This is a genomic window from Enterococcus alishanensis (assembly GCF_019218635.1).
GTDB classification, from domain to species: Bacteria; Bacillota; Bacilli; order Lactobacillales; family Enterococcaceae; genus Enterococcus_A; species Enterococcus_A alishanensis.
This window is the reverse complement of record NZ_JAHUZB010000005.1, coordinates 115,343-173,013: the sequence shown is the minus strand read 5'-3', so window position 1 is coordinate 173,013 and position 57,671 is coordinate 115,343. Positions and strand designations below refer to the sequence as shown.

At 35.7% G+C, this 57,671-nt stretch carries 55 protein-coding genes and 1 other annotated feature (2 of these 56 running past the window's edge); of the genes, 46 read left to right on the top strand and 9 right to left on the bottom strand.

Going from position 1 to position 57,671, the window contains the following annotated elements:
- The 13 genes from KUA55_RS13395 to KUA55_RS13340 all read left to right on the top strand — a co-directional run.
- Positions 1 to 1,030: the 3' portion of a beta-glucoside-specific PTS transporter subunit IIABC gene (locus tag KUA55_RS13395; RefSeq protein WP_218326886.1), read on the top strand. The gene continues 827 nt to the left of window position 1, outside the view; 1,030 of the gene's 1,857 nt are visible here — the last part of the coding sequence; its start codon lies beyond the left edge, outside the window; its stop codon occupies positions 1,028 to 1,030.
- Between the two features lie 37 nt (positions 1,031 to 1,067).
- Positions 1,068 to 2,531 (top strand): glycoside hydrolase family 1 protein, encoded by a 1,464-nt coding sequence (locus KUA55_RS13390; RefSeq protein WP_218326885.1) that lies wholly within the window; start codon positions 1,068 to 1,070, stop codon positions 2,529 to 2,531.
- 25 nt (positions 2,532 to 2,556) lie between these two features.
- Positions 2,557 to 3,390 (top strand): PRD domain-containing protein, encoded by an 834-nt coding sequence (locus KUA55_RS13385; RefSeq protein ID WP_218326884.1) that lies wholly within the window; start codon positions 2,557 to 2,559, stop codon positions 3,388 to 3,390.
- A gap of 89 nt (positions 3,391 to 3,479) precedes the next feature.
- Complete coding sequence (locus KUA55_RS18550; RefSeq protein ID WP_281419038.1) at positions 3,480 to 3,605, top strand: hypothetical protein; 126 nt, start codon at positions 3,480 to 3,482, stop codon at positions 3,603 to 3,605.
- A gap of 15 nt (positions 3,606 to 3,620) precedes the next feature.
- Entirely contained in the window at positions 3,621 to 3,854 is a 234-nt protein-coding gene (locus KUA55_RS18365) for an HIRAN domain-containing protein (protein ID WP_343214725.1), read from the top strand.
- A 197-nt stretch (positions 3,855 to 4,051) separates the two neighbouring features.
- A complete protein-coding gene (aspD, locus tag KUA55_RS13375) occupies positions 4,052 to 5,644 on the top strand; it encodes an aspartate 4-decarboxylase (RefSeq protein ID WP_218326883.1) in 1,593 nt (530 codons plus the stop codon).
- A 59-nt stretch (positions 5,645 to 5,703) separates the two neighbouring features.
- Complete coding sequence (gene thiD, locus KUA55_RS13370) at positions 5,704 to 6,519, top strand: bifunctional hydroxymethylpyrimidine kinase/phosphomethylpyrimidine kinase (protein WP_218326882.1); 816 nt, start codon at positions 5,704 to 5,706, stop codon at positions 6,517 to 6,519.
- Positions 6,520 to 6,659: 140 nt separating this feature from the next.
- On the top strand, positions 6,660 to 7,544 hold the full coding sequence (locus KUA55_RS13365; RefSeq protein WP_218326881.1) for a cation diffusion facilitator family transporter: 885 nt from the start codon (positions 6,660 to 6,662) through the stop codon (positions 7,542 to 7,544).
- Between the two features lie 16 nt (positions 7,545 to 7,560).
- Entirely contained in the window at positions 7,561 to 9,330 is a 1,770-nt protein-coding gene (locus KUA55_RS13360; RefSeq protein WP_218326880.1) for a glycoside hydrolase family 13 protein, read from the top strand.
- A complete protein-coding gene (locus KUA55_RS13355) occupies positions 9,331 to 10,305 on the top strand; it encodes an AraC family transcriptional regulator (protein ID WP_218326879.1) in 975 nt (324 codons plus the stop codon).
- Positions 10,306 to 10,477: 172 nt separating this feature from the next.
- Positions 10,478 to 11,797: an MFS transporter gene (locus KUA55_RS13350; protein WP_218326878.1), complete on the top strand. Its 1,320-nt coding sequence runs from the start codon at positions 10,478 to 10,480 to the stop codon at positions 11,795 to 11,797.
- Between the two features lie 17 nt (positions 11,798 to 11,814).
- Complete coding sequence (locus KUA55_RS13345) at positions 11,815 to 13,392, top strand: alpha-L-rhamnosidase-related protein (RefSeq protein WP_218326877.1); 1,578 nt, start codon at positions 11,815 to 11,817, stop codon at positions 13,390 to 13,392.
- A 15-nt stretch (positions 13,393 to 13,407) separates the two neighbouring features.
- The gene (locus KUA55_RS13340; RefSeq protein ID WP_218326876.1) at positions 13,408 to 14,760 is read left to right on the top strand and encodes an MFS transporter; all 1,353 of its coding nucleotides are present in this window, start codon (positions 13,408 to 13,410) and stop codon (positions 14,758 to 14,760) included.
- A gap of 30 nt (positions 14,761 to 14,790) precedes the next feature.
- Here KUA55_RS13340 and KUA55_RS13335 read toward each other — a convergent pair whose 3' ends face one another.
- Together KUA55_RS13335 and KUA55_RS13330 are read right to left on the bottom strand one after the other, a co-directional pair.
- Positions 14,791 to 15,546, bottom strand: a complete 756-nt coding sequence (locus KUA55_RS13335) for a helix-turn-helix domain-containing protein (RefSeq protein WP_218326875.1) — start codon at positions 15,544 to 15,546, stop codon at positions 14,791 to 14,793.
- Positions 15,547 to 15,744: 198 nt separating this feature from the next.
- Positions 15,745 to 16,590, bottom strand: coding sequence for a MurR/RpiR family transcriptional regulator (locus tag KUA55_RS13330; protein WP_218326874.1), 846 nt, complete (start codon positions 16,588 to 16,590; stop codon positions 15,745 to 15,747).
- Positions 16,591 to 16,729: 139 nt separating this feature from the next.
- Here KUA55_RS13330 and gnd point away from each other — a divergent pair, with 139 nt between their 5' ends.
- The 6 genes from gnd (at position 16,730) to KUA55_RS13300 (ending at position 24,209) form a co-directional block, all read left to right on the top strand.
- Positions 16,730 to 17,620 (top strand): phosphogluconate dehydrogenase (NAD(+)-dependent, decarboxylating), encoded by an 891-nt coding sequence (gene gnd / locus KUA55_RS13325; RefSeq protein ID WP_218326873.1) that lies wholly within the window; start codon positions 16,730 to 16,732, stop codon positions 17,618 to 17,620.
- 12 nt (positions 17,621 to 17,632) lie between these two features.
- The gene (gene gntK, locus KUA55_RS13320) at positions 17,633 to 19,162 is read left to right on the top strand and encodes a gluconokinase (protein WP_218326872.1); all 1,530 of its coding nucleotides are present in this window, start codon (positions 17,633 to 17,635) and stop codon (positions 19,160 to 19,162) included.
- A gap of 12 nt (positions 19,163 to 19,174) precedes the next feature.
- Positions 19,175 to 20,527 carry a gluconate:H+ symporter gene (locus KUA55_RS13315; protein ID WP_218326871.1) on the top strand — a complete coding sequence of 451 codons (1,353 nt, stop codon included), beginning with the start codon at positions 19,175 to 19,177 and terminating at the stop codon, positions 20,525 to 20,527.
- 63 nt (positions 20,528 to 20,590) lie between these two features.
- Positions 20,591 to 20,844: a binding site (T-box leader), on the top strand.
- Between the two features lie 66 nt (positions 20,845 to 20,910).
- The gene (locus tag KUA55_RS13310; RefSeq protein WP_218326870.1) at positions 20,911 to 22,017 is read left to right on the top strand and encodes a 5-methyltetrahydropteroyltriglutamate--homocysteine S-methyltransferase; all 1,107 of its coding nucleotides are present in this window, start codon (positions 20,911 to 20,913) and stop codon (positions 22,015 to 22,017) included.
- Positions 22,018 to 22,042: 25 nt separating this feature from the next.
- Complete coding sequence (locus KUA55_RS13305) at positions 22,043 to 23,314, top strand: O-acetylhomoserine aminocarboxypropyltransferase/cysteine synthase family protein (RefSeq protein ID WP_218326869.1); 1,272 nt, start codon at positions 22,043 to 22,045, stop codon at positions 23,312 to 23,314.
- Between the two features lie 4 nt (positions 23,315 to 23,318).
- On the top strand, positions 23,319 to 24,209 hold the full coding sequence (locus tag KUA55_RS13300) for a homoserine O-succinyltransferase (protein ID WP_218326868.1): 891 nt from the start codon (positions 23,319 to 23,321) through the stop codon (positions 24,207 to 24,209).
- 37 nt (positions 24,210 to 24,246) lie between these two features.
- Here the strand turns inward: KUA55_RS13300 and KUA55_RS13295 are convergent, their stop codons facing one another.
- Together KUA55_RS13295 and KUA55_RS13290 are read right to left on the bottom strand one after the other, a co-directional pair.
- On the bottom strand, positions 24,247 to 24,729 hold the full coding sequence (locus KUA55_RS13295; protein WP_218326867.1) for a Dps family protein: 483 nt from the start codon (positions 24,727 to 24,729) through the stop codon (positions 24,247 to 24,249).
- A gap of 207 nt (positions 24,730 to 24,936) precedes the next feature.
- Positions 24,937 to 25,563, bottom strand: a complete 627-nt coding sequence (locus KUA55_RS13290) for an isochorismatase family protein (protein WP_218326866.1) — start codon at positions 25,561 to 25,563, stop codon at positions 24,937 to 24,939.
- 254 nt (positions 25,564 to 25,817) lie between these two features.
- Here KUA55_RS13290 and KUA55_RS13285 point away from each other — a divergent pair, with 254 nt between their 5' ends.
- The 3 genes from KUA55_RS13285 (at position 25,818) to KUA55_RS13275 (ending at position 27,872) form a co-directional block, all read left to right on the top strand.
- On the top strand, positions 25,818 to 25,973 hold the full coding sequence (locus KUA55_RS13285; RefSeq protein ID WP_218326865.1) for a hypothetical protein: 156 nt from the start codon (positions 25,818 to 25,820) through the stop codon (positions 25,971 to 25,973).
- Between the two features lie 93 nt (positions 25,974 to 26,066).
- Entirely contained in the window at positions 26,067 to 27,026 is a 960-nt protein-coding gene (locus KUA55_RS13280; RefSeq protein ID WP_246601527.1) for an alpha/beta hydrolase, read from the top strand.
- A gap of 114 nt (positions 27,027 to 27,140) precedes the next feature.
- Positions 27,141 to 27,872, top strand: a complete 732-nt coding sequence (locus KUA55_RS13275; RefSeq protein WP_218326864.1) for a class I SAM-dependent methyltransferase — start codon at positions 27,141 to 27,143, stop codon at positions 27,870 to 27,872.
- A gap of 159 nt (positions 27,873 to 28,031) precedes the next feature.
- Here KUA55_RS13275 and KUA55_RS13270 read toward each other — a convergent pair whose 3' ends face one another.
- Both KUA55_RS13270 and KUA55_RS13265 read right to left on the bottom strand, forming a co-directional pair.
- A complete protein-coding gene (locus KUA55_RS13270) occupies positions 28,032 to 28,745 on the bottom strand; it encodes an AraC family ligand binding domain-containing protein (protein WP_218326863.1) in 714 nt (237 codons plus the stop codon).
- A complete protein-coding gene (locus KUA55_RS13265) occupies positions 28,738 to 29,889 on the bottom strand; it encodes an AraC family transcriptional regulator (protein ID WP_218326862.1) in 1,152 nt (383 codons plus the stop codon). The genes KUA55_RS13270 and KUA55_RS13265 overlap by 8 nt, the downstream gene beginning before the upstream one ends.
- A 112-nt stretch (positions 29,890 to 30,001) precedes the next feature.
- Here KUA55_RS13265 and KUA55_RS13260 point away from each other — a divergent pair, with 112 nt between their 5' ends.
- The 11 genes from KUA55_RS13260 (at position 30,002) to KUA55_RS13215 (ending at position 43,419) form a co-directional block, all read left to right on the top strand.
- Positions 30,002 to 30,979, top strand: a complete 978-nt coding sequence (locus KUA55_RS13260; protein WP_218326861.1) for an NAD-dependent epimerase/dehydratase family protein — start codon at positions 30,002 to 30,004, stop codon at positions 30,977 to 30,979.
- A 200-nt stretch (positions 30,980 to 31,179) separates the two neighbouring features.
- Entirely contained in the window at positions 31,180 to 31,572 is a 393-nt protein-coding gene (locus tag KUA55_RS18360; RefSeq protein ID WP_246601526.1) for a GtrA family protein, read from the top strand.
- Positions 31,573 to 31,575: 3 nt separating this feature from the next.
- A complete protein-coding gene (locus tag KUA55_RS13255) occupies positions 31,576 to 33,678 on the top strand; it encodes an ArnT family glycosyltransferase (protein ID WP_246601525.1) in 2,103 nt (700 codons plus the stop codon).
- A 13-nt stretch (positions 33,679 to 33,691) separates the two neighbouring features.
- Complete coding sequence (locus KUA55_RS13250; RefSeq protein WP_218326860.1) at positions 33,692 to 34,684, top strand: glycosyltransferase family 2 protein; 993 nt, start codon at positions 33,692 to 33,694, stop codon at positions 34,682 to 34,684.
- Positions 34,685 to 34,774: 90 nt separating this feature from the next.
- Entirely contained in the window at positions 34,775 to 37,357 is a 2,583-nt protein-coding gene (locus tag KUA55_RS13245) for a sigma 54-interacting transcriptional regulator (RefSeq protein WP_218326859.1), read from the top strand.
- A 127-nt stretch (positions 37,358 to 37,484) separates the two neighbouring features.
- Complete coding sequence (locus KUA55_RS13240) at positions 37,485 to 37,901, top strand: PTS sugar transporter subunit IIA (protein ID WP_218326858.1); 417 nt, start codon at positions 37,485 to 37,487, stop codon at positions 37,899 to 37,901.
- A gap of 15 nt (positions 37,902 to 37,916) precedes the next feature.
- On the top strand, positions 37,917 to 38,408 hold the full coding sequence (locus KUA55_RS13235; RefSeq protein WP_218326857.1) for a PTS sugar transporter subunit IIB: 492 nt from the start codon (positions 37,917 to 37,919) through the stop codon (positions 38,406 to 38,408).
- 12 nt (positions 38,409 to 38,420) lie between these two features.
- Positions 38,421 to 39,230: a PTS mannose/fructose/sorbose/N-acetylgalactosamine transporter subunit IIC gene (locus KUA55_RS13230; protein ID WP_218326856.1), complete on the top strand. Its 810-nt coding sequence runs from the start codon at positions 38,421 to 38,423 to the stop codon at positions 39,228 to 39,230.
- Positions 39,227 to 40,045 carry a PTS system mannose/fructose/sorbose family transporter subunit IID gene (locus tag KUA55_RS13225; protein WP_218326855.1) on the top strand — a complete coding sequence of 273 codons (819 nt, stop codon included), beginning with the start codon at positions 39,227 to 39,229 and terminating at the stop codon, positions 40,043 to 40,045. The genes KUA55_RS13230 and KUA55_RS13225 overlap by 4 nt, the downstream gene beginning before the upstream one ends.
- Positions 40,046 to 40,057: 12 nt before the next feature.
- Positions 40,058 to 41,758, top strand: a complete 1,701-nt coding sequence (locus tag KUA55_RS13220; protein ID WP_218326854.1) for a glycoside hydrolase family 13 protein — start codon at positions 40,058 to 40,060, stop codon at positions 41,756 to 41,758.
- 2 nt (positions 41,759 to 41,760) lie between these two features.
- Positions 41,761 to 43,419, top strand: coding sequence for a glycoside hydrolase family 13 protein (locus KUA55_RS13215; RefSeq protein WP_218326853.1), 1,659 nt, complete (start codon positions 41,761 to 41,763; stop codon positions 43,417 to 43,419).
- A 39-nt stretch (positions 43,420 to 43,458) separates the two neighbouring features.
- Here the strand turns inward: KUA55_RS13215 and KUA55_RS13210 are convergent, their stop codons facing one another.
- Positions 43,459 to 44,766, bottom strand: coding sequence for a sensor histidine kinase (locus KUA55_RS13210; protein WP_218326852.1), 1,308 nt, complete (start codon positions 44,764 to 44,766; stop codon positions 43,459 to 43,461).
- On the bottom strand, positions 44,759 to 45,442 hold the full coding sequence (locus KUA55_RS13205) for a response regulator transcription factor (protein WP_218326851.1): 684 nt from the start codon (positions 45,440 to 45,442) through the stop codon (positions 44,759 to 44,761). Before KUA55_RS13205 ends, KUA55_RS13210 begins: the two co-directional genes overlap by 8 nt.
- Before the next feature lie 362 nt (positions 45,443 to 45,804).
- On the opposite strand from KUA55_RS13205, the gene KUA55_RS13200 reads away from it, so the two are divergent.
- The 4 genes from KUA55_RS13200 to KUA55_RS13185 are packed head-to-tail and all read left to right on the top strand — an operon-like array spanning position 45,805 to position 49,179.
- Positions 45,805 to 46,962, top strand: a complete 1,158-nt coding sequence (locus tag KUA55_RS13200) for a cystathionine gamma-synthase (protein ID WP_218326850.1) — start codon at positions 45,805 to 45,807, stop codon at positions 46,960 to 46,962.
- 1 nt (position 46,963) lies between these two features.
- A complete protein-coding gene (locus tag KUA55_RS13195; protein ID WP_218326849.1) occupies positions 46,964 to 47,728 on the top strand; it encodes an amino acid ABC transporter substrate-binding protein in 765 nt (254 codons plus the stop codon).
- A 50-nt stretch (positions 47,729 to 47,778) separates the two neighbouring features.
- Positions 47,779 to 48,438, top strand: a complete 660-nt coding sequence (locus KUA55_RS13190; protein ID WP_218326848.1) for an amino acid ABC transporter permease — start codon at positions 47,779 to 47,781, stop codon at positions 48,436 to 48,438.
- A 12-nt stretch (positions 48,439 to 48,450) separates the two neighbouring features.
- A complete protein-coding gene (locus tag KUA55_RS13185) occupies positions 48,451 to 49,179 on the top strand; it encodes an amino acid ABC transporter ATP-binding protein (RefSeq protein ID WP_218326847.1) in 729 nt (242 codons plus the stop codon).
- Between the two features lie 40 nt (positions 49,180 to 49,219).
- Here the strand turns inward: KUA55_RS13185 and KUA55_RS13180 are convergent, their stop codons facing one another.
- Positions 49,220 to 50,707: a helix-turn-helix domain-containing protein gene (locus tag KUA55_RS13180; protein ID WP_218326846.1), complete on the bottom strand. Its 1,488-nt coding sequence runs from the start codon at positions 50,705 to 50,707 to the stop codon at positions 49,220 to 49,222.
- A 528-nt stretch (positions 50,708 to 51,235) separates the two neighbouring features.
- On the opposite strand from KUA55_RS13180, the gene KUA55_RS13175 reads away from it, so the two are divergent.
- The 9 genes from KUA55_RS13175 to KUA55_RS13135 form a co-directional block, all read left to right on the top strand.
- The gene (locus tag KUA55_RS13175; protein WP_218326845.1) at positions 51,236 to 51,736 is read left to right on the top strand and encodes a rhodanese-like domain-containing protein; all 501 of its coding nucleotides are present in this window, start codon (positions 51,236 to 51,238) and stop codon (positions 51,734 to 51,736) included.
- A gap of 358 nt (positions 51,737 to 52,094) precedes the next feature.
- Entirely contained in the window at positions 52,095 to 53,123 is a 1,029-nt protein-coding gene (locus tag KUA55_RS13170; protein WP_218326844.1) for a sulfurtransferase, read from the top strand.
- Positions 53,123 to 53,503, top strand: a complete 381-nt coding sequence (locus KUA55_RS13165; RefSeq protein WP_218326843.1) for a hypothetical protein — start codon at positions 53,123 to 53,125, stop codon at positions 53,501 to 53,503. The genes KUA55_RS13170 and KUA55_RS13165 overlap by 1 nt, the downstream gene beginning before the upstream one ends.
- A 2-nt stretch (positions 53,504 to 53,505) precedes the next feature.
- Complete coding sequence (locus KUA55_RS13160) at positions 53,506 to 53,856, top strand: 4Fe-4S dicluster domain-containing protein (protein WP_218326842.1); 351 nt, start codon at positions 53,506 to 53,508, stop codon at positions 53,854 to 53,856.
- Position 53,857: 1 nt separating this feature from the next.
- Positions 53,858 to 54,613, top strand: coding sequence for a heterodisulfide reductase-related iron-sulfur binding cluster (locus tag KUA55_RS13155; protein ID WP_218326841.1), 756 nt, complete (start codon positions 53,858 to 53,860; stop codon positions 54,611 to 54,613).
- A gap of 9 nt (positions 54,614 to 54,622) precedes the next feature.
- Complete coding sequence (locus tag KUA55_RS13150) at positions 54,623 to 55,879, top strand: ABC transporter substrate-binding protein (RefSeq protein ID WP_218326840.1); 1,257 nt, start codon at positions 54,623 to 54,625, stop codon at positions 55,877 to 55,879.
- Complete coding sequence (locus KUA55_RS13145) at positions 55,872 to 56,741, top strand: ABC transporter permease (protein WP_218326839.1); 870 nt, start codon at positions 55,872 to 55,874, stop codon at positions 56,739 to 56,741. The genes KUA55_RS13150 and KUA55_RS13145 overlap by 8 nt, the downstream gene beginning before the upstream one ends.
- On the top strand, positions 56,731 to 57,507 hold the full coding sequence (locus KUA55_RS13140) for an ABC transporter permease (RefSeq protein WP_218326838.1): 777 nt from the start codon (positions 56,731 to 56,733) through the stop codon (positions 57,505 to 57,507). The genes KUA55_RS13145 and KUA55_RS13140 overlap by 11 nt, the downstream gene beginning before the upstream one ends.
- A protein-coding gene (locus KUA55_RS13135) for an ABC transporter ATP-binding protein (RefSeq protein WP_218326837.1) crosses the window boundary here: on the top strand, positions 57,491 to 57,671 show its beginning. The gene runs 812 nt beyond the window's last position; only the first 181 of its 993 coding nucleotides appear in the window; the start codon lies at positions 57,491 to 57,493; its stop codon lies beyond the right edge, outside the window. Before KUA55_RS13140 ends, KUA55_RS13135 begins: the two co-directional genes overlap by 17 nt.

Here is a 57,671-nt window from a genome sequence, read left to right as displayed (position 1 = left end):
ATACAATCAACTTGGTTGGGTAGCAACTGGATTATTAGCGGCCGTTTTACCATTAATGGTTGTTACTGGGATGCACAAAGCAATGATTCCTTATGCTGTCTCTTCAATGAGTGAGTTAGGAATGGAATTACTATATTTACCAGCATCGTTAGCTCATAATATTTCTGAATCAGGTGCTAGTTTTGCTGTTAGTTTAAGAACCAAAGACAAAAAACTAAAAGCTACAGCAGTTTCAGCTGGGATTTCTGCTTTGTTTGGGATCACTGAACCGGCGCTTTATGGAGTTACCATTTTACACAAACGGGTATTATATGCTGTGATGGCATCCAGTTTAATCGGCGGTGCAGTTGCTGGGTTAACAGCAATTCGAGCTTTTGCTTTGGTGGGACCCGGACTTGCTAGTATCACAATGTACGCTGATCCTTCTGATGCAATGAATTTAGTTTGGGCCTTTGTTGTTTTAGGATTGTCCTTTGTGTTGTCATTTGTCATTACTTTAATCTTCTTTAAAGATGCAAAAGTGGAAGAAACAGTTGAAAAAACTGAAATGCCAACAAATTTATCTTCAGATTATACTGAAACGTTAGCAAGTCCTTTAACTGGTAAAGTGATTCCTTTAAGTGAAGTAAAAGATGAAGTTTTTTCTAGTGGTATGGTAGGCAGCGGTGTCGGTATTCTTCCTGAAGAAGGAAAGTTGTATGCACCAGCTGATGCGGAAGTTACAATGGTTTTTGAAACAGGTCACGCACTAGGCTTACGGTTAGATAGTGGTGCTGAAATTTTATTTCATATTGGGATTGATACAGTTCAAATGCAAGGTGATGGCTTTACGCCAAAAGTTCAAGCAGGTGATCAAGTGAAAAAAGGTCAATTGCTAATTGAATTTGATATTGCAAAAATTGAAGCTGCAGGTTTTGATCCAACAGTAATTTATGTAGTCACCAACCATGATAAATTTAACGTGGCTTCTTTAGAGACAGAAAAAGAAGTAACCAATGAATCAGATTTATTGGCAATCAGTTTAGCTTAAGATTAAAAAATAGTGTAAAATATAAAGGAGCTTTTTTATGACAAACAATGCATTTCCAGAAGGATTTTTATGGGGTGGCGCGGTAGCTGCTAATCAAGTTGAAGGAGGCTGGAACGTCGACGGTAAAGGAATGTCGGTGGCTGATATTGCTTCTTACAAACCAAATATCGATAATACAAATTATGCTGCTCATTGGGAAGTTTCAACAGAATCGATTGAAGCTGCCATCGCTGATCAAACAGATAAAGATTATCCAAAACGTCGCGGAATTGATTTTTATCATCGTTATAAAGAAGATTTGGCTTTGTTTGCTGAAATGGGATTTAAAACTTTACGTTTATCGATTGCTTGGACAAGATTATTTCCAACTGGTGAAGAGTTAGAACCAAATGAAGCGGGTGTCGCTTTTTACGAAAATGTCTTCAAAGAAATGGAACGTTTAAATATTGAACCAATCGTCACTTTGTCCCATTATGAAATGCCTGTATCATTAAGCTTAAAATTTAATGGTTGGGTTGATCGTCGTGTCGTAGATGATTTTGTTCGTTTCTCAAATGTTTGTTTTGATCGATTTGGAAAATATGTTAAGTATTGGTTGACGTTTAATGAGATTGATAGTATTCACCGTCATCCTTTTACTACTGCGGGAATTATTCCTGATAAAAGTGCCGAAGGACGCTATATTGCTGATGTTTATCAAGCGTTGCATCACCAATTTGTGGCAAGTGCCCTTGTGACAAAAGATGCCCATGAAAAAATTCCTGGTAGTCAAGTTGGTTGTATGCTAACCAAACTAATGACTTATCCCTTAACATGTGCACCTTTAGATGTAGAATTAACTTTAAAGAAAAACCTGGAAAATGATTTTTATGCCGACGTTCAAGTTTTCGGTGAATATCCACGAATGATTATCAAGGACTTAGAAAAACGCAATTTGATGCCAGAAATGGTTGAAGGCGATAAGGAAATATTGAAAGAACATACTGTTGATTTTGTGTCATTTAGTTATTATATGTCGATGGCAGAGTCAGCAGATCCAAATGCTGAAAGAACACCAGGAAATACTGTTTTAGGAGTGAAAAATCCCTACTTACCATCAACTGAATGGGGCTGGCAAATTGATCCTAAAGGGTTAAAAATTTCCTTGATTGAATTATATGATCGCTACAATGTGCCATTAATGATTGTTGAAAATGGTATGGGTGCAGTAGATAAAATTGAAGATGGAAAAATCCATGACGATTACCGGATGGAATATTTCACTGCTCATTTTAAACAAATGAAAGAAGCCATTGATGAAGGCGTTGATTTAGTTGGCTATACTAGCTGGGCGCCAATCGATTTAGTCAGTGCGGGGACTTCTCAAGTGTCTAAACGCTACGGATTCATTTATGTTGATGCCGATGATGAAGGCAATGGCACTTATGATCGGATGCGCAAAGATTCTTTCTACTGGTATCAAAAAGTAATTCAAACAAATGGCGCTTCTTTAGCTGAATAATTTTTGATAAAAGGGGAAGAGGCTTGTGAGCGTAATCAAAAAAGTATTAAATTCGAGTGTCGTGTTAGTTGAAAAAGATGGGCAAGAAATGATTGCGTTAGGTAAAGGGATCGGCTTTGGGAAAAAAGCTGGTGAGCAGCTTTCTGATGAACAAGTAGACAAAATCTTCTTGGAAGCAACTGAACAAAAATCTTCGCAAATTGCTGAATTAGTGAGTGAAGTTCCTTTCGAATTCTTTCAGCTGACACGAGATATTATTGATGACGCAAAAAAACAGTTAAACAAAGAATTAAATAATAATTTATATCTGAGTTTGACTGATCACTTGCACTTTGCGGTTGAACGAGCTAGAAGCGGGATGCAGATTACCAACCGACTCCATTGGGAAATTAAAAATTATTATCCTAAAGAATTTCAAGTATCATTAGCAGCCTTAGAAAAACTAAATCAGTTGTATCAGATTGATTTACCAGAAGAAGAAGCGAGTAATATCGCGTTTCACTTAATCAATGCTGAAAATAATGAACAGACAGATAGTTTTCGCTCAGCAAAAATGATTGGCGAGATTGTCAATCTGGTACGCTATTCAATTCAAAAAGAAGTTGATGTTCATTCGTTACATTATAATCGTTTTATTACCCATGTACGTTTTTTTGTCGAACGATTTTACACGGATGGTTTATTACAAGAAGGCGAGGAAGCCTTACATGGTCAAATGTGGACCTTATTTCCTGAAGCCGCTGAAATTGCCGTGAAAGTCCGAGATTATCTAGAAAAAAGCTACGAACGTCGGATTCCAGATGAAGAAACTTTTTATTTGGCGGTGCATATTAACCGTCTGATGAAACACACAAATTAATCCATGACTGTCGAAGGGTACCATTTTCGACAGTCATTTTATGTTAAAATTATTGTAAGCGTTTAATTAATTAGGAAGCTGGTGATGATATGTTAAACAAAGAAGAATTATTAAAATCATTGCAAGATCATAGTTATGAAAAAAGTCGTCATTTAATGGACTTTCACGTTGCTGGTTTTGCTTACGGTGAGGGTCTGGAAGTGATTGAAGAATGATCTTTAGGCAAAGAAGTGATTTTAATAGCAGAATCAGACAATCCCTATGATCCAGAAGCTGTTGCAATCTTTTATCAGGATCGAAAAATTGGTTATGTACCAAAAGATCGCAATACTTTGTTAAGCAAATTGTTGTATTTTGGTCATGGGGATTTATTTGAATCACGCATTCAATATGCAAATCGTGAGAGCCATCCAGAAAGACAATTCCGCGTAGTAGTAAAAATTAAAGATAATCGAAAAAAATAAAAACTCTCATCTGACAACTGGATGTTACAAATTAAAAATAAGCTTAGTTTTTTTTAAATTATCAGAATATTAGCAATCATTTTATCCTGCAAAGAAAACAATAAGTTTCCTCTTAAATAGGCGACTTCTTACTTGAATTACAAGCGTTATGGCGTTCAAATAGAGGTATCAAGAGAAACATATGGAGGACGAGTAAAATGATTGTAAAAGATGAAGCCAAAGAAAAGTTGAGTCCTTTTGAATTGAGCTTATCTTTAGAACAAGAACTAATCAAAAATGGCCAAACTCAAGGATTATTAAATGCCGGACGAGGAAATCCAAACTGGACAGCGCCAACCCCCCGTGAAGCTTTCTTTTTATTAGGTCAATTTGCGACTAGCGAAACCTTACATGCAGACGGCAATTATACGGCTGGTCAAATTTACCAAAGTGAAAATCGCAGTCAACGTTTTGAAACCTTTTTAGCAGGTCAAACTTCAAAAGGTGCTAACTTTTTGAAAAAAATCTGGTACTCGGATAATAATTTCCTTGGTATGCCGCGAGAAGAATGGTTAAGCCAAATGTTAGATTATATTATAGGCGACAACTATCCTAATCCAGTTCGATGTTTACCCGCAGCTGAAGGTCCGATTAAAAAATATTTGAACCAAGAATTATTTTCTCATTCTACAATTCCCTTTGATATTTTTGCGGTTGAAGGCGGAACAGCAGGAATTTGTTATTTATTTGATAGTTTAATGAATAATTTCTTGTTGAGTAAAGGTGATCGGATTGCTTTAATGTTACCAACCTTTGCGCCATATTTGGAGATTCCCGAGTTACCTCAATATCAATTTGATGTAGTGAAAATCCATGCCAAACAAACTGTGATGGAAGGAAAGAGCACTTACCAATATGCCACGAGTGAAATTGATAAATTAAAAGACCCAACGATTAAAGCAGTCTTTGTAGTGAACCCAAGTAACCCAACTGCAAATGCTATGTGTGGCAGTACAATCGATCAAATTAAAAAGATTGTCGCTGAAGATCATCCCCACTTAATGGTTTTAACTGATGATGTTTATGGCACTTTTGTTCCTGATTTCACTTCTTTATTCAGTGAGTTACCGTATAATACGGCTTGTATTTATTCTTATTCAAAATATTTTGGTGCAACAGGCTGGCGTATTGGTACTATTGCAGTCGCTCAAGAAAATATTTTTGATGAATTGATTCGCAGCTTAGGAGATAAAAATCGTAAGAGTTTAAATGCTCGATACGCATCAGTTTCTCCCGAGCCTGAAAAAATTTCTTTCATTGACCGGATTGTGGCTGACAGTCGAGACGTTGCTTTAAATCATGCAGCAGGCTTGTCTTCAGTCCAACAAGTGATGATGACGATGTTTAGTCTATATTCTTTACTAGATGAAGGTGAGGCTTATAAAGCTGAAGTGATGGCGATTTGTCATGAAAGAGAAAAATTACTTTATAAAACGTTAGGTTTGGATGAACCGTTAGAATCTTTAGATACAGCTTATTATTGTGAAATTGATTTTAATAATTGGATTAACACTCGTTATGGCAAAGATTTTTCTGACTATTTAAGAAATAATTGGACCATTACTCAATTATTAACTTCTTTAGCTGAAAAAGAACGCTTGATGTTACTTAAGGCTGACGCATTTGGTAGTAGTGATTGGGCGGTCCGGGTTTCATTAGCTAATTTACCAACGGATCAATATAGTGAAGTTGGCAAACGAATGATTCGCTTGGTAGAAAATATTCGCCAAGACTGGTTAAAAATTAAATAATTCGACAGGGATTTTTAACGCGGTATAATGTTTCCAAATAGTTTTTTAGGAGGAACATTATGGCAAACGAATATCCCCAAGCATTAACCATAGCAGGTTCAGATAGTGACGGTAGCGCAGGTATGCAAGCTGATTTACACACTTTTTTTGCAAGGAAAGTGTATGGTACGTCTATTATGACAGCTTGTGTCGCCGGTAATTCTTACGGTATCGCTGCCCAAGTTCTGTTACCTACAGATTTTATTTCAAAGGAATTTGAATTATTGGCAGCAGATTATCAGATTCGTGCCAGTAAAACAGGTATGTTGGCAAATACTGAATTGATTGAGACAGTTGCCGAAAATTATCTAAAATATGATTTTGGTCCGTTAGTTGTTGATCCAGTGATTATGACTAAACACGGGAATATGTTGTTAGAAGAAGCAGCTTTTGAGTCCTTAAAAAAATTATTGGTTCCATTAGCAACAGTCATTACTCCTAATTTTTACGAAGCACAAAAGCTAACCAATCTAAACATTCAAACTGAAATCGATTATGTCAAAGCAGCAAAACAGCTACAAAAATTAGGTGCCAAAAATGTCATGATTAAAGGACGTCACGACGATCCACAACAAGCCAGAGTAAATGATTATGTGTTATTAGCCGACGGCAAAGATTTTTGGTTGAGTGAACCTTATCATCATACCGATCGAATTAATGGCACTGGTGATACCTTGTCTGCATGCATCGCGGCAGAAATTGCAAAAGGGACTGATATTGAAACTGCCATTCGAATTGCTAAAAAGTTTGTCAATGCGGCAATTGAAAAAGAAATCGCTGTTGGTCATAAATTCGGACCGATTAATCATTGGCAAGCCGAAGATAATATTGAATAATTTGCGACCTCTCGTTGATTCGAGAGGTTTTTTTGAATTAATTATTTAAGGTGAAAATGGTCTGTGTTGATTCAATTGTATTCTTTGATTTTCGGTGGTATCATATGAAAAAATAATCATATGAAAAAGAGGCAGAAAAAATGAATCATCATGGTCAACAAAAAATCAATCGCGCATTTAAAATAGGTATGTTAATAAATTTAGTTTTCGTAATCGTTGAAGCAACTATTGGCTTCACTGCAAATTCTTTGTCATTAATTGCTGATGCGGGTCATAACTTAAGTGATGTGTTAGGTTTATTAGTAGCTTGGGTGGCCTTGATTTTAAGTCAACGGACCCGTGATAATTATCGAACGTACGGTTATAAAAGGAGTTCTATTTTAGCTGCTTTATTTAATGCAGTCTTTTTATTGATAGCTGTTGGCGGTATTTTATTAGAAGCATTTCAACGATTGGGAAATGTGCAACCGGTTCAGGAAAATAGTGTGATGCTAGTTGCGGGGGTAGGAATCTTAATTAATGGTTTTACGGCTTTTTTATTTATGAAAGATCAAGCTCATGATTTAAATGTTCGCGGCGCTTTTTTACACATGGCAGCAGATACTTTGGTTTCAGTTGGTGTGGTAGTAGCCGCTTTTATTATTAAATTTACAAATTGGTATTGGTTGGATCCAGTTATTAGCATTGCTATAGCTGTGATTATTTTTGTTGGTACTTGGCGTTTATTGAAAGAATCATTGGATTTATCTTTAGATGCAGTACCGAAGTCTGTAAATTATACTGAAGTTGAAAAATTTATTTTACAGCAACCAACTGTTAAAAGTATTCATGACCTACACATTTGGGCTTTGAGTACTACAGAAAATGCTTTAACTGTGCATATCATCCGAGAAAACCTTGACAATTACAATCAATTTATAGAAGAATTAGATCATCAACTAACTGAAAATTTTCCTTTGAATCATGTCACTATGCAAATTGAATTAGGAAAAATTACTGACGAATCAGTTAGTCACAGCATTTAATATAAGGAGGTTATTTATGAACCAAGCTGCAATTTATCATCGACCAGAGAGTGAGTTTGCTTACTTATATAAAAAAAATCTGATGCATATTCGGCTACAAACCGGCAAAGATGTTGCTGAGGTTTGTTTATTACATGGTGATCCCTATGAATTAGAAACGAAGAGATGGTTTAAAAAAAGTATTTCCCTAGATAAATGGTTAAGCACCGAGAGCCATGATTTTTGGCAAATTGAAGTGACTGCTCCTTATAAGCGACTAAGTTATGGATTTCTTGTTAAAGGCATTGATGGTTCGGAAATTCTGTATAACGATCAAGGGATTTTTTCGGTGGAGGAAAAATACTTGTTAGAAGGCAATATGTATTTTCGGATGCCTTATTTTCAGGAAATTGATCGCTTTAAAGCACCTGACTGGGTAAAAGAAACTGTTTGGTACCAAATCTTTCCTGAACGTTTTGCCAATGGTGACTTACAGAATGATCCTGTAGGAACCTTAAAATGGGGAAGTAAAGAACATCCTGATCGTACTGATTTTTATGGTGGCGATTTGCAAGGCGTGACTGATCATTTGGATTATTTAGTAGATTTAGGAATTAATGGGATTTATTTTTGCCCAATTTTTACGGCCCATTCTAATCACAAATATGATACGATTGATTATTTTCAGATTGATCCTGCCTTTGGTGATACGGAAACTTTTAAAGAATTGGTAGCTGCTTGTCATCAACGTGGGATTCGTGTGATGTTAGATGCCGTTTTTAATCATTTGGGGGATCAATCCCCACAATGGCAAGATGTTGTTAAAAATGGCGAGCATTCTCGCTATAAAGATTGGTTCATGATTGATTCCTTTCCAGTGAGCTATACAGAAACCAATGATTTTGAATTTGCTAGTGAGAAAAATTATGACACCTTTGCATTTACTCCCCATATGTCAAAATTAAATACGGCTAATCCTGAAGTCCAAGATTTTATTTTAGAAGTAGCAAGTTATTGGATCAAAGAATTTGAAATTGATGCTTGGCGTTTAGATGTCGCCAATGAAGTGGATCATCATTTGTGGAAAAAATTTCATGAGGTTTGTTTTAATTTGAATCCAGATTTTTATTTATTAGGCGAAATCTGGCATAGCGCCCAAAGCTGGTTGCAGGGAGATGAATTCACCGGAGTGATGAATTATGCTTTCACAGATGCAATCATTGGCTATTTTTTAGATAAAAAAATTTCTTTGACGCAGATGGTCAGCAAACTTAATCGGCAATTGACCATGTATCGTAAACAGACGAGTCAAATGATGATGAACGTTTTGGATAGCCATGATACACCAAGAATTTTAACAGTTGCCAATGGTGATAAAGCTTTAATGCGCCAAGCCGAAGCATTTACTTATTTACAAACTGGTTCGCCTTGTCTGTATTATGGTGACGAAATTGCTATGACAGGAGAAATGGACCCTGATTGCCGCAAATGTATGGTTTGGGAAAAAGAAAAGCAAGATTTCGCGATGTTGGCTTTTTTTAAAGAGCTGATTATTTTTAGAAAAAAATATGCAACTTTATTGAGTGAAGGTAGTATAGTATGGGAAAAAATTGATAAAGTATCAGGTGAGCTGATATTAGTACGAGAGTTTGCAGGAGTGGAGCTGCAAGCAGTTTTCAATACAGGTGAAAATGAATTGACACATCAATTTTCAGGTGAGGTATTATTACAGCAGCTGACGAAGAAATCAAAAGATTGTTTATCAATTGCGGCAAAAGGGTTTGTCATTTATCAAAAGGAGAGTTAAATGAACTTCCAACAGCTAAGAGCATTTTTATTTGAAGATAATGCGATTGAAGTAGCACAAAAACTGGATGGTCATAACATCAATGATCAAAATTTACCCTTTGACCAAGTCGATGTCCCTAAAATGCCGGGAGAACATTTTTTTAGAGAAGGGAATATTTTTATTAATAAACATCATCGTTATTCAGAGATGCCGGCCCATACCCATGAATTTGTGGAATTTAATTATATGTTTTCCGGAAGTTGTACCCAATATGTTGATGATAAAGAAATATTTCTCCAAGAAGGTGAGTTGATTTTACTTGATCGAGAAACCATTCAGCGAATTGATCCCTTAGCAAAAAATGATATTCTTATCAATATCTTGTTAAGAGAAGAATCTATCACAACTGATGTGGTGGCGAATATGGTAAAGTCCAACGGCCTTGTTAACGAGTTTTTATTAAATGCTTCTCGTTCTGGAAGTAATCACAATAATTTTATCCACTTTCATTGCGGTGATAACCAAGATGTTCAACAGTTATTACATAAAATGGTTTTGGAGTACTATAATAAAGAAAACTATTATATGCGTGGGATTAATTTAATCTTGTCTTTATTGTTGATTGAACTGACGCGAGACTTAGAAAAGGAAAATCGACAGCAATCTCAGGGAAATCAAGAGTTGATTAACATTTTGCAATACATCGATAGTAATTATAAAACATTGACACTGGATTCTTTAGCTAGCCAGTTTGGTTATAATTCAAATTATTTAAGTAACAAATTAAAAAAGGAAACTGGACGCTCCTTCCAAGGTTTGATTAATTCTTTGCGCTATAAGGCAGCGTTAGAATTGATGGAGGAAACGGATAAAAATTTTGAAGAGATTTCTTATGAGATTGGCTTTGAGACAGTTCCTTCCTTGTATAAACTATTTGCAAAATTTAGTGATTTGACGCCAAAAGAGTTACGTGAAAGTATTTTGAAAAAATGAAAAAATAATTGTAAACAACAAAGTCAGAGAAATTTCTCTGGCTTTTTTTGTTGTTAATCTGTGAATTGGATAATTAAATTCTGTTTTTTTGCTATGTTGCCTTTTTGTAAAGGCGCTTACAATACAAATATAGAAAAACGGAAAGCGTTTAACTTATAAAGGAGTGTTTATAGTGAGTAAAGAAAATAATTCAAATTCAGCTTTGGTGAAAGAATATTCACCACTAGCAACAGCAGCCGGTATCGGTTCAATGTTAGGTTCAGGATGTATTGTTGGTTTGTCTGCCACAATTCCTGTCTGGCAACAAGGTTTAAATTTAACAACGGGGCAAGTTGGTTTAATTTCTGGGGGGTTAACTTTTGCGATTGCCTTTGGTTCATTGTTTACTGGACAAATTTCCAAAATCTTCGGTTTGATTCGTTCATTTAATTGGTTGAACTTATTTTATGCCATTGGTGCAGCTATCTGTCTTTTGGCAAATAGTTTTCCGATGTTATTAGTTGGTGTCATCGTGATGGGTTTTGCCTCAGGTGCAGACTTACCTATTAGTTTAACTGTTGTTTCTCATGATGCACCTGATGAACGAACTTCAGCGCAGTTAGTTTCATCAACCCAAATTTTTTGGCAGGTCGGGGTATTTATTTCTTATATTTGTTCGTTTTTATTATCAGGTATTTCCGGAGTCTTAGGTGCTAGAATAGTTTTTGCAATTTTATTTGCATTCTCAGTTTTTGCTTGGTTATGGCGACTACTTTCTCCTAAATTTAGAAAATTCCACGAAGCAGGTACAGCTCGTCAAGCAGCTAAAAAACAAGCGACAGGTACAAGCAGCGATGTTTCTTTTAAAACAATTTTATTTGGTCAAAACAAAAATAAATATCTTGGTTTCTTTGCGGCTATTTTAATTTTCTATGTATGCTGGAATTTACTAGCAAACACTTGGGGACAGTTCCAAACTTATGCTTTAACTAATGCTGGTGCTTCTCAAACGCAAGCAACTGGATTAGGGATTGTTTTAAATCTTGTTTCTTTAGCAACGACGATTGCTTTTACTTCTGTTGCCGGTGGAAAATATCGTAACAAAGCTTTCTTCATCGGTGCCTTTGTTCAATTTGCAGCTATGATGGGTATGGCTTTAATCGGTGGTGGCGCAGGATTTATTGCTTTAGCAATCACCATTGCTTTTTATAATTTTGGTAATCCTTTGGCTGGCGAAGCTATTTATAAAGTTTGGACGCAAGAATCTTTTCCTTCTGAGGCACGAGCTTCATTGCAAGGGTTTATTAATGGTTTTTCACGGATGTGTTGTGGCTTGTTTGCCTTTGTAACTCCTTACTTAGTGGCACCAGGTAGAATTCAAACTTCAATGTTTGGTTTTGCGGGGATTGTACTAATTGCAACTATTGCAGGGGTGATTATGATGCATTTACAAAAGAAACACAAAATTAATGATGATACGACAGATATGACTGTTGGTAAACAAGTAGCTTAAAAATTGGAGGAGATCACATGGCTTTTACATTTCAAATCAATGACGACGTAAATTGGAATCATGATGAAAAATTACTAAAAAAAGCAGAAGAAAATCTACCGGAAATTATTGAAACAACTGTCGTTCCGGTGGCAATTGCGGATGTAGTAGCAGATCAAAAGGGTGCGAATGGATACGTTGCAAAAATTAGTGACAAAAATATTACGAAATTAGCAGATTATACTCTAGGACGAGACGAAAGTATCGTCTTAGACTTAGGTGATCATTACGTTGGCCATTTTACGTTGGCCATTAACTCGGTGGGTTCACCAATGGATGCACCTTTATATTTACAGTTAAAATTTGCTGAAGTTCCTGCCGAAATCGCTGCAAAATCTAGTGATTACGATGGTTGGCTGTCAAAGTCTTGGATTCAAGAAGAATACATTCACTTAGATGTTTTGCCAGCTACTTTAAGTTTGCCACGCCGTTATAGCTGTCGTTATATCGAATTAAAAGTGATCGATACTTCACCAAAATGGAAAGCTAGTTTTTCTCAACCGGTATTTACTGCTGAAAGTAGTGTTTCCATGAATCAATTAGCACCCTATGAGATTGATGATCCAGAACTAAAAGATATTTACAATGTGTCAGTTAAAACACTTTTAGATTGTATGCAAACTGTTTTTGAAGATGGACCAAAGCGTGACCGTCGCCTATGGATTGGTGATTTGCGTCTGCAAGCTTTAGCCAACTATGCAACTTTTGGTGATTTAGCTTTAACAAAACGTTGCTTGTATCTATTCGGGGGGATGACAACAGAAGAAGGAAAAGTTCCGGCTAATGTGTTTACAGCACCAGAATTAATTCCTGATGACACATTCTTATTTGAATATAGTATCTTTTTCGCCGCAATTCTAGCTGATTATTATTATGAAACTAAAGATTTAGAAGTTTTAAAAGATTTATATCCGATGGCAAAAAAACAGATGGATTTAGCGATGAAATTAGTCGATGACGAAGGAAGGCTAAATCTTTTAGAGGAATGGCCAGCATTTATTGATTGGTCTAATGAATTTGAAAAAGACACTGCTGGTCAAGGAACGATGATTTATGCCTTACGTCGCTTTATTATTATCGCTAAAGTGATGGAAGAAACAGCAATTGAAACTTATGAAAGAGTTTTAGCAGACATGATTCATTTCTCTCGAGAAGTTCTTTTTGATACAAAAGAGCAACAATTTATTGTTGAGAAAAATCATGAAATAAATGTTGCTAGTCAAGTCTGGATGGTTTTAGCGGAAGTTTTTGATCAAGAAAAAAATAGTGAAATTATGACAACCACCGTAGCCACTCAATTCCCAATCACTGGGATTGCTACACCTTATATGTACCATCATGTGGTGGAAGCATTATTTTTAGCCGGTTTAAAGGAAGAAGCAATCATACTAATGAAAAATTACTGGGGCAAAATGATTGATCTAGGTGCAGATACTTTCTGGGAAGCATTTAAACCAGAAGAACCAGATTTTTCACCGTATGGTAGTCCGATTATGAGTAGTTATTGCCATGCATGGAGTTGTACACCAGCATATTTAATCAAGAAATACCTTTAGAAAAGAGGAAGAAACATGGAATCAGCAAACATGAGGAAGGTAGAAAAGCCCATCTCAAAATGGCGTCAAAGAATTGGTTATGGTGTTTCAGATTTTGCTTGTAATTTAATTTGGCAGATGATTTCTTTGTACTTACTATTTTTTTACACAGATATTATGGCTTTGAACGCTGCATCAGTCAGTCTAATGTTTTTACTTACTCGTTTTTTCGACGGCGTTACTGATTTGTTGGTAGGCTATTTAATTGATCATACCCATACCAGATGGGGGAAATCGCGACCATATTTTTTATTTGGCGCGATTCCTTTTGCTCTGTTTGCTTATCTGTGTTTTAATGTACCCGGCTTTTCTAATAATGGAAAATTAATTTATGCTTACATCACTTATTTTGGCCTATCTCTTTCTTACACGATTGTGAATGTGCCAATGGCTTCAATTTTGCCTAGTCTAACCAACGACACCGATGAACGAACGGCCTTGTCTACGACACGAAAGTTCTTTGCTTTTTTAGGCGCAACGGTTGTCAGTGCCACCGCCTTAAGTCTGGTAAATTATTTTGGTAAAGGTAATCAGCAAACCGGTTTTAAAATTTTAATGATTATCTTTGGTTTGATTAGTTGCTTGTTATTCTTCTTTACCTTTTTTAATACTAGAGAGTTACCAACTAAAAGTACCAGTGTTTCATTGAAAAAAGTAGCGAGTTCTTTAGCACAAAACCGTCCATGGAAAATTTTTGCTGTCAATATTTTATTTATGTGGACTGGCTTTTTCATGCAGACAGCTGCGTTAGTTTATTATTATACGGTAGTGGTGGGGAGCCAAGCACTATCGGTTACGGTGGCAACCATTATGTCAGTGGTACCGATGGTGGCAAACTTTTTAGTTCCAAGTCTAGCGAGACGCTTAGGTAAAAGAAACCTGTATGTGATTTCTGCTATTATTCAAGGCCTAGGGATTGTGTTTATTTTATTTGCCCAAGCAAACCATCCTTTTATTTTAGTTGGTGCGGCCATTTCAGCGGTGGGTTATGGCATGAAAGAAAGTATTTATTTTTCTATGCAGGCAGATCCAGTCGATTATGGTGAGTGGAAAACAGGCGTGAATGTTTCAGGTTCGTTATCAGCCATTAATGGTTTTTTAGGAAAAGTTGCGCAAGCGATTTCAGGTGGGATTGCTGGTATGTTACTAGCTTGGGGGAATTACCAGCCAGGTGGTGCCAGTCAAAGTGGCAAAGCTATTTTTGCCATTCAATTAATGTATGGGTATTTACCATTGGTTTTAATTGTGCTGTCAGTTGTAACCATGCTATTTTACAACCTAGATAAGATGTATCCACAAATCAAAGCCGAATTAAAAGCAAGAGAATAAAGAAAAGCCGTTGAGATCTTTCTCAACGGCTTATTCTATGATTTGGTTACGTTTGGTAATTCCTTGAGTAAGAATGTTTTTATAATCCGTTTGATGTTCTTTCACGTAAGCTTTTAAATATTTTTGCTTTGCTTGACTATAGCTGCCATTAATTTCTAGTACATTTAAATCCTTATCAACAATAACTTTACCGGAATACTTAGCGGAAGTGTCGTTGTCTTTTGCGATGGTTAATTCGATATCTTTATCATTATTAATCTGAGCTACTAAATGTTTAGTATCGTTACGGACGATGATATCTAAATTAGTATAAGAACTTGGGAGAGTAAATGTACTGATTGGGAAAACTTGGGTCCAAAAGTACAGACCATTTTCTTTTAATTCATATTGTGGAATCCATCTTGCTGTTTGACCATCAACGACCGCGCTCCAATTATTACTGACTAAATTTTCTTTATATCGATTCTCATCTACCCGCAACTTCAAATTCAAACCCACATACACTACGATTAAAAACGTCAGTACCCCTAAAATAATTTTGTAAACCTTGTTCATCTTGATTTTCTTCGAGACATTCTTCGCCATCTCCTTGTCCTCCCTTAATAATTGGTCAAGAGAGATACCAAATAAATCGCTGATGGCTACAATCGTCACCAAGTCGGGATAATTACGACCAACTTCCCAACTGGAAACAGCTGAGCGTGAGACGTTTAAAAGTTCAGCTAAGTGCTCTTGCGTCCATTCTTTTTGCAAGCGTTGTTGTTTTATTTTTTCACCGATATTCACTGATATCACCTCCTAGTTTTATTATTAAGTTTGACCGAAAAAAAAGGTAGCTGGGATTTGTATCATAGGTAAAAAAACTATGACACATATCGTATCATGCTGGTTTAATAGGCTTTTTAAATCTAGTCTTATTATCGCAATTTTTGAAACCAACGTCTAGTCTCAAAAAAATCCGACTAAAATTTTAGTGGGAGAAAATTAGATGCGTGTTTTTTTAATAGTTTGTCGGATGCGTTTACGAGCCAGATTATTTTCGGCACCATTAGATACTGAATAGAGCATAAATAAAGTATCGATTAAAGTAAATTGAGATTGTATCGCTGACATCGCTTCTGAACGATAAGCTGTTTCTTCAGCCAAAGCAATCAAAGCAACTTCAGAAACTTTAGCTAAAGGTGATCCGGCATAACTCGTTAAACAAATGATCGGCACTTGATTTTCTTGCAAAATTTCACACAGTCGCAAAATTTCTTGGTTTCGTCCAGTATGGGAAATAACCACCGCACAATCTTCCTTGGTTAATTTGGTCGCTAACATTAATTGTAAGTGATAATCACTTTGACATTCCGCTTCCAAGTTTGTTCGCATAAATTTATGGTAAGCATCTAGAGCAATTATCTGTGAACCGCCAATGCCGAAGAAACCTGTCTTATTGGCCTTGGTTAATAAATTTATGGCTGTTTCTAAAGTAGTTTCATCTAAGAAATTTGCTGTATCCTTTAGAGAAGCAATATTTGCTGCAAAAACCTTTTGAGCTAAGGTTAATAAGTCATCGTTTTGGTTTAAGTCACTAAAGAATTCATCAGCGTTTGTTTCTGATGGAATATTCAAAGCGATTTTTAGTTCTTGAAAAGATTGATAGCCTAAACGTTTAGCAAAACGGGAGAGTGTCGCTGTGGAAACTTGAATTGTTTGACTTAATTCTTTAATGGTTAACTGGGCAGCTGAATCACGTTGATCCAATAAATAATCAGCTATTTTTTTTTCAGTGGGACTTAAATCTTGGGAAAAACTATTGATAACTTGTCGAATATCTTTTGCCATAAATTGTTCTCCTTAATAATTTCAAATTTATTGTAGCACAATTGAAACCGTTTTTGTAAATTATTTACAACTTATAGGTTGTAAAATGTAAAAAAATATCATAAAATGAAACCGTAAACAAAACGGAGGTTTTTTAATAATGGAAATTGGCATGATTGGTTTAGGAAAAATGGGTTTGAATTTAGTAAATAATTTATTGGCGCACGAAATTGCAGTAACGGTTTTTGATTTAAATTCAGCATTGGTAGATGAAGCTGAAAAAATAGGTGGTAAGGGAATCGGTTCACTAAAGGAATTTACTCGTTTAGATTCTCCCAGAATTGTTTGGTCGATGGTGCCAGCTGGTGCTCCCACTGATGAAACGGTTAAAGCATTAGGTAACATTTTATCTGCTGGTGATATTGTCATTGACGGCGGTAATTCTCATTATGGAGAGTCGATTCGACACTATCAAGAGTTAAAAGAAAAAGGGATTCACTTTTTTGATGTAGGTACTTCAGGCGGTATGAATGGTGCAAGAAATGGTGGGAATTTCATGATTGGTGGTGATCGTGAAACTTTTTCAATGATCGAACCAATTTTTAAGGCAATTGCTGAGGAAAATGGCTATCTTTATACTGGTGAAGCGGGCAGCGGTCATTATTTGAAAATGGTTCATAATGGGATTGAATATGGCATGATGCAAGCAATTGGTGAAGGCTTTGATTTATTGGAGCACAGTCCTTTTAATTATGATAATCAAGCCGTCGCAAAAGTTTGGAATAATGGGTCAGTTATTCGCAGTTGGTTAATGGAATTAGCTGAAGAAGCTTTTGTCGCTGACCCTCATTTGGATCAATTGAAAGGAACCATGTATTCTTCTGGCGAAGGGAAATGGACGGTTGAAGAAAGTTTAGAACGTCAAGTACCGATGCCTGTGACTACGTTAGCTTTACAAATGCGTTATCGTTCATTGGAAGAAGATACTTTTACTGGAAAAGTTGTGGCATCATTGCGAAATGGTTTTGGCGGACACACAGTCAATAAATAAGGAGAATAGCAGATGGAATATATTATTGGAGCGGATATTGGAACAACTAGTACCAAAGCAGTCTTATACGATCAAAAAGGCAATGTTTTAGAGTATGCCAATGTTGGTTACCCATTGTATCAAGATGAGCCGGACATGGCTGAACAAGATGTCGAAGAAATTTTTGAAGCGGTGGTCGATGCGATAACACAAGTCGTGCGTAAATCTGATGTTGCAGCCAAGGATATTCGCGGCGTATCATTTTCTTCAGCGATGCATAGCTTGATTTTATTAAACCAAGAGATGGAACCTATCACACGTTCAATAACTTGGGCGGATAATAGAGCGGCAAAATATAGTGAAGAACTCAAAACAAATGGCTTAGGTCAAAAAATTTATGAAAAAACTGGTACGCCGATTCATCCAATGGCACCATTATCTAAGTTAATTTGGTTAAAAACTGAAAAGCCAGAACTTTTTAATCAAGCTCGTTATTTCATTGGTATTAAGGAATATGTATTATATAAATTCTTTGGTGAATTAAAAATGGATCAAAGTATCGCTTCTGCAACTGGTTTGTTTAATATTTTTGATTTAACTTGGGACAATCTAGCTTTAGAGACAGTAGGTATTACGGTGGATTTATTACCTGAAGTAGTTGCCACTGATTATCAATTCCAAGGCATTAAAAAATCTTATGCTGAAGTAATGGGTTTGCCAGAAGATATTAAATTTGTGATTGGTGCCAGCGATGGCGTGTTATCAAATTTAGGCGTGAATGCGGTCGATGAAGGGGTCTTGGCGTTAACAATTGGTACTAGTGGCGCTATCAGAACAGTGGTTGATCAGCCTGTAACAGATCCAAAAGGTCGACTATTTTGTTACGTGTTAAGTGAGGGTAAATATGTTTTGGGTGGTCCAGTCAATAATGGTGGGATTGTTTTCCGCTGGGTACGGGATCAATTATTTGCACCAGAAAAAGAAACTGCTGCCCAAATGAAAATTGATAGCTATGATATTTTAACTGAGATGGCCAGTACAATTCCAGCTGGCTCAGATGGGTTGATTTTCTTACCTTATTTAGGTGGAGAACGGGCACCTTTATGGGATGCAAATGCACGAGGAACTTATTTTGGTTTAAATCGTAATCATACAAGAGCACACATGCTGCGGGCAGCTTTAGAAGGCATTGTTTTTAATTTATATACTGTTTTATTAGCACTAGAAGAAGTTTCTGGTTCACCAAAATCAATTCAAGCAACAGGCGGTTTTGCCAGATCAGCTTTATGGCGCCAGATGCTGGCTGATATTTTTGAGACTGATGTGACAATTCCAGAAAGTTTCGAAAGCTCTTGCCTAGGTGCTGCAGTTTTAGGAATGGTTTCACTTGATATGGCGAAAGATCTAACTGTGGTAAAAGAGATGATTGGTGTAACTAATGCTCATCATCCAAATGAAAAAAATTACACAGCTTATCGTGATTTATTGCCAATCTTTATTCGCTTAAGTCGTCAGTTAAGTGGTGAGTATAAAGCCATTGCTGATTATCAGCGAACACATTAGGAGGAATTAATTATGGAATTATTCATTGTAGTCATTGGTGTGGCCATTCTACTTTTCTTAATTGCAAAAGTAAAATTGAATACATTTGTTTCTCTTGTGATTGTCTCTTTTATCGTCGCCATTTTATTAGGAATGCCTTTGGGGGAAATACCAGCTGCGATTGAAGAAGGAATTGGCTCTCAACTAGGTCATCTAGCACTAGTTTTTGGTTTTGGTGCCATGTTAGGACGTTTAGTAGCTGACGCTGGTGGCGCTTTTCGAATTGCAAATACTTTAATCGAAAAATTTGGTCGTAAGAAAATTCAAATTGCGGTTGTCTTGGCGTCGTTCATTATTGGTATCGCTTTATTTTTTGAAGTTGGTTTAGTTTTATTATTACCAATTATTTTTGCTATTGCAGCTGAATTGGGCTTATCTATGATGTATTTAGGACTATCGATGGTGGCGGCTTTGTCTGTGACCCATGGTTTTTTACCACCACATCCAGCACCAACAGCGATTGCGGGGATTTATGGTGCCAATATTGGGATGGTTTTACTCTACGGATTAATTTTAGCAGTGCCTACAGTTTTGATAGCGGGCCCTTTGTATACTAAATTTGCCCAAAGAATAGTTTCTTCGGCGTTTAAACAATCAGGAAATTTATCAGCCGTTGGTGATTTTAAAGAATTCAAACTAGAAGAAACACCTAGCTTTTTAGCAAGTACGGTGACCTCTTTATTTCCGGTTATTTTAATGGCCGTATCAACTTTATATAATATGATTTTACATGGCGGAAAAACGCCCACTCATCCAAGTATGTTAGACAGTATAATTAATTTTATTGGTTCACCGGGAGTTGCGATGCTGATTTCTTTATTAGTGGCAATCTACACGATGGGAATTAGACGAAAGATTCCTATGAATACATTGATGGGTTCAATGGAACAAGCGGTTAAACAAATTGCGATGATGTTATTAATTATTGGTGGCGGTGGTGCCTTCAAGCAAGTTTTAATTGAAGGTGGTGTTGGTGATTATGTAGCTAATTTATTTGCCGGCAGCAGTTTGTCGCCATTAATTTTAGCTTGGCTAATCGCTGTTGTTTTACGCTTAGCCTTAGGCTCGGCGACAGTTGCTGCATTGACAGCCGCAGGCTTGGCTGCACCGTTGATGGCAGCGACCGGAACTGATCCAGCTTTGATGGTTATTGCGACAGGTGCCGGCAGTGTCTTTTTCTCCCATGTGAATGATGCAGGTTTTTGGATGTTTAAAGAATATTTTGACTTGTCAATCAAAGAAACGGTCTTAACATGGTCAGTAGTAGAAACATTGATCGCCGTAGTTGGGTTAGTCGGTGCATTGATCTTAAATATATTTGTTTAATAAATTTATAGTTGACAATCAATATTTTAAAGTTTATGATTATAAAAAATTAAATATAGATAACTAAACGCAGAGAAAAAGAAAGTAAAATCATGTGGAATTTCTAACAGAGAGTCTCGGAAGCTGAAAAGAGATGAAAGAAAACAGATTTGAAAATGGCTTTTGAGCGGGTACTTCGAAAAAAATTTTTAGAGGTACACGGATATTCCCGTTACAAGAATCCCATTATCACACAGATTGTGTCGTATTGGAGCAGAGGTAAAAGCAGATGCTTTTATAAAAATAAGGTGGTACCATGTAGTCCATACATCCTTAGGAGAGTTTATACTCTTCTGAGGATTTTTTTTACCTCGAATTTAGTTATCGAAATGGAGGAAATTATTATGTGTAAAGTAAATCGTTATGAAATCGTGGGAAGTTTTTTAAGACCGGAAGTATTAAAAGAAGTGCGAGCAGCATTTGAAGCAAAAGAGATTACGCAAAATGAATTGACTGAAGTGGAAAATACTGAAATAAAAAAATTAGTTGAAAAACAAAAAGCAGCAGATTTAAATGTTTTCAGTGATGGCGAGTTCCGCCGAAGCTATTGGCACCTAGATTTTTTCTGGGGTTTAAATGGTGTTGAGCATAATGTGAGAGACCAAGGCTATTTATTTCAAGGAGAAGAAACACGGGCCGATTCTGCTCGCTTAGATGGGAAGATTGCTTTTAATCCTGAACATCCAGTTTTTGAAGAATTTTCTTTTCTAACGGAATTGGTACCGGCTGAAAAAATCCGTCACAGTATTCCAGCACCAGCACAGCTTCATTCAGAATTGGTTCGAGGTGATAATGCCGATAAAATCGCTGAATTTTATGACGAGGAAGAAGATTTATATCAAGATATTGCCAAAGCTTATCGTGAAACCATTCTTCATCTATATGAATTAGGTGCTCGCCAAATTAAGTTAGATGATTGCACCTGGGGAATGATTGCTGACGAAAATTATTCGAAAACTAAATATGCAGAAGGTTTTGATTTAGAGGGCTTGAAAAAATTGTATGTTCGCTTAAATAATGACGCGATTGTCGATTTACCAGAAGATTTAAGCATTACAACTCATGTCTGTCGTGGAAATTATCATTCGACTTGGGCAGCTTCTGGTGGTTACGAAGCAGTTGGTGAAACTTTATTCGGTCAAGAAAATGCTGATGCTTTCTTTTTAGAATATGATGATGATCGCTCAGGAGATTTTGCACCGTTACGCAATTTACCAGCAGATAAGAAAGTTGTTTTAGGACTAATTACTAGTAAAAATGGTCAATTAGAAGATAAACAGACGATTATTGATCGAATTAAAGAAGCTAGCCAATATGTTTCATTAGACCGTATTAGTTTAAGCCCTCAATGTGGTTTTGCTTCGACAGAAGAAGGCAATATTTTAACTGAAGAAGATCAATGGAAGAAATTGCAACTGGTTAAAGAAATTACTGAGGAAATTTGGGGCTAAAGATTTAAAAAAGGAGGAATGGACAATGACAGATAAATTTGAAACGATTCAGTTACATGGCGGACAAACGGTTGATGCGGACACAGGAAGTCGGGCAGTACCCATTTATCAAACAACATCCTATGTTTTTGAAGATGCTGATCAAGCGGCAGCTCGTTTTGCTTTAACCGATGCCGGTAATATTTATACCCGAATTACAAATCCAACCAATGATGTATTGGAACAACGATTAGCATTATTGGAAGGTGGCGTAGGAGCGTTAGTTACGGCCTCTGGTTCGGCGGCGATTACTTATGCGATACAAAATCTCGCTGTAGCAGGCGATCATATTGTTTCAGCAGCGAGTATTTATGGTGGCACATATAATTTATTTGCACATACGTTGCCTGAATTTGGGATTGAAACGACCTTTGTTGATTCAGATGATCCACAAAATTTTGCAGAAGCGATTAAAGAGAATACTAAAGCTATCTTTGTGGAATCATTAGGAAATCCAGATATTACGATTGTTGAACTAGATAAAATTGCTGAAATTGCCCATGCCGCAGGAATTCCTGTGATTGTTGATAATACTTTTGCGACAGCCTATTTATTTAAACCGTTTGAATTTGGTGCCGATATTGTCGTGTATTCGACTACAAAATATATTGGTGGACATGGGGCGGCTCTTGGTGGTGCTATTATTGATTCCGGGAATTTTGATTGGACCAATGGTAAATTTCCTCGTTTAGTTGAGCCTGATCAAAGCTATCACGGGATTTCTTGGGTGGAAGCAGCTGGTAAAGCGGCGTTTATTACACGAGCAAGAACAATTTTACTGCGAGATACTGGAGCGGCGGCCTCTCCATTTAATTCTTGGGTGATTTTATTAGGACTTGAGACCTTATCATTACGTTTAGAACGTCATGTGGAAAATGCGCAGAAGGTTGCGGAGTATCTAGAAAATCATCCGAAAGTGGATTGGGTCAATTATCCAGGGCTGAAAAGTAGTAAATATTATGACCTAGGACAAAAATACTTTCCTAAAGGTGCTAGCGCTATCTTTACTTTTGGCGTATCGGGTGGTAGCGATGCTGGGAAAAAATTGATTAATCAAACCAAGTTATTCTCTTTATTAGCCAATGTTGGCGATGCAAAATCCTTGATCATTCATCCAGCTTCAACCACTCATTCACAATTAAATGAAGAACAATTAGTCGAAGCCGGCATTAAACCAGAAACGATTAGGCTGTCGATTGGTTTAGAAAATATTGCTGATTTGATTGCTGATCTAGACCAAGCATTGCAAGGGATTTAAGGCGATGCCAGTGAAAATTTTAGCTGGTTTGCCCGTCAAAAAAATGTTGGCCGCCGAAGGTATTTTTACGATGGACAAGGAGCGGGCAAGCAAACAGGACATCCGCCCTTTAAAATTTGCGATTGTGAATCTGATGCCAAAAAAAATCGAAACTGAATTACAATTACTCCGATTAATTTCTCAAAGTCCATTGCAAATTGAAGTAGACTTTGTTCAGATGGCCTCCCATCAAGCAAAAAATATTAGTGCCAGTTATTTGGAAACTTTTTATCTAACTTTTCCAGAAATGAAAGAAAATTATTATGACGGCTTGATTATTACTGGTGCACCAGTGGAAAAACTGCCTTTTGAAGCGGTGGATTATTGGCAGGAGTTAGAAGAAATCATGGCGTGGAGCCAGAGTCATGTTACTAGTAATTTGCATATTTGCTGGGGTGCGCAGGCGGGATTGTATCACCATTACCAAGTGGAGAAAACTAATTATCAGGAAAAAGTTTTCGGAATTTTTGAAAATCAAATTCAAGAAGATGACCGTTTGATTCGTGGGTTTAGTGACTGCTTTTTTAGTCCGCAATCCCGGTATACCGGTGTAAATGCTACACAAATTGCAGAACAACCATTAAAAATTGTGGCCAATCACCCAGAATTAGGACCGTTGATTCTGGTTTCAGAAGACCGTAAAAATGTTTTTGTGTTAGGTCATTTGGAATATGATACCGACACTTTAGAACAAGAATATTTGCGGGATAAAGCAAAAGGTTTGGCTACTAGAGCGCCAGTGAATTATTATCAAACAGGAAATGAAATAAAAAATTCTTGGCGCTCGGAAGCTTGTTTGTTTTATCATAATTGGGTCAATGAAGTCTATCAACGCACACCTTATGAATGGGTATAAAAAAACTGGAGATAAAAATCTCCAGTTTTTTGCTGTTTTAATGGGTTACATATTCAGGATCTAATTCTGGTGCTTTACCAAGTTTAGCTTGAATCATCCAAACTTTCTTTTCAATATCGGTTTTGTTAGCGATGAAGATATCTTGGGTTGAATCGTCGCCTTCATCACCAGAAATTTCGATACCTTTTTGATAAAGGTCAGCTAAATAACGATAGCCTTTAACTAAAATTTCCATTCTTTCAGGAATTGTGCGACTGAAAGTACCTTTTTCATCGGGAATACCAGTGTTTTCAGCGAATTCTTTTAAGGTTGAGTAAGGAGCACCATCTAAGGTAATTAAACGTTCAGAAATGACATCAAGTTGGTCGTTAATTTCATCCATATAGTCATCCATTAATGGGTGCAAAGTCAAAAACTCAGGTCCACGCATATACCAATGGGTTTGGTGAATCACGACAGAAAATTGACTCAAGTCAGCAACTAATTGATTTAATACTTCTTTTGTTTTTTCATACTTCATATTGAATTCCTCCTTATAACTATTACAATTAATATTAAACCATATTCAGCAGAATAGTTGAAATTAAACGCCTTAAATGAGAAAGATAATCATTAATTGAAAATGAAAATAGGAGTGGATATTTATTTTTCTTCTTGCGGCTGTCCCTTTTTAGAAAAAAAGTCTAAAAAGTATATTTAGACTTTCTCTTTAAAAAGAATCAACTCATTAATTAGCACTTTCAGTTTGAGGGAAAGCTCCTGAATCAACCAAAGCTTTTACAAAACCAGGAACAGTTTCTGAACGATTCCAATCCCGTTGTAATTCACAGGCCAATTGCGCGATTGAAGTTAATTGCGCACCAGCTTGTTCGACACGACGTAGAGCAGTTTCATGGGCTAAAGGAGAAGTACCACCAACAGCGTCAACAACTGGGAAAACTTCATAACCTTCTCTTAAAGCATCTAACGTTGGGAAAGTTAAACAAGCTTCTGTCCATAAAGCTAAAATAATTATTTTTTTGCGGCCAGTTGCTTTAATTGCTTCATTAAATTCTTTGTCTTCCCAAGCGTTAATGGAAGTTCGATCATAAGATGGTACATCTTCACCAATCATTTTTTTCAAAACAGGGACAGTATCTTGATTGCGACCAGTTTTTACGTTAACTGTTGATAAAACAATAGGAATATTATAGGTATTCGCTAATTCAATCACGACTTCGGCATTTTTAACCAATTGAGAATTGTTCATGGAGTTGATTGAATTTACTTGCGTTGGTTGATAGTCGATAACAGCTAAAACCATATCATCTGGGGACATTAATTGATCTTCAATTCTTTTTGCATAACTTGTCATAATAAACACTCCTTTTCTTGAAATGAATTGTACGCCTAAAAAAATAAATAGAGAAACAATTAGTTTTACCAACTTATATTTTTAACAAAACTCTTTTTATCTTTAAATTGACGAGTAAATTGTATGCTAATTAAATATTTTCTATTTATATAATAATAAAGTGAAAATTAAAAATTCGTTCCGTGGGTTGTTCTCGACTAAAAAATATGTCAAAATGGTTTTGCAATGTTTTAACAAGACAAGGGGTATCAATCATGAAAGAAGCACTAATTATTTTGCTACTGCTAGGCTTTATTGGTTTTTTGTTTAAAGATGGCGAAAAAACTTTTTATAAAGAACGGAAAGCTGGCAAAGGTGTCATGGCATCGGCATTATCAAGTATTCGAGTCGGCTGGTTACATCTATTTTAAAAACATTTGTATCCCTCAGTATATTCAATTGAGGGATATTTTTTAGGTTATAATCAACAAAATAGAAAGCGCTTAAAAAAGGAGTACCATAACATGTTAAAAATTATCGTTGGAATTATTCTGTTATTCATCATCGCGGACTTTTTAGTTGCCTATAAGCTATTTAAAATTGCTTTTGTAAATACAACTAATCGTAGCCAAGCCATGTCAGCCGAACACAATGTGATTCCTACAGCTGATGATGAAGCAGAAAAAAACTTACAAAATACTAAAGAAAATTGGTTAAATGAGACTATCGAAAAAAAAGTTTATATCACCAGTCATGATGGTCTAAAATTAGTTGGTTTCCAATATTTTACAGAGTCTTTATCAAATCATTGGGCTATTTTGATTCATGGGTTTGACAGTCAACATCAGGAAATGTTTGACAAGGCGCCCTTTTTTCAAGCTTTAGGGTTTAATTTATTATTGCCAGATGCGCGGGCCCATGGGGAAAGTGATGGAAAATACATTGGTTTTGGTTGGCCGGAAAGAGAAGATATCAAGCAATGGATTGATTTTATTCTTAGTCAAGATACCGATGCTGAAATTATTTTGTATGGCGTCTCGATGGGGGGCGCTACTGCTATGATGACTGCTGGTGAAAAGTTACCGAAGCAAGTCGTGGCCGTAATTGAAGACTGCGGTTATTCTTCGGTTGCTGAAGAATTGGCCTATCAATTAAAACAGTTATTCAATCTGCCAGCCTTTCCACTGATTCCAACAGTTTCAATCATTAATTATTTTCATCAAGGTTGGTGGCTAAGAGAGGCTAGTTCAACGAAACAATTAGCAAAAACACGCCTGCCAGTTTTATTTATTCATGGGACTGAAGATCGTTTCGTTCCTTTTGAAATGATGCAAGAAAATTATTTGGCAACGCCCACTGCCAAAAGAGTATTGACTGTTGAAGGCGCACAACATGCAAAGGCAGGAGTAACGGCTGGTTCTGTATACTGGGAGACAGTAAAAGAGTTTTTAACTGAAAATACAGATATGAAGAATCTTGACTGATGAATGTGTTAAGCTTAACGTATAAAAAAGATTGGAGCTGGTGAAATGATCGCTCATAAAAGGGATGTTCTCCGTGTAGTTTAGGTAAATAAAAATTACATGGAGGAATTTAAAATGAAGAATATTTACGATAACGAAGAATTTTTTAAACAGTATAGTCAGATGGATCGCAGTAAAAAAGGGTTAGCGGGTGCAGGTGAGTGGCAGACATTAGAAAAATTATTGCCGAATTTTCAAGATAAGTCAGTTTTGGATCTAGGTTGTGGCTATGGTTGGCACTGTATTTATGCCGCAGAACATGGCGCTAAAAAGGTTCACGGTGTGGATTTATCAGAAAAAATGATTACTGTGGCACGAGAAAAAAATCATTTCCAGCAAGTCACTTATCAACAAGCGGATATTGCGACAGTTGATTTTCCAGAAAATAGTTTTGATATTGTCATGAGCTCATTAGCTTTTCATTATTTGCCTGATTTTGCAGGTATTGCGAAGAAAGTCCACCATTATTTGAAACCAGATGGTATTTTTGTTTTTTCTGTAGAGCATCCGATTTTTACGGCTGCAGGTAGTCAAGATTGGTACTATAATGAAAATGGAGAAATTTTGCATTTTCCAGTAGATAATTATTTTTATGAAGGTGAACGTAAAGCCCATTTCTTAAATAGTCAAGTGGTGAAATATCATAAAACCCTAACAACTTATCTGGATGGCTTATTGCAAAATGGTTTTATGATTGAACGCATTGTAGAACCGACACCGGCTGAAGATTTATTAGATTTACCGGGAATGAAAGATGAACTCCGTCGTCCGATGATGTTAATCGTTAGAAGTAAAAATCAAATTTAAAGTCGAGCCTGTTACAAATTAGTTTTGTGACAGGCTTTTTGATTTGTTGTCTTATAAAAATATATTGAATATCTGGTTTAATTTTTTTCTCAATGTTTAATAGATAGTTGATTATACAAAATTTGAATATCAGCATGAAAACCACCTGCCAACTTAAAATTAAGCATTGTATCCATTATTGCTTCGTAAATTGTTTGAAAAGCGGGAAAAACTCAGACCAGTATTTTCTTTGATTATCCGCTGGACCTCAACAGAGCTTATTCCTAAAGCTTGACTAACCTGAACTACTGATGGTTTTTTGGAATAGTTTTGTTGTAAGTAATTAAGAACTAAACCAGCTAAGGTCTTATTTTTTTGAATAGTTTGCGCATTTTTTTGGTTCCTGTCATAAAGATAAACACAGTAAGTTAGCAAAGCAATAACCAGATTTTGATTATTTGTAGGATTAGCATGTTGTAATTCTTGACAATAAAACATTAACAAGACCTGATTTTGTGCGGGAATTTGAGTAATCGGTAACGGTTGGTCCAAATGCTTTAAGTCATCAAAGAAAGTATGTCCTTCTGTTGAAGCAACCAATAATAACCGTAAAGGAAAACGCATTTGGTAGTATAGTAAATTTTCTTGCTGATTTACGATAAAGCGATGAGCTTGATTAGGTAAAACCGCGATTAAGTTTCCTTTCTCCAACTCAACATAGTGTTGACCAAACTGAAATTTGGCTGAACCATCAATCATAAAATAAAAAATGAAATCCTTTTGGATCAGGTAGTCACTAGATTGATTCATAGAATATTTTCGTAAAACTAGTCTGTCACTAGAGAAATCCTTTCTTAAATAATCAAGACTTGTATATGGAAAATGCTCAGTCATTAAGATGCCTCCTTTGTGCTGGTGACTCATGATAATAGCTTTGATAATTTCGAGCAAAGGTATGATAATCGACAAAACCCACGAGTTCACCAATTTTTTCCGCTGATAAGTCTAAAGAAATCAATAAAGTATGGGCCATTTGTAAACGAAAAATTGTCAATAAAGCCTTAAAAGATAAGCCAAAATATTTTTGTAATGTTTGATTGATTTTTTCCTTTGAATAATTGGTTGCAGCAACTAAGTCCTTCAACAATAAAGGATGCTGACAGTTTTCTAACATATAACTGACAATTTCCCAAGCATCTAAAGAATCAATTGATTGATTTTTGTGATTGAGCTGACTGCGATAAGCCTGAGGTGTCATTTGCTGAACCAGTTTGAATTGTTTATAAAAATTGGCTTCATTTTGATAACCACAAATTTTAGCAATTTGATTAATCGATAAATCAGAAAATTGCAGTAATCCACTGGCGTTTCTGATTCGAACTTGGTTTAAAATTTGTCCAAAAGTAAAGCTAGTCAATTTCTTAATGCTGGCTTTTACTTTCTCTGGAGAAATCGAAAACTCTTGAGCAACTTTTTCAGGTGTTAATGATTCTTGATGGAAAAATTGAAGATATTGAATCAACTGCCAAGTAAGTTGAAAGTCAGGCATTTTCTCAGTGGGCTGACTGGTGAATAAGTGACTAATATAGGAAACCAGAGAGAGATTTAATAAGCGTAAAGTGGAATCTTCAGATTGGGCGTCAGCGATATGGCTTTCTAGTAAGAGTTTTATATGCTGTTGCTGCGTACTGGACAATTGAATATAGGGAACGTTGTGCTGTAATTTTTTTAAAACAGCTAAGTAATTTTCTTTATTTGTAGCAGTTAATAAAAATAGACCTAAGGAAAAATAAATTCGATAGACAGTAACTGTTGAACTGAGTAATTGAATGTTACGGACGTGGTAAGGCATTAATTGTAAAAGACAGCCTGCATGTATTTGAAAAGGCTCATCATTAATAGAAATAGTAAAGGAACCTTCAATCACCAATAAAAGTTCAACTTCATCGGTAAAATAATTGTTTTGATCTTCTCGCCAAGTTTCTAAAGAAATGGATAATTGGCTGGGATCAAAATGCTGTGAAAAATAATTAACCATAAAAACACTCCTAAGTTAGTGGATAGCTTTTTTTTGAACAGTTTTTGTTAATCGATTTTATTATACTATAAATAAAGATATGTGAAAAAATATACAAAAGGAGTGGTTTATAATGTCAAAAGTTTTTATTTTAGGCGGTACCGGCTTTTTAGGTTATTACACAACGAAGGAATTACTGCGACGCGGTTATCAAGTGAAAACCATCGCGTTGCCACCACTACCAACGGATGATCTATTGCCTAAAGAGGTTGAATATACTTTAGGAAATATCAACGAACTAAATGACCAAGACATTATTCAATTATTGTCTGACTGCGAAGGATTCATTTATGCTGCAGGTGCTGATGAACGGGTAACACCAGAAAAACCAGCGATGAAATTTTTCTATGAAGCCAATGTGCTACCAACACAGCGATTGGCTCGACTAGCAAAACTTGCTGGTGTTAAAAAGTTTGTGGTCTTTAACTCTTATTTTGCTGAATTTGCTGAACGTTTGCCGGAATTTCATCTGCGGGATCAGGCTTATCCTAATACACGTTTGTTACAAGAACAGGTTGCTTTTGCTGAAGGCGAAGGTGAAATGACTGTTAGCTCATTACGTCTGCCATATATTTTCGGCACAATGCCAGGACGGATGCCTCTTTGGAAAATGTTTGTTGACCAAGCGAAAAATCAACCAGTTTTTCCAGCAGCTCTTGGCGGGACAGCAATGGTAACTGTTGAACAAGTTGCAGAAGCAGCAGTTGGTGCATTAGAAAATGGCAAGCATCGTGGGACTTATGCGATCTCAGCTTTAAATATGAAATATCAAACCTTCTATCAAATGATTGTTGAAGCATTAGGTCAAACAGAAACTACTCAAGTTCCTGTCCTTTCTTATCAAGAATTAGGACCTGCTTATGAAGAAATTGATCGTCAGGCAGATGCTGAAGGAGTAGAACATGGTATTCACATGGCAGTCAGCTTAAAATTACAAATGGAAGATTTATATTTAAATCCGAACGATACAATGCCACTATTAGGTATCAAAGAGCATGATGTTCTAGCATCAATCAAAGAAACTTTAGCAAAATGTGTGGCTGCTGAATAGATTATTTATTTTAAAGAGGAAGAAACTTTTTTATCGAAGTTTCTTCCTCTTTTTTTCATGTTTAGATTTTTTCCTCAAACAATCTTCACAGAGGTAAATAATTTAATAATCTTAAAAATAAAAAAAAGGACAAAATAGCTGTTTTAAGTTTGAGTTAAGCTAGTAATTGATAATGAAAGACAGAGAAGGGATGTGAGTTGATGCAATTACCACTTCAACCAAATCAACGGCAATTTATTCAATTTAGTTTAGTTGGATTTTTGAATACAGTTTTAACCTGGATAATTTATTGGTGCCTGATTTTAATTATTCCGGCAACGTTGGCAATTGCCTTTGGTTATCTTGTAACATCAGTCATTGGTTTTATTTTAAATCAGAAAAAAGTTTTTAAAAGTACCTCGACAGCAAAAAATACCTATTGGAAGTATTATTTATTGTATGGAGCGACATTGCTATTAAGCATGGGATTAACTTATGTGTGGACTACTAGTTTCCAATTGTCTCAACTAACAGCACCAATATTTACAGTGGCCTTTACTCTGCCAATTAATTTTTTATTTAGCAAGTTTTGGGTATTTAAGAGGAGTCGATGATTAATGAAAAGAAAAATAGATATTTATTTAGCAATTATTTTAATACTAGCTTTATTTTTATATGCTTGGGGAATTTGGGATGCTGGTTCAGCCAATTCATATTATACTGCCGCAGTCACTAGTATGGTTCAAAGCTGGCACAATTTTTTCTATGGGGCTTTTGATGCTGCTGGATTTATTACAGTGGATAAACCACCTGTAGCTTTATGGTTTATGGCTATTTCAGCCAAAATTTTTGGTGTTCACGGCTGGAGTGTGGTTTTACCGTCGGTTTTATTTGGTGTTGGGTCGGTCTACTTAATGTATCGCTTAGTAAAACCAAGATTTGGTGTGCTTGCCGGAAGAATAGCGGCTTTAACCATGACCTTAACGCCGATTGTTGTAGCGAATTCACGAACCAACAATATGGACGCTACTTTAGTTTTTTTCATGTTACTAGCTGTTCGTTACGTATTTAAAGCAGTTGAAGTAAAGAAACAGAGATATTTATGGATTGGCTTTGCATTGATAGGTGTGGCTTTTAACGTAAAAATGTTACAAGCATTTATGATCTTACCAGCGCTTTACTTATTTTATTTCTTTGCTTCGTCAGTCAGTTGGAAGAAAAAAATTGTTCATTCCGCTGTAGCTACGATATTTTTAGCTGTCTTTACTTTAGCTTACCCAGTCTATGTTGATCATGTATCAGCAAGTGACCGTCCTTATATTGGCAGTTCACAAACCAATTCTTTATTAGAGTTAGCCTTTGGATATAACGGGACAGAAAGACTTTTAGGTCAGTCAACTGGAACGGGTGGTACTTTTCCCGGCATGGGAAACAGTGGGGAAAATAATACCCAAGATGGACAAATGCAACCGCCTAGTGGAAATAACAGTGAGCAAGGAATGACACCCCCTACTGATGGTGGCAATGCCAATCAAATGCCCAGCAATAATACTTCTATGGAAACCTCTCAAGGAGATGGTTTTGATGGAGAAAGACAAGGTGGCGGACCTGGAGGAACAGGTGGTGGAGGCGGTGCTTTTAATATCGGGAGTGCAGGACCTTTACGCTTATTCCAATCTGAATTAGGGCCACAAGTTAGTTGGCTGTTACCATTAGCATTAATCAGTTTGGTTGCTTCCTTTTTCTATTTTAGAAATAAGAAAAAATGGTATCGTCTTACTAAAAAACAAGCCCATATTATGTTTTGGGGTGTTTGGTTAGTAGCGGTTGGCAGCTTTTTCAGTATTGCTTCCTTTTTCCATCCTTATTATTTAATTATGTTAGCACCACCAATTGCTGCTGGTGTTGGTATTGGCATTGCTAGTTTATTTAAAAAAGATTTATCTGGTGGCAAAAAAATTATTGTGGGAATTGCTGGATTAAGTACGGCTGGTTTGCAGGCATATTTCCTAGCTTCTTACAGTTTATTAGCAGCTGGTTTAGTAGTTGCAGCAACGATTATTTTGATTGGCTTATTGTTTATCTCAAAATTGAAAGTCCACAGTAAAAAAATAATTTATGGCTTATTAACAGTTTTATTTATTGCACCAGCATTTTGGTCTTTGACACCGACATTAGCGCATCAGTCGGCAGCAATTCCAACAACTGGACCGGAATTACTCAGTCAAGGTGGCGCAACTGGAGGTCTAGGTTCTGAATCGGTCAATGAACAATTATTGGCTTACTTAGAAGAAAATCAAGGATCAGCTGAATATTTATTTGCAACAACTGATTCTAATTCAGCTTCACCTTATATTATTGCTTCTGGTAAGGCAGTGATGGCGATCGGTGGATACAATGGAACTGATCCAGCGATTACGCTAAAACAATTCAAGCAATTAGTTAAAGCAGGAAAGATTAAGTATTTCTATGCTAGTGGCAATAAAAATAGCACGTCTGATATTGCAGAATGGGTGGCAGAAAATGGTACCGAAGTGGACGCCAGTGAATATGGTGGACAAACTACAACAGAAGAGACAAATTCACAGCCTGAAAACGCCAGTGATTCAACAGAAGGAACGATTCAATCTAATCAAATTGGATTAATGCAAGGTGCCGGTATGGGCGGTGGTATGGATAGCGGTACCCTGTACCAATTATCAGCAGATTCAGTTAATTAAGGAGGGGAAGTTTATGGAGCAGCAACCTTTAATTTCGATTGTTTTACCAGTCTTTAATGAAGAAGAAACGCTGAATGAAACAATCTTACAAATTCAACATTATATCAATAGTCAACCAGCAACATTTGAAGTGATTTATGTGGATGATGGTTCAAATGATGACAGTGTTGAATTGATTCGGGCAGCAATTCAACAGTATCCATCTATCCGGCTGGTTCAGTTTTCAAGAAATTTTGGTCATCAAATAGCAATCTCTGCAGGTATTCGTTATGCCTCAGGTGATGCAGTAGTAGTAATGGATGCAGATTTACAAGATCCACCGGAAGTGATTACTCAAATGATTGAAAAATGGCGGGAAGGCTATGATGTGGTCTATGGTAAACGACGTTCTAGACAAGGGGAGAGCTATTTCAAAAAAATTAGTGCTCAGATATTTTATCGTTTGCTTTCAAAAATGACTGATACGGAAATACCTTTAGATACTGGTGATTTTCGTTTAATGGATAAAAAAGTGATTACTCAATTAAAGAGAATGAATGAAACTCAACCATTTGTGCGAGGCATGGTTAGCTGGGTGGGATTTAAACAAACGGCAGTTATGTATGAACGGCATGAGCGTTTTGCAGGAGAATCTAAATATCCTTTGAGAAAAATGTTGTCACTGGCTTTTGATGGCATAACATCATTTTCAGTCGTTCCATTAAAGTTAGCCAATTATTTTGGCGGATTGTTGTTAGCAATTGATTTTTTATATTTGGTCATACATTTATTAATTGGAAATATGACGACCGACCATTGGATTATTGTGAATTTGTTAGGAATCGGCGGCGGTTTATCAATTGCAGTTGGAATGGTGGGCATTTATTTAGAACGAATTGTTAGCCAAAGCAAAGACCGGCCGTTGTATATTATCGATGAATTGATTGGTTTTCCTTATCAATCAAAGATTACAAAAAAAAATTTAGTAAAAAATGCCCATGGTATCCGCCAAAGCGCCAATGGTTGAGCCTGAAAAAAGATCAATCGTCTTTTTAAAGATGATTGGTCTTTTTTGATTTGTTATAATTAAATGAAGAGATTTGGAAGAGGTGAGAAAATGAAACGTTCACGCTATGTCGTGCTGGATCATTTAAAAGAGTTGGCTGAACAAAAAGAAAATATATCGACCCAAGCAGTTGCTGAAAATATTAATTTAAGTCGTAATGTTGTGACGACTTATTTATCTCAGTTATTAGAAGAGGGTTTAGTAGAAAAATATGGCACCCGCCCCGTCTATTGGCGACCAAAAACTGAAAAAAAAGATGCTTTTTCAGCTTTTATTGGTGCGAATGGAAGTTTAAAAGAAGCGATTGATGAGTCTAAAGCAGCAGTGACTTATCCGCCAAATGGGTTTCCAATTTTGATTACGGGAGAATCTGGTGTCGGTAAAAGTTATTTGGCGGGCTTGATTCACCAATATGCGATTCAACAAAAAGTCATTGGAAATCATGCCAATTTTGTGACGTTAAACTGCGCAGATTACGCTAATAATCCAGAATTGTTGTCTTCAGTTTTATTTGGTTATCGTAAAGGGGCTTTTACTGGAGCAAATGAAGATACTGATGGTTTGGTGCAACAAGCCGATGGTGGTTTTTTGTTTTTAGATGAAGTGCATCGTTTAAATAGTGAAAATCAAGAAAAACTATTTACTTTGTTAGATTTAGGGCAGTATTATCCATTAGGAGAAAAAGAGCAACCAATAGAAGTTAATTTGCGATTTATTTTTGCGACAACTGAATCGTTAGATGATACCTTATTACGAACTTTTCGTCGACGGGTTCCTATGAGTATTCAGTTGCCTGCTTTTCATCAAAGACCGATTCACGAGCGGTTAGAAATTACTTTTAACAATTTCATCACTGAAGCAACTAGTTTAAAAAAAGAAATGCAGGTAGGCTTAAGTGAAATTTTTCAACTAGTCAATCAGCATTATAAAGGTAATTTAGGAGATCTAAAAAATAATGTCCGCCTGTTAGCTGCCCGAGCATTGATGGAACAGCCAGAAAAAGTCGAACTGCAAATAGGAGATATGAGTCTTGGCAGTGTCACACTCAGTCAAGGTACCCAATCCACTAGCTTGACCAATCGGTTGTTTGCGGAAACGCTAGAACAATTAATCGCGACTGTTTTTGTTTCTGATAAGATTGCCGAGATGAACGAAACTCGTTTTTCTGTCCGCACAGAAATAAAAAAATTGCGGCGGCATTTTAATAATTCGGATTTAAGTGAATTATTAGTAGATAGCTTTTCCCAAATGTTGACAGTTAAAATGCAAACTTTCAAACAGAAATACGGTATTTTTAATCAAGTTTCAGCCAATGAAATAAATGAAGCGGGAATTTTAATTTATTTGTTGATGGAAGCAGCTGAAGTACCGGCACTTCCCCAAAATATCTTGACGATGATTAAAGGAAAATATTCCTGTTCTTATTATTTAATGGGAGAATTTGTCACTTTATTAAAAGATGATTTTGCGATTTCTGCGGAGCAAGCTGAGTTGTTGCAAGCATTATTGTTATTTGTTCTGATCGGTGAGGAGTATCAAGAAATTGAAAAAGTCCCTTTTTTTTGCTTGCTATTGTCTCATGGAAACATGGCTTCCAGTATTCAAAAGGTAGTCAATGGTTTGTGTCAGACGTATCTCTTTGAAGCTTTTGATATGCCGATTGATGCGTCGATGTTGGCAATCAGTAAAGAAGTTGAGAAATTTTTATTAAAACAAAATAAACCTGATCAAGAAGTGATTCTGTTGTTTGATATGGGTTCATTGAGTCAGATGTACAAAGAAATCAAGAAACAATCGGATGCTGATTTAATGGTAATCAATAATTTGACTACCTCAATGGCATTAGATATTGGTTTACAAGTTCAGCAGCAGCGGCCTTTTAAAGAAATTGCAAAAAAAGCTGAGAATTACAGTCAATTAACAAATGTTCAATATTTTGAAGGTCTTTCACAAAATCGAAATATTATTGTTTCTTGTATGTCCGGTGTCGGTTTATCGGAAGAAATCAAAAGTATGATGAATAAATGTTTACGGGAAGACACTGAAATTATTACGATGGATTATAAAGATTTGAAAACCACGTTGAATTCCCATGACTTAGATTATTTTTCCAATACCCAAATGATTTTAACGACAACCGATATTGATTCTTTTGACGAAATTTCAATTATTAATATTTATGATGTGATGGAACCAGAAGGTGCAAATCTAATGAAACAATTACTGGTAGAAAACGGTGAGTCAGTTAGCGCGACCGATGAATTACTAGATCAGTTTCTAGCCTTCTTTACGATTGAAGGAATCGCTGCGCGCTTACAGTTTTTAAATCCCGAAATTGTCATTAAAGAAGTCCAAGAAATCATTGAAAAATATGAACAGTATTATGAGTTAACCTTAAGTGGTCGAGATAAGCTGAATTTATATATGCATATCGCGTTAATGATTGAGCGAATGATGGTGAGTTCTCGTAAAGGTGAAGAAATTGTCAGTTTGGAAGAAGATTTAGATAGTGAGAAAAAAGAATTTTACTCAGTATCTAAAAATATTTTCCATAATGTCGAAACCAAATATAATATCCTTATTGACGAATATGAGCTGTCATTAATGTATGAACTGCTTAAAACACGTTTCTAAATTGAATGCTTAAAATAGTGCCCGAAATATTGAGCACTATTTTTTTGTGCTTAAAGGAGTACTCATATCAATGAAATTAAAGTTGGCACGCTAATTGCTTTTATAAAAGTGAGAAGGAGGTTGTGAGATGACAAAATTTGCAATCGCAACACATGGGAATTTTGCTAAAGGCTTAGAAAGTACGTTGGAATTATTTGTTCCCAATCAAGATATTACTTTTCTTTCAGCTTACGTTGAGGATCTTCCGCCAATCGAGCAGCAATTGGAAGATTTCTTTGCAAATTTAGATAATGAAGAATTAGTTGTTGTATTTACCGACTTATTCGGAGGAAGCGTCAATCAAAAAGTACTATTAGGTAGTGAAGGGAAAAATATTCAGATTATTGCCGGCTTTAATTTGCCAATTGTTTTAGAAATTATTTTGAATCAAGAAGATTTAACAACTGAAAAAATACAACAATTAATCGAAGCAAGTCGCGAAGCACTTCAAATAGTCCCACCAATCAATCAAATAGAAGAAAATGAAGAAGAGTTTTTTGCATAAAAGGAGAAGATGAAAATGATTAAAGCTTTACGAGTAGATGAAAGATTAGTCCATGGACAAATTGCGATGGTATGGTCGAAAGATTTGAAATTAGATGGCTTAGTAGTAGCAAATGATGAAACAGCTGCTAATCCTACGCAACAAATGGCTTTAAAAATGGCAGTACCTTCAGGTATAAAAATTATTATTAAAAGTGTTGATGATGCCGCAGCCTTAGTAAAAAATCCTAAAGCTGGGAATATGCGGCTGATGGTACTAGTCAGGACCGTTGCAGATGCAGTAAAATTCGCCAGTCAAGTCGATGATATTGAATATGTCAATGTTGGAAATGTTGGCAAAACAGTTGGTGAAGATAAAAAAACTATTACCAAGTTTGTCATGTTGACAGATAGTGAAATTGCTAGCTTAAAAGAACTAGTAACTATTTATCCAGAAACAGCTTTTCAAGTGATTCCAAGTGATGAAAAAACGTTAGCATCAGAAATTATTAGTAAACAAGGACTATAAGGGGGAACTTAAATGTTAAATGCATTAATTGTAGCAGGAGTTGTATTTTTCTGTTTGTCCATGAATGAGTTAATTGGATTTAGTTTGTTATGGCGACCGATCGTGGTTTCTCCATTAGTTGGTCTACTAATGGGCGATCTGCAAACTGGATTGATTGTAGGCGCATCTTTAGAAACAATCTTTATGGGAATTATTAATGTCGGCGGTGCTTCGGCAGCCGAGCCTGGTTTAGCAGCTGCATTAGCTACAGCCTTTTCGATTCAAAACGGAAGCGGTGTTGAAGCAGCGATCGTATTAGCAATTCCGATTGCTATTTTAGGACAACAAGTGAAAACATTGATCTATATTTTTTGGAATGGTGCCTTTACTGAAAAATTCACTAAATTAGCTGGAGAAAATAAGCAAAAAGAATTTGTTCGATTACATTTCTTTGTTTGGTTCGGCTGGTGGTTCTTATATGCATTAGTACCGTTTTTCGCTATGTATTTTGGTTCGACTGCAGTAGAAAGTGCTTTGAATGCTATTCCAGAAGTAATTATGAACGGGTTAAATATTGCCGGTGGACTATTACCAGCAGTCGGGATGGCAATGCTATTGAAAATGCTTTGGTCTACTGAGATTGCAGTCTATTTCTTCTTGGGCTTTGTATTGATTGCTTACTTTGAATTACCACTAATTGCTGTTGCCGTGATTGGTTTTATTATCGCCATCATTTTTGCACAAATTGATTTCCACTTTAATAAAATTTCTAATCGAACTGCACCAGCTGCAGTTGTTGAAGATGATGGATTATCACAAGAAGAGGAGGATTTCTTCGCATGAAAATAACTAAATTACCTCAAGAGGAAAAGAAATTAGTCAAAAGTATGTTTTGGCGTTCACTAACTTTATATGCTTCTGTTAATCCAGCAAAACAAGGTGCTAATGGTTTTGCTTACTCAATGTTGCCATTTATCAATCACTTTTATAAAACAGAAGATCAACAAGCAGAAGCATTTTTACGTCACAATGTTTATTTCAATACAACGGTTCCGATGGCTTCCTTTGTAATGGGGATTGCAGCTTCAATGGAAAAAGAAAACAGTGAGAAACCTGATTTTGATGTTTCTTCAATCACTGCGATTAAAACCAGTTTGATGGGACCTTTAGCCGGAATTGGTGATTCTATTTTCATGGGTGTATGGCGCGTATTAATTGCTGGGATCGCGATTAGTTTAGCGCAATCTGGCAATATTATTGCTCCAATTTTCTTCGCTATCGGTTTTAGCTCATTACCTTGGGTTGTTCGTTACTATGGTGCATTTTTAGGCTATTCTTTAGGCTCAAAATATATTGAACGACTGTATTCAGAAGGCTTAATTTCGATTCTTTCAAAAGCTGCCAGTATTGTTGGATTAATCATGGTAGGTGCTATGACCTCATCAATGGTGATGTTTGATACAAAATTGGATTTTAAAATTCAAGGTGAATCTGTTTTAAATGTACAGGAGATGTTAGATTCATTATTTGTCGGTATTGTGCCACTATTATTAACCTTGCTTTGCTTTAAATTATTAAACAAAAAAATGAGTGTCACCGTTCTAATGGTGCTAATTATTGTTTTAGGAATATTGTTGTCAGTTTTAGGTATTGCTTAAAAGGAGTATGTGATGAATTCAGAATGGTGGAAACAAAGTGTTGTTTATCAAGTCTATCCAAAAAGTTTTTATGATAGCAACCAAGATGGATCAGGAGATATTCGAGGAATTATTGAAAAACTGGACTATTTAAAGAAATTAGGTATCGATGTAATTTGGCTTAATCCATTGTATCAGTCGCCATATGTGGATAATGGCTATGATATTTCTGATTATTATCAGATTAATCCTGATTTCGGAACGATGGCAGATTTTGACGCGTTATTACAAGAAGCCCATCAACGAGATATTAAAATCATTATGGATTTGGTAGTCAATCATACTTCTGATCAACATGAATGGTTCAAAAAAAGTCAGCAAGTGCCCAAAAACAAATACCGTGACTATTATATTTGGAAAGATCCTGTAGAGGGTCACGAACCAACCAATTGGGGCTCAAGTTTTGGCGGCTCCACTTGGGAATTTAACGAAGAAATTGGGCAATATTATTTACATTTATTTGCGAAAGAACAACCGGATTTAAATTGGGAAAATCCAGAAGTCAGACAAGAAATTTATAAAATGATGCGTTTTTGGTTAGATAAAGGGATTGACGGTTTTCGAATGGATGTGATCAGCTTACTCTCAAAAAAACCTGATTATCCAGATGGCCGTGTGATTCAAAATAGAAAATTAGGAACCTATTATGACGGCGCCTCAAATGGACCGCGAGTCCATGAATTTTTACATGAAATGTATCAAGAAGTTCTGTCTCATTACGATGTTTTAACAGTTGGTGAAACGCCTAACACGAATGCAGATCAAGGTGTTTTGTATTCTGATCCAACACGGGAAGAATTAAATATGGTTTTTCATTTTGAGCATATGCATGTGGATTATGGTAAATATGGTAAATATTCCAATGCTAGCTTTAAATTAACAGATTTGAAAAAAGTTTTAACTGAATGGCAAGAAAAACTCTATCAAAAAGGCTGGAATAGTTTGTATTGGAATAATCATGACCAAGCGCGGGTGATTTCAAGGTTTGGTGACGATCAAGAGTATCGCGTAACCTCTGGGAAAATGTTAGCGACATTATTACACTTTATGCAAGGAACTCCTTACATTTATCAAGGAGAAGAAATTGGTATGACCAACGTGAAGTTTCCGGAATTAACTGACTATCAAGATTTGGATGTATTTAATACTTACAAAGAATTAACAGAGATGCATCAATTGTCCCATGAGTTTGCAATGGAAGCAATTCATGCCAAATCACGTGATAACGCTCGTACACCAATGCAATGGAGTGAGGAAAAGTTTGCCGGATTTTCAAAAGTTAATCCATGGTTAGCGGTCAATTCAAACTATCCAGCAATCAATGTTGAAAAAGCTTTAGAAGACCCTAATTCCTTATTTTATTACTATCAAAAATTGATTCAGTTAAGAAAAGAGTATGAAATCATCACAACTGGTCGTTATCAATTGCTAGCTGCTGATTCGGAAAAAATTTATTATTATACACGAGAAACTGACGATCAAATCTTAGTTGTTGTTTGTTCGTTTTCAAACGAAACCGAAGAATTTGTTTTAGAAAATTATTCAGATTTGGCAACTCACTCTGAAGCTAAATTGTTAAGTGGCAACTATCTAGAGGCTAGTCAAGTAGCCTCAGAAATGATTTTAAAACCATACGAGGCAGTGGCCTATTTGTTTGATAAGAAAGGAAAGTGAATATGAGTCAAGCTTGGTGGAAAAAAGCCGTATTTTATCAAATATATCCGAAAAGTTTTAATGATACCAACAACGATGGGATTGGAGATTTAAATGGTATTCGAGAAAAATTACCTTATTTAAAAGAATTGGGTATCGACGCTTTGTGGATCAGTCCCGTTTATTTATCGCCACAAGTAGATAATGGTTATGACATAGCTGATTATCGTCAAATAGATCCAATGTTTGGCACCAATCAAGAGATGTATGACTTAATCGAAGAAGCCCACGAACAGGAAATTAAAATTGTGATGGATTTCGTGGCAAATCACACTTCTGATGAATGTCTATGGTTCAAAGAAAGTCGTAAATCAAAAGATAATTTCTTTAGTGATTTTTATATTTGGGAAGATGCTAAGGCTGATGGTTCAGCACCTAATAATTGGGGCTCGAGTTTTGGCGGTTCTGCTTGGAGTTGGGATGATTCCCGGCAACAATACTATTTACATTATTATGCCAAAGAGCAGCCGGATTTAAATTGGGAAAATCCGATGGTTCGGGAATATATTTATGACATGATGCGTTTTTGGAAAAGTAAAGGCGTTGATGGTTGGCGGATGGATGTAGTAACATCTATCTCAAAAGATTTGGCTTTTCCAGATAATCCACGAGCTTTTACTACTGAAAATCAACAAAATGGTCCAAGAATGCATGAATTTATTCATGAAATGAATCAAGAGGTTTTGAAACCTTTTGAGATGATGAGTGTGGGCGAATCGCCAGCAGCAAAATCTTCCGACGCGCATTTACTAGTTGATCCTAAACGGGAAGAATTGGATATGATTTTTACTTTTGAGCATATGCATGTGGATCGTAAAAAAGGCGATGTCAATGGACGTTGGGCACTTAAAAAAATGGATTTACCTCAATTGAAAAGCATTTTGGCTTCTTGGCAGATTGAATTGCGCGACAAAGGTTGGAATGCTTTGTATTTTGAAAATCATGATCGGGCGCGGGTAATTTCTCGTTGGGGCAATGATCAAAAATTTCGTTATCAAACAGCGACAGCTTTTGCGACAGTTTTACATGGATTACAAGGAACGCCCTTTGTTTTTCAAGGGGAAGAAATCGGCATGACCAATCCAAAATTTGAGTTGGAAGAGTACGAAGACATTGAATTACGAGGGAATTATCAGTTTTATGTTGAACAGCAAAAAACTATGAATAAAGAAGTTTTTTTAGCAGCGGTTCACAAAATTTCTCGCGACAATGCCCGTACACCTATGCAGTGGGACGCATCAGAAAATGCTGGTTTTAGTCAAGCGGATCCGTGGTTCAAGTTAAATCCCAATTATCCAGAAATCAATGTTGAAAATGATCGAAAAAGTGAACAATCAGTCTTTAAATATTATCAAGCATTAATCGAATTACGACATAATGAAGCTATTCTGACAGAAGGCAGTTTTGAATTATTATATCCAGAAGATGAAGCCTTGTTTATTTATAAACGACAATACGCAGGAAAAACTTGGTATGTGGTTGCCAATTTTTCAGAAACAAAGCAAGAAATACCTAGTGAAGTAAACGGTTTGACTGGAAAAATAATGATTAAAAACAATCTTCAGCGTGCAGAGCTTTCAAACAGTTTAGCGCCTTATGAAGCTTTTATTATTGAAGTGTAAAAAAGTACTCGTCTGTATAGTTTTTCAGACGAGTACTTTTTATTTAGTTAAAGGAATTTTTATTTGAAATATGATTCCTTGCGGCTGTAGATCAAGGGTTTTTATTTTTCCATGATGCAAATGGACAATTTGCTGGGCAATTGCAAGTCCCAAACCATAGCCACCAGTTTGTTTGCTGCGAGAAGTATCTTCGCGGTAAAAACGGTCAAAAAGTTTTTGCTGAGCAGATTTATCAATCGATGGTCCTGTATTAGCAATTTCCAACAACCAATCATTGCCGCTTCTTTTTGAAGTAACTGAGATGGTATCACCGGATGTGGTGTACTTTAAAGCATTGTCCAACAAAATAACGAATAATTGATGGATTTTTTCTTTGTCGATCATAACTAATTGAGAAAGTGTGTTTGTTAAAATCAAAGTCTTTTGCTCTTTTTCAGCTATTTCTCTAAATGGAGTGACTAACTGATTTAAAAATTCTTGACTATTAACTTCTATTAGGTCTAGCGAATACGTATTTGTTTCCCCGCGAGCAAGCGTTAATAAATCATTGGTTAGGATTGATAATCGGCGGGTCTCATTTAACGCTAAAGCAATCGATTCGGCTTCATTAAGAATAGTTTGATCAGGATGCTGAAAGACACTTTGCAATTTATTTTGAATAATTGTTAACGGCGTGCGCAATTCATGAGAGGCATTCTCGACAAAATCCTGCTGTTTTCGCCAAGCTTTCATAATCGGTCGCATCATGAGAGCCGATAAATAATAACTAATAAATAACGAGATGATCCATGAAATAAACATTGCAATAATCAAGCCAGTTTGAAAAGTTTTGACAGTTTGGGTGACTTGATTGGTATTGACTAAAAATTCTACATAAGCAATCTGATTATTATCTGAATTCGTATATTTTTTCGTTATCGAATGGAAAGAAAAGCTCCCACTACCGCTTTCTGAAGAAACTTCTAAAGAATTTACTGTGTTTAAATTACTTTTGTCTAATTTCAACTGAGTAAGTTGTGCTAGACGACCATTGTTCTCATCATTGTTTAAAATGGTGCCATCCTTTGACCATAAAATAATCTGGCTATTAAAAAGATTTTCACCAGTTGGATCCGGTGGAGGTGTTTGAGTGAGGTTATTGTCTTTTCCTGAAAGTCGATCAATTTCTTGTTGAATCAAGTCATCTTTTTCGCTCATATTTATTAAACTTTGATCGGTTTCTTTATAAATATTAGTGGTAACTAAGCGAATCATGACGATTCCTAGAGTCAAAAAAATTATAGCAAACGCTAGCATGTTCATTAGAAAATAGCGGATCCGTTGTTTTTTTAGTAGCGTATTATTCATGGCTTTGCTCCTGCAATAAATAACCCGCATGTCGAAGTGTCTTGATTTTATTTTCCAAATCAGTTCCTTTTAAATGTTTGCGTAAATGACTGACATATACTTCGACAACCGTCAAAGTGGTTTCAGAATTGTAGCCCCAGATCCGATCAAAGATTTGTTCTTTGGTTAAAATAGTACCGGCATTTTGAATAAAATAGACCAATAGATCAAACTCTTTTCCCTGTAGCGGTATTTTTTCTTCACGAAAACTTACGCTGTTAGCATGGAGATTACAAATAACTTCTCCATATTGCAATGTGGCATCATCAAATAAGCCGATTGACCGTTTTAATAAAGCTTTCACCCGCATCAAAAGTTCTTCACGATAGAAAGGTTTCGTCAAATAATCATCGGCGCCTTTTTGAAAACCTTCAATCTTATTGGGTAATTCATCTTTAGCGCTAACGACTAGCACCGGAAGTGCGCTTTTTTTCTGTTTAAGAGTAGATAAAATCTCAAAACCATTTTTCCCAGGCAGCATGATATCTAATACTAACAAATCATAAATAGCACTTTCCGCTTCAAATAAACCTAGTTCACCATCATATACTTGAGTGACTTCACCAATCTCTATCAATATTTCTTTGATACTATCGGATAATTCATAATCGTCTTCGACTAACAATATTTTAACCATGTCAACCTCACTTTAATTGTTTTTAAGATTAGTATAAAGAAAATGTTAGAAATAAATTGGAAGATTTTACGAAAGTCTTGTTTTTATTTTCAAGAAATAATCGGCAAATTTGAAACAAATCCTTTGACTTTATGAAATACAAATGATAATTTTAATACAATCTTTTAAGGAGGTACAGAAATGATGACACACAACAAGCAGATGACAATGGAAAATACTTGTTGTTGTATGGTGCAAAAATGCAGCATACGAATTTGTCATGTCTATTAATCTGTATCTATCTTGATAATTTATTTTATTGAAGATTGAAGAGCTGCAGGAAATAGCCTGTAGCTCTTTTTTTTATTTTTAGGAGGGAAAAAATGGATATTCAAACAAAAATGATTCATGGCGGTATTAGTGAAGACGCAACAACTGGTGCTGTAAATGTACCAATTTATCTAACTTCGACCTTTAAGCAAGACGGAGTTGGTAAACCTAAAGAATATGAATACTCTCGATCAGGTAATCCAACTCGAGCAGCTCTAGAGGAATTGATTGCCGATTTAGAAGGCGGCGTAAAAGGTTTTGCTTTTTCTTCTGGTTCAGCTGGTACCCACACAGTCTTATCAATGTTTAAACGAGGCGACCATATTATTTTAGGCGATGATGTGTATGGTGGAACTTTCAGAGTGTTGGATAAAATTTTCCGTCAATTAGAAATTGAATTTACTTTGACGGACGTGACCAATCCAAAAGCGATCGAAGAAAGTATTCAAAGTAATACCAAAGCGCTGTTTCTTGAATCACCTAGTAATCCATTGTTAAAGATCACTGACATTGAAGCCAGCGCCAAAATTGCAAAGGCCCACAACATTTTAACAATTGTGGATAATACTTTTGCAACGCCCTATTTACAACAACCGTTAAGTTTAGGAGCGGACATTGTTTTGCATAGTGGAACAAAATATCTTGGTGGACACAGTGATGTTGTTTCAGGATTGGTTACCACCAATAGTCAAGAATTAGCTGAAAAAATTGGTTTCTTACAAAATGCAATTGGCGGGATTTTAGGTCCTCAAGATAGTTGGTTAGTTCAACGAGGCATTAAAACTTTAGCAGTTCGGATGGATGCGCATCAAAAAAATGCTGGTATTTTAGCTGAATACTTGGCAAATCAACCTCAAGTAGCCAAAGTATATTATCCTGGTTTAGCTGATCATCTTGGTTATGAGATTGCAAAAAAACAAATGAATGGTTTTGGTGGAATGATTTCATTTGATTTAAAAGATGAAAGTAAAGTCAATCAATTTGTGGAGAGTTTGAAGATATTTACTTTAGCCGAAAGTTTAGGTGGGGTGGAAAGCTTAGTTGAAGTACCGGCACTAATGACTCATGCGACGATTCCTAAAGCTGATCGGGAAAAATCTGGGATTAAAGACGGATTGATTCGTGCCTCTGTCGGAATTGAAAGCAGTCAAGATTTATTAAATGATTTAAAACAAGCCTTTGCGGCAATTCAATCGGAAAAGGAAGATTAAAATGAAAAAAAAATTATTAGCAGTTGCAAGTTTAGTATTAATTGGTATTTTTGCATTAAGCTTAAGTGAAAATGATCAAGCAGCCAGCAACAAAACTTTAAGAGTCGGAACTGAAGGAACTTATGCACCGTTTTCTTATCGTAATGATAAAGATAAATTGGTTGGGTACGACGTTGATGTGGCAAGAGCTGTTGCCAAAGAAATGGGTTACAAGGTTAAATTTGTCGAAGCACCATGGGATTCAATGTTAGCAGCTTTTGATGCTGGTAAATCTGATGTTGTCTTCAATCAAGCTAGTATTACGCCTGAGCGTAAGGAAAAGTATGCTTTTTCAACCCCATACACTGTTTCTCATGCTGCTTTGATTGTGAATAAAGATAATAAAGATATCAAAGATTTTTCTGATTTAAAAGGAAAAAAAGCAGCTCAAAGTTTGACTAGTAACTATGCAACGATGGCAGAAGATGATGGTGCAACAATTGTTTCTGTAGATGGTTTCAGTAAAGCGGCTGAATTAGTTAATTCTGGTCGGGCCGATGCAACCTTGAACGACGATGTAGTTTATTACGATTATGTAAAACAACAAAATGACGATAGCTTAAAAATTGTCGCAACTTCAAAAGACGAAACAAAAATGGCTGCTATGGTCCAAAAAGATGACAAAGCTTTATTGAAAAAAATTAACAAAGCCATGAAAAAATTAAAAGACAATGGCACTTTATCAAAACTGTCTGAAAAATATTTTGACAAAGACATTTCTAAATAATGAATTAAAAATAAGACTAAAAAAACGATCGTCTTAGTGAGGAGAATCAAATGGATCGAAGTATTGAAATTATTCAAAGTTCCATCTTGCCGCTTCTGACCTCTTTAATTCAAGTGACCATTCCTTTAACGCTGATTGCTTTTGCGTTGGGGATGGTTCTTGCTTTAATTACGGCTTTGGCGCGAATATCTAAAAATAAAATTTTAAATGGTATTTTTTATTTCTATGTCTGGGTCTTTCGCGGAACACCTTTATTGGTGCAATTATTTATTGTCTTTTTTGGCTTACCATCGATTGGCGTTGAATTAGATGCTTGGACAGCAGCGATTATTACTTTTTCTTTAAATACAGGTGCCTATGCTTCTGAAAATATTCGTTCAGCAATCTTAGCAATTCCAGAAGGACAATATGAATCAGCGGCCTCTTTAGGCATGAGTCAGTGGCAAATTTTTTATCGTATCATTGCCCCCCAAGCTTTTAAGATTGCTTTACCACCTTTGTCAAATAATTTTATCAGTCTAGTAAAAGATACTTCGTTGGCAGCTTCAATTACGATTGTTGAAGTCTTTATGACAGCGCAAAGAATTGCTGCTAGAACCTATGAACCCTTATTATTATATTCTTTAGTTGCTGTTTATTATTTGGTCGTTTGTACTTTTTTAAATTGGCTTCAGACTTATCTAGAAAAGCGCATGTCGTATTTTTCATAAAGGAGACACATTATGCTAACAATAAAAAATTTAACCAAGTCATTTGATCAAACTGTCTTGGAAGATTTAAATATTCAATTTATTCCCGGGGAAACGACCGTTATCTTAGGACCTTCGGGATCTGGAAAAAGTACGTTATTGCGGACCATTGATTTGTTAGAAACACCTGATAAAGGTACGATCGAAATATCAGGAGAAAAATTAACTTTCCCACGGAAAATGTCATTTCCAGAATTAAAAGCTCATCGTCAACATTTCAGTATGGTTTTTCAACAGTTTAATTTATTCCCTCATTTAAGTGTCTTACAAAATGTTATGGAAGGTCCCGTTCAAGTAAAAAAAGTAAACAAAGAAACCGCTCGTAGAGAAGCTATTTTATTACTGGAAAAAGTTGGTTTAGCTGACAAGCAAAATGAATATCCTCAACAACTTTCTGGAGGTCAAATGCAGCGAGTAGCAATTGCGAGAGCTTTGGCGATGGAACCAGAATTTATTTTATATGATGAGCCTACTAGCGCGCTAGATCCAGAATTGGCACAGGAAGTTTTACAAGTGATTCAAAAAATTGCCCAAGACAAAAAAGGCCAAATCATTGTGACGCATCACATTGAATTTGCCCGTAAAGTTGCTGATCGGATTATTTTTTTGGAAAATGGTCAGATTTATTTTGAGGGTCCTGCAGCTGATTTTTTTGATAGCTCAGCAGAGCGAATTCAAAAATATGTTCAACAATTTGTCTAAGAAAGTACGTCACATTTTGTGTAACGTACTTTTTAGCTAATTACATGCTCTCAACTTTTTCAATATATTGTTCTTGTAATTTAGAAAAGAGTAACACACTCTCTTCCCGACTCAAGCCTTCATTTCGAATCAAGAAGAATCTTTTTTCTCCTGGAGGAATGGCAGCTTTTGTTTCGGCTACATAAAAATCAATACTTGGATCAATCGATTGTCCTTCTTGATAGACAGGAATCATCCGGGTTTCAATAAAAGTTAAAAATGAAAAGAAATTTTGCAAATCATAAATCGGTACAAATTGTTCTAAGCCAACAATACCAACAATCAAATTTTTATCGTCTAACTTTTCTTTCCATAGCGGTAAAAGCAACATTGAAAAATAAGTCGTTATTTCATGGATACTATTTTTTAAATACATAAAACGTTTACGACGAGTTATTTTAATAAAGAAAGCATAGATTTCTTGATAGAGTCTTGATTTTGGATTAATTTTTCCTTCCATTTCCTCCTCCATATACTGAGGGAAGAGTAGGAAATTACTTTTAATCACTGAAAAATTCATTAGCGCTGACAGTAAGTTCGCTTTAATCATCATTAATTCATCATCATTTAAACTGATAGCATCATCTGCTAAAAATTCATCTAGAAATTCTATCACTAAACTTGTTAGTGGCAGCGTGGCTTGCTTATTCTCAAATTGTGCCATTTTTATTTTTAAACGCGGATCTTTAGTAGAAAAGGTGTAGGGCAAATAATAAAGAACATAGACTAAAGAAGAAATATCCCATTCAGCCTTGCTTAAATCAAATGATTCAGCGAAATATTCCTCTAAGTAAACTACCTCATCGGGTTGAATTAAATGTTTAAATGGATAGTTCGTAATGAACTGTTTCTGCTCCATCCTCAACTTAGCAATAAAAATTCCCATAAAAGTATAATCATAATTAAAAAATGGTGGTGTATCTAATGACAAATGAGAAAATAGCTCTTTTTCTCTATCTCCGACACTAACCGCGTCAATTAAATCCTGTCCACTGGACCCTAACCATAATACTGATCCAAAAAAGATTCGGATAACAAATTCATCACCGGTGATTTTTAGGTTTGAAATACTGATTTTGATTGGAAACTGGCTCAAATAGTCAAAATAAGGACGTAAAGCACGGCGGACTGTCGACAAACTTAAGAATAAATAATCACTGAAGTCTGCTAAATCAGCATTTGGATGTAATAAAGTATACAGGGTAAATTTATAAGGCAGAGAATTTTTAATCAAATATTTTAAATAGCGATTGTGGTCATATTTTTGCTTATCCCAATGGATTAATGAGTTATCAGAAAAAAAAGTTTCATTAAATAGCTTGATAAAATCTTTTGAAATGGAAACCAAAATATTTTGTACGGTTGTAAATGAATAATTTGTTAAAGCTTTCACTTGATTAATTGTATAAACATTTGAGTCCATTTTTTGAAGCGCATGTATAATCGTCAATTTTTTTTTCGCATCGGCACTTAATAATATTTGTTCCATCGCTCACACCCCACTTTAAATAACGACTTAATTATATCATATGAATTATTTATTTTAATAAAAAATGGTAAAATAGATAAACAAAATAGCCTTAAGATTAAAAAAATCTTTCTTTAATTTCCATAAAAATTAAAGGTTTAATAAATAAATGAGAAAAAAGAAATATTTTTAGCTCCCCATAAAAAAAGTATTGATAAAAATATTTCTTTAGTGTAAACTTTAAGTTTTACTAGTTTGTTTCTATTATTTTTGTTATTTATTTTTTTACATACTATTGAAAAAATCTGAATGTATCTATATAATATAATAAATGAACCCGTTTACAAATAATTAAGGAGGGAATGTTATGCTTAGCGTTTGTTATCGAAAATGATTTAGTGATCAAGCAAAACTTAGCGTGTCTAAGGAAAGTCAAGTTAACATTGTCGACCAATTTTTGCTGGGTTCACTGGAATTGTCATAAAAAAATAGAAAATTCGGCAGTTAACTTCACTTCAACCTAATTTAAAGGAAAAAGGATGGAATGAAATGAAGAAAAATTTACGTGTATTATTAGTGGGACTTTTGGCAGTAGTTGGATTAGTTATTTTCGCTGGCTGCGGATCAAACGATGGAGGAACTTCAGGCAGTAGTACTGCTGATCGGGCAGAAGCAGATATTGATTGGCAATTTATTTCACCGGCTGATATGAAAAAAGTCGTGGAAGACGAAGACGCTGAAAGTTATCACGTAGTAGATATCCAACCAGAAGCAGATTTTGCCAAAGGGCATTTGCCAAACTCGATTGAGTTGGCTGCATATCCAGTAGATACAAAAGAATTAGAAGATATCGTAACTGATTCAGCAGATCAAATGTCAGATGATGAAAATCCGATTTATGTAATGTGTCCTGGTGGCGGTGCTGGAGCGAAAAGAACGATTTCAGTTTTAATCGATGCTGGAATTGATGAGTCTCGCTTATATATTATTGAAGATGGTGCCAAAGGCTGGCCATATAAAGACGATGCGGATATTTGGGTGCAAAGCTAATTAACTAAATATGATAACAGGACCGCAAGAATTTTCTTACGGTCCTAAAGTTTTTTCTGATTTTTAAAGATTGAAAAGGAATTTGTGATTAGTTATACTTAATTAGAAAGAGCGGACTTACTGAATGATGGGAGGGATATTTTATGCAACATAAACATACTAGTTTTTGATTGAATCATGAAAAACTTAGAGTTTCTAAGCATGAAAAAAATATTCTTCCCTTCATTATGTTTAGTTGTGGGTAAATAGTCACTACTAATATTTCAAGGGGAGCATACTGTCTAAAACAAGTATGTTTTTTTGTTGTGGACAAAATTAGTTCGTCACTTCAAAAAAAGAAATCGAGGAGAATTTATTTATGAAAAAAGCAACTGTATTTATCGGCTGTCTGTTAATGGTGGCACTAGTTTTTGGTGCAAAAACAGAAGAAGTCTTAGCAGCAAAAAGTGATTCTAAAGAAACACATTTGGTTAAAAGTAATAAAATTAAAGACACTGATTTTTTTGTTGACGCTAAATGGGTAAATCAACACCGTGATGATGACAATACTGTGATTATTGAAGCTTCTTATGGTGAAGGAAAAGATTTTAAAAAAGGCCATCTTCCTGGATCTGTTCACATGGATACGATGGAGATCGAGACTGAAGAAAACAACTGGAATATTTTACCAGCAGAAACTTCTCGAGATGCCTTTTTGACAAAAGGTGTGAATGCTGATAGCACAGTGATTGTTTATGGTAATGATATTAATGCAGTTGGTCGGATTGCTTACGTTGCTTATTGGTTAGGTGTAAAAAATGTCAAAATTTTAGATGGTGGTTATGATGCTTGGACAGCAGCCGATTATAAAACTGAAAAAGGCAATGTAACGCCAAAAGCTGCGAGTGATTTTGGTGCAGAAGTACCTGGACGTGATGATACTTATATTGAAACAAGCGCTGATTTAGTTAAAGCAAAAGAAGCCAATCCTGAATTAATTGTTGCTTCAACACGTAGCTGGAAAGAATTTACTGGTAAAACTAGCGGCTATTCTTATATTGAAAATGCTGGAGAGCCAGAAGGTGCAGTATGGGCAAAGGCTAGTAAATCTAGTTCCGATGTAGCTTATTTAACTAATAAAGATGGCACCATGAAAGATCCAAAGAAACTTTTTGCAGCTTGGGAAAAATGGGGAATTACAAAAGATTCTGATGTAGCTTTTTATTGTGGAACTGGTTGGAGAAACACGGTAGTCTTTTTCTTAGCAAAACAATCTGGTTTTGAAAATGCTAAGATGTGGGACGGCGGCTGGTATGACTGGGATTTAGCACATCAATCAGATCCAAGTACTTATCCAGTTCAAGTGGGTGATCCTCGTGATGCCGACAAATTAGTAATCGAAAACTAATGAATAAGTTTACTTATTTAATTGTTCATCTGCTGCAAATTGTCTGTCTCTACTTTATTTATGTCTTCAATGATTTCTATCATAATCGTTTAGGATTTATGCGAAATACCGCTTATTTTCAAGAGAAATTTGCATCGAAATATAGTTCTTTCTTATGGTTAATACCAACCTTGTTCTTATTATTAGCCATTATCTTTGTAGTCAGGAAGAAAACCCTAGAAAGTTTGATATTTTTAATTGAAAGTCTGTTGTTTGCTGGTTGGATTTTCTTCTTTTCGCTGGAACAATTTGAGATTTATTTTTTGATTGCTGGAATTTTCACATTAGTTTTGATTTTACAATTGGTTTTGGTTTCGTTGCAAAAACGAAAGGTGGCGTAAAAATGTATTCCCAAAAAACCATCGATTTGGCAAAAGAAATTGCAGAAACATGTACTGAATGTGATCGCTGTATGAAGGATTGCGTCTTTTTGCAAACTTATTGTGAAAATCCCAAAATTTTATTTGAACAATTTTTAGCAGAGGATTTAGCAGCAATTGTTCCCTACTCTTGTACTTTTTGTGGCCGTTGTACGGTTGTTTGTCCGCTACAATTAAAATTAGCTGATGTATTTTTAGCGATACGCCAAGATTTAGCTGCTGAAAAATTGCCATTAAAGCAATTAAGCGGTGCAGTTTGGCATCAACGCTTGTCTTGTAGCCGGATCTTTTCTGGTTTGAATCGGGGGAAATGAGATGAAATATGGATTTATGGCCGGTTGTTCATTAAGTTCAACGAGTCCTCAAAGAGTGGCTGATATTATCGAGTATTTGAAAAGCTTTTATCCCGATTTAGCGACTATTCAAGGTTGCTGCGGCAAGCCGACGAAAATGATTGGTCAGCAAGAGTTGTTTGAAAAAAGATTTCATTCATTGGCTGAAATGGTAGCAGAAGCCGAAATTGATGAGTTAATTGTGGCCTGCCAGGGATGTATTCGTGTGATGACTGATGAAAATCAATTTAAAACCAGTTCTTTTTGGGTAAAGCTGGCAGAATTAGGTTTACCAGCAGAATTAAAGGGTAAAGCAAAAGATAGTGATGCAATATTGTCGATTCATGATTCTTGTCCTACCAAAGAAATGAGCGAAATTCATCAGGCAATTCGATTCATTTTGGAAGAATTGGGTTATCAAGTTAAAAAGCATCGCTTGTCTGGTAAAAATACAATGTGCTGTGGAATGGGCGGTATGTGTGGTGTCAGTAATCCGCCAATGGCTAAAGAAATTGCTAATAAAAGAGTAACTGATTTTAAAACCGATCAAATTGTTACTTATTGTGCTAGTTGTACTTCCGCCATGATTTTAGGTGGTGGGAATGCTTGGCATTTGTTGGATTTAATTTTTGGTCCGGTGATTCAAAAACAGGATGAAACGGTGGATCATCCTTTACAGCACTCTTTAAAAGCATGGGGGAATCGTTACAAATCAAAAAGAATGATTATGAAAAATTAGGAGGAAAAAATGAAAAAGAAATTATTAGCTGGAATCGCGCTATCTTTAGCATTATTATTGACCATTACTGGTTGTAAAACGAATAATGAAAGCAGTAGTAACAATGAGCCAGCTGAAACAACGGAAATTAAAAATTTCGAAGATGCTGTTGAGCAGGCCAAAGGAAAAACAGTTACTTTCTATGGATACGGTGGGGATGAAAAAGCCAATGCATGGGTAGATGAAGTGGTGACCCCTGCCATGAAGGAAAAATATGATGTTACTGTAAAACGAGTGGCGATGAGTGCAGAAGATTTCATGAATAAAATGGTCACCGAAAAAGAGGCAGGCACAAAAAAAGGTGATATGGATGTTTTGTGGATTAATGGTGAAAATTTCTACACGGCTAAACAAGCCGATCTTTTATTCGGCCCGATTCAGGACAAAGTGGAGAGCTTTGAAAAATTAATGGACACAGAAGGGCACAATTCAAATTATGATTTTGGTGTGCCGATTGATGGATTGGAAGTTCCCTATGGTTCTGCGCAATTAGTTTTTGGTGGGAACACCAATGATTTTTCCGATGGTTTCCCGACGAGTTCAGAAGCTTTGTTAGCATATGCTAAAGATAATCCTGGAAAAATTACTTATACAGCGTTACCTGAATTTACCGGCAGTGCTTTTGTTAGAAATATTATTTGTGACATTATCGGCTATGATGCGTTGGAAGCAGCTCCTGCTGATAAAGATAAGTTGTATGAAGTAATTAAACCGGGTTTAGATTATTTGAACGAGCTTAAACCTTATTTATGGCAAGAAGGGAAAACTTATCCTGCGACAACGGCTGAATTAAATGAAATGTTTGCGTCAGGCCAAGTTTCAATGACTTATAGCTACTCACAAATGCATGTTGCTGAAAAAATTGCCGACGGTGAGTTTCCAGAAACAACTGATGCTTTCTTATTTGATAAAGGTACGATTGCAAATGAAAGCTATTTAGCCATTCCTGAAACAGCACCGCAAAAAGCAGCAGCGATTGTTTTAATTAATGAAATGACGAGCGAATCTGCTCAACTAGAAAAAGCAACAGCCAAGTATGGATACTCGATTCCACCATTCGATGAAACAAAATTGTCAGAAAATGCCAAAGCAACATTAAATAGTTTGTATGAAGAGCCAGGAGCTTTATCATTGGCAGAATTAAATGAAAAACAAATTCCTGAAGTACAAGCCGAAAAAATTCCAATCATCGAAGAATTATGGAAAGAACATGTCTTAAATGAATAAGAAATCAATTTTTTTAATTGTTCCTTTTTTACTTTTAAACAGCGTTGTTATTATAGCAGCGCTGTTTAAAGCTATTCAGGTAAGTTTTGGTTATTATCCAGTGGTGGGGATGACAACTTGGACGACTGAATATTTTCAACAAGTACTCACTAGTCAATATTTTCAAAGCTCTATTTTTTATAGTTTATATTTGGCTATCACCGCTACCGTATTTTCAATTGTGTTCGGTTTAGCATTAGCATTTATAATAATGAAATCAAAGTCTAGATGGTTCCAAAAAATACTGCAGATACCAATAGCAATGCCTCATCTAATTGTGACCTTAATGGTAATGCAAATGATTAGTCAATCAGGAATCATTTCACGGATTTTTTTTCAAATAGGTGTGATTTCTGATATTAATCAATTTCCGCTGTTGATTCATGATCAAGGAGGCTTTGGTATTTTATTAGTATTTCTATATAAAGAAATTCCTTATGTCGCAGTTGCAACTTTAGCAATTTTAAAACAAATGCAATTTGGTTATTTAGAAGTTGCGAAAAATTTAGGTGCTTCCCCGCGACAAGCTTTTTTTAAAGTGACTTTGCCGTTGATTCAACCAACCTTAGCAACACTTTATATTATCTTATTTTGTTTTGTTTTTGCTTCGTTTGAAGTACCCTACTTATTAGGTAGTCCGCGTCACGAAACAATCGCAGTGACCGCCTATCAATTATTTAACCAAGTTGATTTGACGACGCGTCCTCAAGCCTTTGCTTTAAATTTAATCATGTCTGCCATTTGCTTGTTGGTTTCATTTTTAACTTTATTGGTCAGTCGCCTTTTACCAGGAGGTCATGGAGGTGGTCTGAATGAAGAATAGTATAAAATTTATAGTTGGTTTTATTATTATCTTGCCAGTGGCTGTTTTAGTTTTATGGGCGCTGGGTAAGGATTGGTTGTACCCACAAATTGTTCCTGCTGAGTTTAGTTTAAAATTTATCCAGCAAATGGTTAAGGATCCGAACTTTATAGCTGCTTTATTAAATAGTGTTTATATTGCTTTTGCAGCAACTTTTTTGACTTTAATTATCGCACTGCCGGCTGCTAAGTTTTTAGCTTTTCAACATTTTTTACCTCGCCGTTTTGTCGAACTAATTATATATCTGGCACTGATTTTACCAGGGATTGCTATTATCACATCTAGTCAAACAGTTTTCTTACAATTACGACTAACTGGAACTTTTACGGGGCTTATTTTAATACATAGCTATTTCATGTTGCCTTATGCCTTACAAATATTGCTGGAAAGTTATCGCAAAATGGGCTTTGGTTATAGTGAAACGGCAAAAGTTTTAGGCGCAACGAACTGGCAAACGTTTACTTCGGTGACGTTTCCCCTACTCAAACCGGGGATCTTAGCGGCTGGTAATTTAATTTATTTTGTTTCTTTTAGTCAGTATTTACCGACATTTTTTATTGGCGGTGGCAGAATCATTACTTTACCAATGCTATTATTGCCTTATGCAAATAACGGTCGTTTCGGAATAGCTTCTAGTTATAGTCTATTATTTTTAGTAGTCTCTTTAATCGCAGTTGGTTTAATAAAAAAAGGTATTGGAGGGAAAAAAGATGGGCTTACAACTTAAAAATATCGACCTCCAGTATGGGAAGCAATCAGTTTTAAAAAATATCTCCTTCACCATTAATGAAGGGGAAATTGTCACTCTCTTTGGGCCTTCTGGTGTTGGTAAAACTAGTTTACTGAAAATGATCGCAGGCATTCAGCCAGCAGCTGCTGGTGAAATAATAT

What these genes read in the sequence shown, in the direction of transcription:
- KUA55_RS13175 (WP_218326845.1), top strand. Translation starts at nt 51,236, where the DNA reads ATGAAGAAAAATTTACGTGTATTATTAGTGGGACTTTTGGCAGTAGTT.
- KUA55_RS13215 (WP_218326853.1), top strand. Translation starts at nt 41,761, where the DNA reads ATGAGTCAAGCTTGGTGGAAAAAAGCCGTATTTTATCAAATATATCCG.
- KUA55_RS13205 (WP_218326851.1), bottom strand. Translation starts at nt 45,442, where the DNA reads ATGGTTAAAATATTGTTAGTCGAAGACGATTATGAATTATCCGATAGT.
- KUA55_RS13155 (WP_218326841.1), top strand. Translation starts at nt 53,858, where the DNA reads ATGAAATATGGATTTATGGCCGGTTGTTCATTAAGTTCAACGAGTCCT.
- KUA55_RS13360 (WP_218326880.1), top strand. Translation starts at nt 7,561, where the DNA reads ATGAACCAAGCTGCAATTTATCATCGACCAGAGAGTGAGTTTGCTTAC.
- KUA55_RS13255 (WP_246601525.1), top strand. Translation starts at nt 31,576, where the DNA reads ATGAAAAGAAAAATAGATATTTATTTAGCAATTATTTTAATACTAGCT.
- KUA55_RS18360 (WP_246601526.1), top strand. Translation starts at nt 31,180, where the DNA reads ATGCAATTACCACTTCAACCAAATCAACGGCAATTTATTCAATTTAGT.
- KUA55_RS13305 (WP_218326869.1), top strand. Translation starts at nt 22,043, where the DNA reads ATGACAGATAAATTTGAAACGATTCAGTTACATGGCGGACAAACGGTT.
- KUA55_RS13210 (WP_218326852.1), bottom strand. Translation starts at nt 44,766, where the DNA reads ATGAATAATACGCTACTAAAAAAACAACGGATCCGCTATTTTCTAATG.
- KUA55_RS13195 (WP_218326849.1), top strand. Translation starts at nt 46,964, where the DNA reads ATGAAAAAAAAATTATTAGCAGTTGCAAGTTTAGTATTAATTGGTATT.
- thiD (WP_218326882.1), top strand. Translation starts at nt 5,704, where the DNA reads ATGGCAAACGAATATCCCCAAGCATTAACCATAGCAGGTTCAGATAGT.
- KUA55_RS13250 (WP_218326860.1), top strand. Translation starts at nt 33,692, where the DNA reads ATGGAGCAGCAACCTTTAATTTCGATTGTTTTACCAGTCTTTAATGAA.
- KUA55_RS13140 (WP_218326838.1), top strand. Translation starts at nt 56,731, where the DNA reads ATGAAGAATAGTATAAAATTTATAGTTGGTTTTATTATTATCTTGCCA.
- KUA55_RS13365 (WP_218326881.1), top strand. Translation starts at nt 6,660, where the DNA reads ATGAATCATCATGGTCAACAAAAAATCAATCGCGCATTTAAAATAGGT.
- KUA55_RS13290 (WP_218326866.1), bottom strand. Translation starts at nt 25,563, where the DNA reads ATGACAAGTTATGCAAAAAGAATTGAAGATCAATTAATGTCCCCAGAT.
- KUA55_RS13165 (WP_218326843.1), top strand. Translation starts at nt 53,123, where the DNA reads ATGAATAAGTTTACTTATTTAATTGTTCATCTGCTGCAAATTGTCTGT.
- KUA55_RS13275 (WP_218326864.1), top strand. Translation starts at nt 27,141, where the DNA reads ATGAAGAATATTTACGATAACGAAGAATTTTTTAAACAGTATAGTCAG.
- KUA55_RS13160 (WP_218326842.1), top strand. Translation starts at nt 53,506, where the DNA reads ATGTATTCCCAAAAAACCATCGATTTGGCAAAAGAAATTGCAGAAACA.
- KUA55_RS13190 (WP_218326848.1), top strand. Translation starts at nt 47,779, where the DNA reads ATGGATCGAAGTATTGAAATTATTCAAAGTTCCATCTTGCCGCTTCTG.
- KUA55_RS18550 (WP_281419038.1), top strand. Translation starts at nt 3,480, where the DNA reads ATGTTAAACAAAGAAGAATTATTAAAATCATTGCAAGATCATAGTTAT.
- KUA55_RS13220 (WP_218326854.1), top strand. Translation starts at nt 40,058, where the DNA reads ATGAATTCAGAATGGTGGAAACAAAGTGTTGTTTATCAAGTCTATCCA.
- KUA55_RS13145 (WP_218326839.1), top strand. Translation starts at nt 55,872, where the DNA reads ATGAATAAGAAATCAATTTTTTTAATTGTTCCTTTTTTACTTTTAAAC.
- KUA55_RS13340 (WP_218326876.1), top strand. Translation starts at nt 13,408, where the DNA reads ATGGAATCAGCAAACATGAGGAAGGTAGAAAAGCCCATCTCAAAATGG.
- KUA55_RS13390 (WP_218326885.1), top strand. Translation starts at nt 1,068, where the DNA reads ATGACAAACAATGCATTTCCAGAAGGATTTTTATGGGGTGGCGCGGTA.
- KUA55_RS13265 (WP_218326862.1), bottom strand. Translation starts at nt 29,889, where the DNA reads ATGGTTAATTATTTTTCACAGCATTTTGATCCCAGCCAATTATCCATT.
- KUA55_RS13150 (WP_218326840.1), top strand. Translation starts at nt 54,623, where the DNA reads ATGAAAAAGAAATTATTAGCTGGAATCGCGCTATCTTTAGCATTATTA.
- aspD (WP_218326883.1), top strand. Translation starts at nt 4,052, where the DNA reads ATGATTGTAAAAGATGAAGCCAAAGAAAAGTTGAGTCCTTTTGAATTG.
- KUA55_RS13185 (WP_218326847.1), top strand. Translation starts at nt 48,451, where the DNA reads ATGCTAACAATAAAAAATTTAACCAAGTCATTTGATCAAACTGTCTTG.
- KUA55_RS13240 (WP_218326858.1), top strand. Translation starts at nt 37,485, where the DNA reads ATGACAAAATTTGCAATCGCAACACATGGGAATTTTGCTAAAGGCTTA.
- KUA55_RS13230 (WP_218326856.1), top strand. Translation starts at nt 38,421, where the DNA reads ATGTTAAATGCATTAATTGTAGCAGGAGTTGTATTTTTCTGTTTGTCC.
- KUA55_RS13270 (WP_218326863.1), bottom strand. Translation starts at nt 28,745, where the DNA reads ATGACTGAGCATTTTCCATATACAAGTCTTGATTATTTAAGAAAGGAT.
- KUA55_RS13225 (WP_218326855.1), top strand. Translation starts at nt 39,227, where the DNA reads ATGAAAATAACTAAATTACCTCAAGAGGAAAAGAAATTAGTCAAAAGT.
- KUA55_RS13200 (WP_218326850.1), top strand. Translation starts at nt 45,805, where the DNA reads ATGGATATTCAAACAAAAATGATTCATGGCGGTATTAGTGAAGACGCA.
- KUA55_RS13180 (WP_218326846.1), bottom strand. Translation starts at nt 50,707, where the DNA reads ATGGAACAAATATTATTAAGTGCCGATGCGAAAAAAAAATTGACGATT.
- KUA55_RS13235 (WP_218326857.1), top strand. Translation starts at nt 37,917, where the DNA reads ATGATTAAAGCTTTACGAGTAGATGAAAGATTAGTCCATGGACAAATT.
- KUA55_RS13245 (WP_218326859.1), top strand. Translation starts at nt 34,775, where the DNA reads ATGAAACGTTCACGCTATGTCGTGCTGGATCATTTAAAAGAGTTGGCT.
- KUA55_RS13310 (WP_218326870.1), top strand. Translation starts at nt 20,911, where the DNA reads ATGTGTAAAGTAAATCGTTATGAAATCGTGGGAAGTTTTTTAAGACCG.
- KUA55_RS13300 (WP_218326868.1), top strand. Translation starts at nt 23,319, where the DNA reads ATGCCAGTGAAAATTTTAGCTGGTTTGCCCGTCAAAAAAATGTTGGCC.
- KUA55_RS13260 (WP_218326861.1), top strand. Translation starts at nt 30,002, where the DNA reads ATGTCAAAAGTTTTTATTTTAGGCGGTACCGGCTTTTTAGGTTATTAC.
- KUA55_RS13355 (WP_218326879.1), top strand. Translation starts at nt 9,331, where the DNA reads ATGAACTTCCAACAGCTAAGAGCATTTTTATTTGAAGATAATGCGATT.
- KUA55_RS13280 (WP_246601527.1), top strand. Translation starts at nt 26,067, where the DNA reads ATGTTAAAAATTATCGTTGGAATTATTCTGTTATTCATCATCGCGGAC.
- KUA55_RS13315 (WP_218326871.1), top strand. Translation starts at nt 19,175, where the DNA reads ATGGAATTATTCATTGTAGTCATTGGTGTGGCCATTCTACTTTTCTTA.
- KUA55_RS13295 (WP_218326867.1), bottom strand. Translation starts at nt 24,729, where the DNA reads ATGAAGTATGAAAAAACAAAAGAAGTATTAAATCAATTAGTTGCTGAC.
- KUA55_RS13345 (WP_218326877.1), top strand. Translation starts at nt 11,815, where the DNA reads ATGGCTTTTACATTTCAAATCAATGACGACGTAAATTGGAATCATGAT.
- KUA55_RS13170 (WP_218326844.1), top strand. Translation starts at nt 52,095, where the DNA reads ATGAAAAAAGCAACTGTATTTATCGGCTGTCTGTTAATGGTGGCACTA.
- KUA55_RS13330 (WP_218326874.1), bottom strand. Translation starts at nt 16,590, where the DNA reads ATGGCAAAAGATATTCGACAAGTTATCAATAGTTTTTCCCAAGATTTA.
- KUA55_RS13285 (WP_218326865.1), top strand. Translation starts at nt 25,818, where the DNA reads ATGAAAGAAGCACTAATTATTTTGCTACTGCTAGGCTTTATTGGTTTT.
- gntK (WP_218326872.1), top strand. Translation starts at nt 17,633, where the DNA reads ATGGAATATATTATTGGAGCGGATATTGGAACAACTAGTACCAAAGCA.
- gnd (WP_218326873.1), top strand. Translation starts at nt 16,730, where the DNA reads ATGGAAATTGGCATGATTGGTTTAGGAAAAATGGGTTTGAATTTAGTA.